General features: G+C 74.1%; 49 protein-coding genes and 1 pseudogene. 18 read left to right on the top strand and 32 right to left on the bottom strand.

All coding sequences use genetic code 11. The features are described 5' to 3' along the window. Window positions 1-156 precede the first annotated feature (156 nt). Window positions 157-330: a CsbD family protein gene (locus AC07FV_RS07795; RefSeq protein WP_361014930.1), complete on the bottom strand. Its 174-nt coding sequence runs from the start codon at window positions 328-330 to the stop codon at window positions 157-159. 154 nt (window positions 331-484) lie between these two features. On the opposite strand from AC07FV_RS07795, the gene AC07FV_RS07790 reads away from it, so the two are divergent. Next, window positions 485-631, top strand: a complete 147-nt coding sequence (locus AC07FV_RS07790) for a hypothetical protein (RefSeq protein ID WP_279561145.1) — start codon at window positions 485-487, stop codon at window positions 629-631. A gap of 28 nt (window positions 632-659) precedes the next feature. On the opposite strand, the gene AC07FV_RS07785 is transcribed toward AC07FV_RS07790, so the two are convergent. Continuing rightward, window positions 660-2,129, bottom strand: a complete 1,470-nt coding sequence (locus AC07FV_RS07785) for an MFS transporter (protein ID WP_479085439.1) — start codon at window positions 2,127-2,129, stop codon at window positions 660-662. A gap of 214 nt (window positions 2,130-2,343) precedes the next feature. On the opposite strand from AC07FV_RS07785, the gene AC07FV_RS07780 reads away from it, so the two are divergent. Then, window positions 2,344-3,708, top strand: a complete 1,365-nt coding sequence (locus AC07FV_RS07780; RefSeq protein ID WP_479085437.1) for an FAD-dependent oxidoreductase — start codon at window positions 2,344-2,346, stop codon at window positions 3,706-3,708. Window positions 3,709-3,810: 102 nt separating this feature from the next. On the opposite strand, the gene AC07FV_RS07775 is transcribed toward AC07FV_RS07780, so the two are convergent. From AC07FV_RS07775 to AC07FV_RS07760, 4 genes are all read right to left on the bottom strand, one after another. Continuing rightward, on the bottom strand, window positions 3,811-4,185 hold the full coding sequence (locus tag AC07FV_RS07775; protein ID WP_479085435.1) for a roadblock/LC7 domain-containing protein: 375 nt from the start codon (window positions 4,183-4,185) through the stop codon (window positions 3,811-3,813). Between the two features lie 97 nt (window positions 4,186-4,282). Then, entirely contained in the window at window positions 4,283-4,807 is a 525-nt protein-coding gene (locus AC07FV_RS07770; RefSeq protein ID WP_479085434.1) for a roadblock/LC7 domain-containing protein, read from the bottom strand. 38 nt (window positions 4,808-4,845) lie between these two features. Further along, window positions 4,846-5,631, bottom strand: a complete 786-nt coding sequence (locus AC07FV_RS07765; protein ID WP_356604868.1) for a hypothetical protein — start codon at window positions 5,629-5,631, stop codon at window positions 4,846-4,848. After that, complete coding sequence (locus tag AC07FV_RS07760; RefSeq protein ID WP_479085433.1) at window positions 5,628-6,056, bottom strand: hypothetical protein; 429 nt, start codon at window positions 6,054-6,056, stop codon at window positions 5,628-5,630. The genes AC07FV_RS07765 and AC07FV_RS07760 overlap by 4 nt, the downstream gene beginning before the upstream one ends. 339 nt (window positions 6,057-6,395) lie before the next feature. On the opposite strand from AC07FV_RS07760, the gene AC07FV_RS07755 reads away from it, so the two are divergent. Continuing rightward, on the top strand, window positions 6,396-7,478 hold the full coding sequence (locus tag AC07FV_RS07755) for a YihY/virulence factor BrkB family protein (protein WP_479085432.1): 1,083 nt from the start codon (window positions 6,396-6,398) through the stop codon (window positions 7,476-7,478). A gap of 83 nt (window positions 7,479-7,561) precedes the next feature. Here AC07FV_RS07755 and AC07FV_RS07750 read toward each other — a convergent pair whose 3' ends face one another. Beyond that, a complete protein-coding gene (locus AC07FV_RS07750; protein WP_383638437.1) occupies window positions 7,562-8,356 on the bottom strand; it encodes an SDR family NAD(P)-dependent oxidoreductase in 795 nt (264 codons plus the stop codon). A gap of 281 nt (window positions 8,357-8,637) precedes the next feature. Here AC07FV_RS07750 and AC07FV_RS07745 point away from each other — a divergent pair, with 281 nt between their 5' ends. Further along, complete coding sequence (locus AC07FV_RS07745; protein ID WP_479085430.1) at window positions 8,638-9,795, top strand: hypothetical protein; 1,158 nt, start codon at window positions 8,638-8,640, stop codon at window positions 9,793-9,795. A 105-nt stretch (window positions 9,796-9,900) separates the two neighbouring features. Here AC07FV_RS07745 and AC07FV_RS07740 read toward each other — a convergent pair whose 3' ends face one another. Next, window positions 9,901-10,587 (bottom strand): maleylpyruvate isomerase N-terminal domain-containing protein, encoded by a 687-nt coding sequence (locus AC07FV_RS07740; RefSeq protein WP_479085428.1) that lies wholly within the window; start codon window positions 10,585-10,587, stop codon window positions 9,901-9,903. Window positions 10,588-10,715: 128 nt separating this feature from the next. Between AC07FV_RS07740 and AC07FV_RS07735 the strand changes: the two genes are divergently transcribed. From AC07FV_RS07735 to AC07FV_RS07725, 3 genes are read left to right on the top strand one after another with little or no spacing between them, the layout of a single operon-like run. Beyond that, the gene (locus tag AC07FV_RS07735; protein ID WP_479085781.1) at window positions 10,716-11,279 is read left to right on the top strand and encodes a (2Fe-2S)-binding protein; all 564 of its coding nucleotides are present in this window, start codon (window positions 10,716-10,718) and stop codon (window positions 11,277-11,279) included. Next, the gene (locus tag AC07FV_RS07730) at window positions 11,276-12,268 is read left to right on the top strand and encodes an FAD binding domain-containing protein (RefSeq protein ID WP_479085426.1); all 993 of its coding nucleotides are present in this window, start codon (window positions 11,276-11,278) and stop codon (window positions 12,266-12,268) included. Before AC07FV_RS07735 ends, AC07FV_RS07730 begins: the two co-directional genes overlap by 4 nt. A 24-nt stretch (window positions 12,269-12,292) precedes the next feature. Beyond that, entirely contained in the window at window positions 12,293-14,422 is a 2,130-nt protein-coding gene (locus AC07FV_RS07725; RefSeq protein ID WP_479085425.1) for a xanthine dehydrogenase family protein molybdopterin-binding subunit, read from the top strand. A 94-nt stretch (window positions 14,423-14,516) separates the two neighbouring features. On the opposite strand, the gene AC07FV_RS07720 is transcribed toward AC07FV_RS07725, so the two are convergent. Then, window positions 14,517-16,094 (bottom strand): hypothetical protein, encoded by a 1,578-nt coding sequence (locus AC07FV_RS07720; protein ID WP_479085424.1) that lies wholly within the window; start codon window positions 16,092-16,094, stop codon window positions 14,517-14,519. Window positions 16,095-16,300: 206 nt separating this feature from the next. Here AC07FV_RS07720 and AC07FV_RS07715 point away from each other — a divergent pair, with 206 nt between their 5' ends. From AC07FV_RS07715 to tgmB, 3 genes are all read left to right on the top strand, one after another. Then, complete coding sequence (locus tag AC07FV_RS07715) at window positions 16,301-16,624, top strand: YkvA family protein (protein WP_356604887.1); 324 nt, start codon at window positions 16,301-16,303, stop codon at window positions 16,622-16,624. A gap of 119 nt (window positions 16,625-16,743) precedes the next feature. Then, entirely contained in the window at window positions 16,744-16,935 is a 192-nt protein-coding gene (gene tgmA, locus AC07FV_RS07710; protein WP_053141012.1) for a putative ATP-grasp-modified RiPP, read from the top strand. Between the two features lie 16 nt (window positions 16,936-16,951). Continuing rightward, a complete protein-coding gene (tgmB, locus tag AC07FV_RS07705) occupies window positions 16,952-17,947 on the top strand; it encodes an ATP-grasp ribosomal peptide maturase (RefSeq protein WP_479085423.1) in 996 nt (331 codons plus the stop codon). Window positions 17,948-17,966: 19 nt separating this feature from the next. Here tgmB and AC07FV_RS07700 read toward each other — a convergent pair whose 3' ends face one another. Together AC07FV_RS07700 and AC07FV_RS07695 are read right to left on the bottom strand one after the other, a co-directional pair. Continuing rightward, on the bottom strand, window positions 17,967-18,182 hold the full coding sequence (locus tag AC07FV_RS07700) for a hypothetical protein (protein WP_383638411.1): 216 nt from the start codon (window positions 18,180-18,182) through the stop codon (window positions 17,967-17,969). A gap of 108 nt (window positions 18,183-18,290) precedes the next feature. Beyond that, window positions 18,291-18,788 (bottom strand): hypothetical protein, encoded by a 498-nt coding sequence (locus AC07FV_RS07695; protein WP_479085422.1) that lies wholly within the window; start codon window positions 18,786-18,788, stop codon window positions 18,291-18,293. Window positions 18,789-19,052: 264 nt separating this feature from the next. Here AC07FV_RS07695 and AC07FV_RS07690 point away from each other — a divergent pair, with 264 nt between their 5' ends. After that, entirely contained in the window at window positions 19,053-20,021 is a 969-nt protein-coding gene (locus AC07FV_RS07690) for a GlxA family transcriptional regulator (protein WP_479085420.1), read from the top strand. Between the two features lie 68 nt (window positions 20,022-20,089). Here AC07FV_RS07690 and AC07FV_RS07685 read toward each other — a convergent pair whose 3' ends face one another. The 4 genes from AC07FV_RS07685 to AC07FV_RS07670 form a co-directional block, all read right to left on the bottom strand. Beyond that, window positions 20,090-20,353 carry a DUF5133 domain-containing protein gene (locus AC07FV_RS07685; RefSeq protein ID WP_479085419.1) on the bottom strand — a complete coding sequence of 88 codons (264 nt, stop codon included), beginning with the start codon at window positions 20,351-20,353 and terminating at the stop codon, window positions 20,090-20,092. A 215-nt stretch (window positions 20,354-20,568) separates the two neighbouring features. After that, window positions 20,569-22,338 carry an ABC transporter ATP-binding protein gene (locus tag AC07FV_RS07680; protein ID WP_479085418.1) on the bottom strand — a complete coding sequence of 590 codons (1,770 nt, stop codon included), beginning with the start codon at window positions 22,336-22,338 and terminating at the stop codon, window positions 20,569-20,571. A 150-nt stretch (window positions 22,339-22,488) separates the two neighbouring features. After that, window positions 22,489-23,034 carry a hypothetical protein gene (locus tag AC07FV_RS07675; RefSeq protein ID WP_479085417.1) on the bottom strand — a complete coding sequence of 182 codons (546 nt, stop codon included), beginning with the start codon at window positions 23,032-23,034 and terminating at the stop codon, window positions 22,489-22,491. Between the two features lie 28 nt (window positions 23,035-23,062). After that, entirely contained in the window at window positions 23,063-23,461 is a 399-nt protein-coding gene (locus AC07FV_RS07670) for an ATP-binding protein (RefSeq protein WP_479085416.1), read from the bottom strand. 364 nt (window positions 23,462-23,825) lie between these two features. On the opposite strand from AC07FV_RS07670, the gene AC07FV_RS07665 reads away from it, so the two are divergent. Then, window positions 23,826-24,053: a DUF397 domain-containing protein gene (locus AC07FV_RS07665; RefSeq protein WP_479085414.1), complete on the top strand. Its 228-nt coding sequence runs from the start codon at window positions 23,826-23,828 to the stop codon at window positions 24,051-24,053. A gap of 145 nt (window positions 24,054-24,198) precedes the next feature. Further along, window positions 24,199-25,119, top strand: coding sequence for a helix-turn-helix domain-containing protein (locus AC07FV_RS07660; RefSeq protein ID WP_479085413.1), 921 nt, complete (start codon window positions 24,199-24,201; stop codon window positions 25,117-25,119). A gap of 85 nt (window positions 25,120-25,204) precedes the next feature. Here the strand turns inward: AC07FV_RS07660 and AC07FV_RS07655 are convergent, their stop codons facing one another. The 9 genes from AC07FV_RS07655 to bdeA form a co-directional block, all read right to left on the bottom strand. Further along, window positions 25,205-26,023 carry an SAM-dependent methyltransferase gene (locus AC07FV_RS07655; protein ID WP_479085412.1) on the bottom strand — a complete coding sequence of 273 codons (819 nt, stop codon included), beginning with the start codon at window positions 26,021-26,023 and terminating at the stop codon, window positions 25,205-25,207. Window positions 26,024-26,171: 148 nt separating this feature from the next. Beyond that, window positions 26,172-27,455 carry an ABC transporter substrate-binding protein gene (locus AC07FV_RS07650; protein WP_479085411.1) on the bottom strand — a complete coding sequence of 428 codons (1,284 nt, stop codon included), beginning with the start codon at window positions 27,453-27,455 and terminating at the stop codon, window positions 26,172-26,174. Next, entirely contained in the window at window positions 27,452-28,600 is a 1,149-nt protein-coding gene (locus AC07FV_RS07645; RefSeq protein ID WP_479085409.1) for a branched-chain amino acid ABC transporter permease, read from the bottom strand. Before AC07FV_RS07645 ends, AC07FV_RS07650 begins: the two co-directional genes overlap by 4 nt. Next, window positions 28,593-29,492, bottom strand: coding sequence for a branched-chain amino acid ABC transporter permease (locus AC07FV_RS07640; RefSeq protein ID WP_356604913.1), 900 nt, complete (start codon window positions 29,490-29,492; stop codon window positions 28,593-28,595). Before AC07FV_RS07640 ends, AC07FV_RS07645 begins: the two co-directional genes overlap by 8 nt. Next, window positions 29,489-30,289, bottom strand: coding sequence for an ABC transporter ATP-binding protein (locus tag AC07FV_RS07635; RefSeq protein ID WP_384697124.1), 801 nt, complete (start codon window positions 30,287-30,289; stop codon window positions 29,489-29,491). Before AC07FV_RS07635 ends, AC07FV_RS07640 begins: the two co-directional genes overlap by 4 nt. Continuing rightward, entirely contained in the window at window positions 30,286-31,068 is a 783-nt protein-coding gene (locus AC07FV_RS07630; protein ID WP_383638373.1) for an ABC transporter ATP-binding protein, read from the bottom strand. The genes AC07FV_RS07635 and AC07FV_RS07630 overlap by 4 nt, the downstream gene beginning before the upstream one ends. A gap of 647 nt (window positions 31,069-31,715) precedes the next feature. Continuing rightward, window positions 31,716-33,002 (bottom strand): PucR family transcriptional regulator, encoded by a 1,287-nt coding sequence (locus AC07FV_RS07625; protein WP_479085407.1) that lies wholly within the window; start codon window positions 33,000-33,002, stop codon window positions 31,716-31,718. 117 nt (window positions 33,003-33,119) lie between these two features. Next, window positions 33,120-36,026, bottom strand: coding sequence for a helix-turn-helix transcriptional regulator (locus tag AC07FV_RS07620; protein ID WP_479085406.1), 2,907 nt, complete (start codon window positions 36,024-36,026; stop codon window positions 33,120-33,122). Window positions 36,027-36,245: 219 nt separating this feature from the next. Further along, the gene (bdeA, locus tag AC07FV_RS07615; protein ID WP_479085405.1) at window positions 36,246-37,166 is read right to left on the bottom strand and encodes a bis(hydroxyethyl) terephthalate hydrolase; all 921 of its coding nucleotides are present in this window, start codon (window positions 37,164-37,166) and stop codon (window positions 36,246-36,248) included. A 416-nt stretch (window positions 37,167-37,582) separates the two neighbouring features. On the opposite strand from bdeA, the gene AC07FV_RS07610 reads away from it, so the two are divergent. Beyond that, the gene (locus AC07FV_RS07610) at window positions 37,583-38,473 is read left to right on the top strand and encodes a Gfo/Idh/MocA family protein (RefSeq protein ID WP_479085403.1); all 891 of its coding nucleotides are present in this window, start codon (window positions 37,583-37,585) and stop codon (window positions 38,471-38,473) included. Between the two features lie 186 nt (window positions 38,474-38,659). Here the strand turns inward: AC07FV_RS07610 and AC07FV_RS07605 are convergent, their stop codons facing one another. Then, a complete protein-coding gene (locus AC07FV_RS07605) occupies window positions 38,660-39,559 on the bottom strand; it encodes a GNAT family N-acetyltransferase (protein WP_479085401.1) in 900 nt (299 codons plus the stop codon). Between the two features lie 386 nt (window positions 39,560-39,945). Between AC07FV_RS07605 and AC07FV_RS07600 the strand changes: the two genes are divergently transcribed. Together AC07FV_RS07600 and AC07FV_RS07595 are read left to right on the top strand one after the other, a co-directional pair. Next, on the top strand, window positions 39,946-41,160 hold the full coding sequence (locus AC07FV_RS07600) for a glycoside hydrolase family 64 protein (RefSeq protein ID WP_479085400.1): 1,215 nt from the start codon (window positions 39,946-39,948) through the stop codon (window positions 41,158-41,160). A 59-nt stretch (window positions 41,161-41,219) separates the two neighbouring features. Beyond that, window positions 41,220-42,329: a PP2C family protein-serine/threonine phosphatase gene (locus tag AC07FV_RS07595; protein ID WP_479085398.1), complete on the top strand. Its 1,110-nt coding sequence runs from the start codon at window positions 41,220-41,222 to the stop codon at window positions 42,327-42,329. Here the strand turns inward: AC07FV_RS07595 and AC07FV_RS07590 are convergent. Continuing rightward, window positions 42,301-44,571, bottom strand: a complete 2,271-nt coding sequence (locus tag AC07FV_RS07590; protein ID WP_479085397.1) for an MMPL family transporter — start codon at window positions 44,569-44,571, stop codon at window positions 42,301-42,303. The genes AC07FV_RS07595 and AC07FV_RS07590 overlap by 29 nt on opposite strands. Window positions 44,572-44,762: 191 nt before the next feature. On the opposite strand from AC07FV_RS07590, the gene AC07FV_RS07585 reads away from it, so the two are divergent. Continuing rightward, a complete protein-coding gene (locus AC07FV_RS07585) occupies window positions 44,763-44,984 on the top strand; it encodes a hypothetical protein (protein WP_479085396.1) in 222 nt (73 codons plus the stop codon). A gap of 93 nt (window positions 44,985-45,077) precedes the next feature. Here the strand turns inward: AC07FV_RS07585 and AC07FV_RS07580 are convergent, their stop codons facing one another. The 4 genes from AC07FV_RS07580 to AC07FV_RS07565 form a co-directional block, all read right to left on the bottom strand. Continuing rightward, window positions 45,078-45,575, bottom strand: a complete 498-nt coding sequence (locus AC07FV_RS07580) for a DUF5709 domain-containing protein (protein ID WP_479085395.1) — start codon at window positions 45,573-45,575, stop codon at window positions 45,078-45,080. Between the two features lie 96 nt (window positions 45,576-45,671). Further along, window positions 45,672-47,150: a hypothetical protein gene (locus AC07FV_RS07575; protein WP_479085394.1), complete on the bottom strand. Its 1,479-nt coding sequence runs from the start codon at window positions 47,148-47,150 to the stop codon at window positions 45,672-45,674. Between the two features lie 171 nt (window positions 47,151-47,321). Continuing rightward, window positions 47,322-49,676 carry a glycoside hydrolase family 65 protein gene (locus AC07FV_RS07570; RefSeq protein ID WP_479085393.1) on the bottom strand — a complete coding sequence of 785 codons (2,355 nt, stop codon included), beginning with the start codon at window positions 49,674-49,676 and terminating at the stop codon, window positions 47,322-47,324. Next, window positions 49,673-50,413 (bottom strand): beta-phosphoglucomutase family hydrolase, encoded by a 741-nt coding sequence (locus AC07FV_RS07565; RefSeq protein WP_479085392.1) that lies wholly within the window; start codon window positions 50,411-50,413, stop codon window positions 49,673-49,675. The genes AC07FV_RS07570 and AC07FV_RS07565 overlap by 4 nt, the downstream gene beginning before the upstream one ends. A 54-nt stretch (window positions 50,414-50,467) precedes the next feature. On the opposite strand from AC07FV_RS07565, the gene AC07FV_RS07560 reads away from it, so the two are divergent. Continuing rightward, window positions 50,468-51,175 carry a nucleoside/nucleotide kinase family protein gene (locus tag AC07FV_RS07560; protein WP_479085391.1) on the top strand — a complete coding sequence of 236 codons (708 nt, stop codon included), beginning with the start codon at window positions 50,468-50,470 and terminating at the stop codon, window positions 51,173-51,175. Between the two features lie 371 nt (window positions 51,176-51,546). Here AC07FV_RS07560 and AC07FV_RS07555 read toward each other — a convergent pair. Both AC07FV_RS07555 and AC07FV_RS07550 read right to left on the bottom strand, forming a co-directional pair. Beyond that, window positions 51,547-51,939, bottom strand: a pseudogene (locus tag AC07FV_RS07555) (DUF3662 domain-containing protein); the annotation flags it as partial. A gap of 97 nt (window positions 51,940-52,036) precedes the next feature. Then, window positions 52,037-52,198 (bottom strand): hypothetical protein, encoded by a 162-nt coding sequence (locus AC07FV_RS07550; protein WP_383638329.1) that lies wholly within the window; start codon window positions 52,196-52,198, stop codon window positions 52,037-52,039. Window positions 52,199-52,376 lie beyond the last annotated feature (178 nt).

Below are 52,376 nucleotides of genomic sequence, written 5' to 3'. Positions count from 1 at the left end.
TCATCCCCTCCCATTCCTCTGTCACCCTCCCGCCTCTTGCCTTTTTCTCCCTTCTACTACCAGCGTTTCTCTCTCGTCCGCCCTCCCCCCCCCCCCCCCCCCGGCCCGTGTGCCGCGTCGGTTCCGGCGCCAGCGCCGGGACCGTTCATTCCGGTGTCAGTGCCGGAACGCGTCCTTGCCCTTCTCCTTGGCCTGCCGGGCGTCGCCCTTGGACTGCTCGGCGCGGCCCTCGGCCGTCATCCTCTCGTTGCCGACGGCCCGGCCGACCGTTTCCTTGGCCTTGCCCTTGGTCTGCTCCATCTTGGCCTTCGACTTCTGATTGCCGGCCACAGTGCTCCACCTCTCGGCGTTGGCTTGCGATGTCGTGCACTGCGGGTCGCCCGGTTCGGCGATGTCAAACCCGCGGACCGGCGCCCGGGTGACCGGGCGCCCGCGGGGTAGGCGGTCGGACAAGGCAGACCCGTCGTCGACTCGGAGGAACGTCATGGCCGGAGTACTGGACCGGATCAAGCGGTTCGCGCGCAGCCCGCAGGGTCGCCGTGCGACGGAACAGGTGCGCCGGGCCGCCTCGGATCCGCGCCGCCGCGCGCAGGCCCAGGAGATGCTGCGGAAGTTCGGCAAGCGCCGCTGAGCCGGCCGCCGTCCCGTCGGAGGCCGGCTCAGCCCTGCCCCGCGTGGGTGTGGCTGTGGGACGCCTCCGGCGGACAGCGCTCCCCGCCGTCGGAGCGGTCCCGCCGCCAGTCGAGGACCGCGACGGTCAGCGCGCACAGCATGGCGGCGACCCCGGTCCCCACCGACAGGGCCACGGCGTCCTGGTAGTCGTCGTGGGTGGCGTTCAGGGTCAGGTAGAAGAGCCCGGGCAGCGCGGCCGTGCCGATGGCGCCGCCCAGCCGCTGGCCCGTCTGCAACGCCCCGCCGGCGGCGCCCGCCATCCGCACGGGGACGTCCCGGAGCGTCATGGTGATGTTCGGGGAGATCACACAACCGCTGCCGAGCCCTCCGACCAGCAGGGCCGGCGCCGCGAGCCAGGCGGCGCGGTCGGCGGGCGCGAGCCACAGCACCAGCGTGGTGACACCCAGGCCGGCCATCACGGCGACCAGCCCCCAGACGGTCAGCAGCCGCCCCAGGCGCTCCACCAGCCGCCCCGCCACGGCCGCGGCGACGGCGGAACCCACGGCGAACGGGGTGACCGCCAGACCGGACCTGAGGGGTGAGAAGCCCAGGCCGTTCTGGAAGAAGAGCGCGAAGACGAGCCACACGCCGCTGAACCCGACGAAGTACAGGGCGGCCAGGCCGGCGCCGGTGACGTAACCGCGGGCCTCGGTGAGCAGGCCGGGGTCCAGCAGCGGTTGGCCGTCGCGGCGGGCGACGCGGCGCTCCCAGCGGGCGAAGGCGAGCAGGATCAGCAGCCCCGACGGGAACAGCCACCACACCTTGCCCAGGCCGCCTCCCTCGGCGAGCACCAGCGGCAGCATCACGGCCAGGATGCCGACGCCGAGCAGCGCGACCCCCACCGGGTCCAGCCGCCCCCGGCCGCCGGGAGCCACCTGCGGCAGCAGCCGGAAACCGAGCAGGAGCGCCAGCACGCCGACCGGCACGTTCACGTAGAAGATCCACCGCCAGCCCTCGGGTCCCGCCAGGGCCAGGATCAGGCCGCCGACGACCGGGCCCACCGCGCTGGACACCCCCACGGTGGCGCCGAAGAAGCCGAACGCGCGCCCGCGCTCCGCGCCGCGGAACATCTGCTGGATGAGCGCCGAGTTCTGCGGGGCGAGGCTGCCCGCGGCGACTCCCTGGGCGAGCCGGGCGACCACCAGCAGTTCGATGCCCGGCGCGGCTCCCGCCGCGGCGCTGCAGGCGACGAAGGCGGCCAGCGCCACGAGGAACACCCGGCGCCTGCCGAACGCGTCGCCGATCCGGCCGGCCGTGACCAGGGTCAGGGCGAAGGCGAGGGCGTATCCGGACACCACCCACTGCACGGAGGCGGCCGAGGCGTGCAGTTCGCGCTGCATGGACGGCAGGGCGACGGCGACGATCGTCACGTCCAGCAGCGTCATGAAGCCGGCGACCAGCGTCACCCACAGGGCCCGCCACCGGCGGGGATCCGGGCGCTCGTCCGGACGGTGCACGGGGACTCCCCTCGCGAGCGGCGTGGGGCGGGATCGTCGGCCCCACGCCTGCGTCACCCGTGACGGGGGCTTCAAACCCCGTCACCAAGGAAGCCCATGAGGTCTCATAAGTCTGCCTTATGCCCTCATAGACCGGACCCGCGTACCGACTTAGGCTTGCCTTAGCTTAGGCTTCCCGGAGAGTCGATCTGTCGCCGCTCGAAGGGAACTGAACATGCCCCGCCCCCTGCGGGTAGCCATCGTCGGATCCGGCCCCGCCGGAATCTACGCCGCCGACGCCCTGCTCAAGTCCGAAGTGGCCGCCGACCCGGGCGTTTCCATCGACATCTTCGAGCGCATGCCCGCCCCGTTCGGCCTCATCCGGTACGGCGTCGCCCCCGACCACCCGCGGATCAAGGGCATCATCACCGCCCTGCACCAGGTGCTCGACAAGCCGCAGATCCGCCTCTTCGGCAACGTGGACTACCCCACCGACCTCAGCCTGGACGATCTGCGCACCTTCTACGACGGTGTGATCTTCGCCACGGGCGCCACCGCGGACCGGGCCCTGTCCGTCCCCGGCATCGACCTCGACGGGTCCTACGGTGCCGCCGACTTCGTCGCCTGGTACGACGGACACCCCGACTTCCCGCGCACCTGGCCGCTGGAGGCGGAGAAGGTCGCCGTCCTCGGCGTCGGCAACGTGGCCCTGGACATCGCGCGCGTCCTCGCCAAGACCGCGGACGAGCTGCTGCCGACCGAGATCCCGCCGAACGTCTACGAGGGCCTCAAGGCCAACAAGGCGATGGAGGTCCACGTCTTCGGCCGCCGCGGCCCGGCGCAGGCGAAGTTCTCCCCGATGGAGCTGCGGGAGCTGGACCACTCCCCGAACATCGAGGTCATCGTCGACCCCGAGGACATCGACTACGACGAGGGCTCGATCGCCACCCGGCGCGGCAACAAGCAGGCGGACATGGTCGCCAAGACGCTGGAGAACTGGGCGATCCGCGACGTCGGCGACCGGCCGCACAAGCTGTTCCTGCACTTCTTCGAGTCGCCTTCGGAGATCCTCGGCGAGGACGGCAAGGTCGTCGGCCTGCGCACCGAGCGCACCGAACTGGACGGCACCGGCAACGTCAGGGGCACCGGCGAGTTCAAGGACTGGGACGTCCAGGCGGTGTACCGGGCCGTGGGCTACCTGTCCGACCAGCTCCCCAAGCTGCCCTGGGACATCGACTCGGGCACGGTCCCGGACCGGGGCGGCCGGGTCCTCCAGGAGTCCGGCGAGCACCTCCAGTCGATGTACGTCACCGGCTGGATCCGGCGCGGCCCGGTGGGTCTGATCGGCCACACCAAGGGTGACGCCAACGAGACGGTGGCCAACCTGCTGGACGACTTCGCGAACGGCCGGCTCCAGACCCCGGACGCGCCCGCTCCGGAGGCCGTGGACGCCTTCCTCGCCGAGCGGAACGTCCGCTTCACCACCTGGGACGGCTGGTACCGGCTGGACGCCGCGGAGAAGGCGCTGGGCGAGCCGCAGGGGCGTGAGCGCGTGAAGCTCGTCGAGCGTGAGGACATGCTCCGGGCGAGCGGCGCCTGAGCCTCGTCGGTCCGCCGCCCGGCGGTGGACCGGCACACACGGATGGGCAGGAGCGGGAAGGTGCCGCTCCTGCCCATCCGTGTGAGAGCGGGTCGTCCGGACTCAGACGTCCAGTTCGTTCTCGATCCGGCGCAGCTGGTGGCGGGCCATGGCCAGGTTGGCGCGGCTCGCGTCGAGCACCAGATAGAGGAACAGCCCGTTGCCGCCACGGCCCTTGAGCAGGCGGATCATGTGGTACTGGGTGCTCAGGGTGATCAGGATGTCCTCGATCTCCTCCTTCAGACCGAGGTGCTCCATGGTGCGCAGCTTGGACCGCACGACGTCGGTGTTGCCGGCGGCGGCGACCTCCAGGTTGAAGTCCTTGCCGCCCCCGAGAGTGCCGAGGGCCATGCCGCTGGTGTAGTCGACCAGCGCGGCCGCGGTCGCTCCGTCGATGGAGCTGAGGCATTCCTTGAGCGAGGTCTCCAGGTTGGCCATGGGTGGGTTCCTTTCCGGACGCGATCAGTACGCGGTGGTGGGTCGGTACGCGGTCGTCCGACCGGTACGCGGTGGTGGTGCGGACGCGGACGTCGGATCAGGTGGGCCGGCGGTGGCCGCCGGTCTGGGGGCTCGGTTGGTGGGTGGGCCGCTGGGGGGTGCGCACCGGGAGGGTGCCGATGGGACGCGCGGCGTCCGCGGGCAGCGCCGCGACGTGCTCGGTGGCCGGGGGGCGACCGCGCTCCGTGCCGATGCGGGCCTCGACCAGCTCACCGATCCGGGAGCCGCTGCGGCGGCCCTCCAGGTGCAGCCGCCCCACGTTGACCCGGCCGTCGGCGAGCAGGGTGAGCACGGCGGCCGGTCCGGCGGCGTAGGTGGCGACGTAGCCCTCGGCCCCGCGCAGCAGCAGTTCGCGGAAGCCGCCGCGCCCGGTGGCGTCGGCCATGCGGTGGGCGACGCCGAGGGCCGCGGCGGTGAGCGCGGCGAGCCCCTCGGGTTCGGTGCCCGGCGCGTCGTGGGCCAGGACGAGCCCGTCGACGGTGGCCGCGAGCGATCCCGTCAGCTGGGGCACGCGGTTGCGCAGTCGGTGCAGTTCGTCCAGGACGTCGCTCTCGACGGCCATGAGCAGTCTCCTTTCGGCACGCTGGCGACGCGCGCGGATCACAGGGCCTCCAGGGCGTCTCGGAGCCGTCGCAGCAGGGCCGTGTCCGGGTCGTCCCACACGACGCCGCGCGGCTGAGGGGTCGGCGCGAGGGGCTCGGGGGCGGGCGGCGCGGCGGCGACGAGGCCGTCGGCGGCCAGGCGGCGCAGTTCGACGAGGGTGTGGTACGTGCGGCAGGCGAGCGCCGAGGCGATCTCCGCGGCGGTGCGCACGCCGTCCACCTGCGTCAGGGTGCGACCGCGCCGTGCCGGCAGACCGGCGGCGCCGGCGTCGGGCACCCGGGTGAGGGGCACGGTGTCGATGTCGGGGTCCGGCCATATGCGGTCCAGCAGGGCGCGCCGGCGGCCGGACTCGCGAACGAGGACGTCCACGGGCACGGAGCGGACCGCGCCGAGCCAGTGCGCGGCACCGGGCCGGAAGCGGTGGGCGCGGGTGTCCTGGGCGAGGACGAAGTAGGCGGCGTCGAAGAGCGCGCCGAGGTGGCAGAGTTCCAGCGCCCCGGCGGCGAGCCGGCCGCTGTCCACGAGGCGGCGCCCGACCCGGTGCTGCGTCCCGCCCCGGTCGACCGCGTCCCACCAGCCGTCCGGGGGGACGGCGCCGCTGCGGGTGAGCAGCGCGCCGAGGTCCGGGGCGAAGGCCGACTCCACGTGCACGACGCGGCCCGCCGACAGGTAGACGATGCCCCGCTCGCCGGAGAGGGCGCCGGTCGCCCCCTCGTCCGCGAGCGCGGTCAGTGCCGCGGACGTCGTCTCGTGCCCGGCCCAGGTGGTCGTGACCCTGGTCATCCGAGCACCAGCCGATCCGCCATCTCGGCCAGCCGGATGCGGGCCAGTGCCAGGTTCCCGTCGTCGCGGCCGAGCCACAGGTGGAGGAAGACGGTGCTGTCGAAGGGGGTGCTGACGAACCTGAGCAGGTGGTAGGCGTCGGCCGTGGTGGCGATCAGGTCCTCGACCGAGGGTTCCTTCACGTCCCCGGCCGGCGCGTCCTGCCCGGGTGCGGCGCCGCCGGCGGCGGGGCCCGCCGCCAGGGAGCCGCTCTCGGCGACGTGCCGGGCCAGTTCCGCGGTCTCCGCCGCCGTCGCCTCCCAGTCGCCGCCCGGCGCGTCCCCCACGGCGCCCAGGGCGAGCCCGCTGATCCAGTCGACCAGCGAGGCGCCCCGTGCGCCGGGCAGCCGCATGGCTTCCAGCAGACTCTCGTCGATTCCGGGCACGCCGGATCCCCTCCCCTGCACGGCAGTACCGCGAACGTGACGCCGAGACTACGGAAAGTGCACGCGTCCGGTGAGGGCTTTGGCATTTTCCAGAGGAACGTGCGCGCGCTGCGGGATACTGCGCATTTCGGCCGGGGGGAATCCGGCCAGGGCAGGGTGGTGCGGGCAGGCCCGCCCCGCTGCGGATGGTGGGCGGGGCCTGTCCGCCGGACCATGATGGGGGTCGCCCGTCCTCCGCGGCCACGGGTGAAGGGCGCCGGGTGCGGGTGCCGGCCGCGCACCGGGCACGCGCGCCGCGCACGGGGGCGTGGACGCGTCGGGACGGGCAACCCGGGGCCCATGGCCCGACTGCATCTGCCCCATCGCGGGAAGCACCCGAAGGACGACTCGACGGACGCGTCTTCGGACGCGGCACCGGAGGAAAAGGCTCCCGAGGACTACGGTCCGGACGCCTCCACCGAGCGTGCCGCCCCCGACTCCCCCACCGAGTTGCCCAAACGATCGTGGTCCGCCCTGCTGCGCCGCGTGATCTCCGAGTTCAAGGACGACGAGCTGACCGACCGGGCCGCCGCCCTGACCTACTACGGCATCCTGTCGCTGTTCCCGGCGCTGCTGGTGCTGGTGTCCCTGCTCGGGATCGCCGGGCAGTCCGCCACCCAGGAGGTCCTGGACAACATCCAGAAACTCGCGCCCGGCTCCGCGCGGGACATCATCACCGACGCGGTGGAGCAGTTGCAGGCCAAGGCCGGTCTGGGCTCCGTCCTCGCGGTGGTGGGCCTGGTCGGCGCCGTCTGGTCGGCGTCGGGTTACGTGGCCGCGTTCATCCGCTCCGCGAACGCCGTCTACGACGTCCCGGAGGGGCGCCCGATGTGGAAGGTGCTGCCGCTGCGGGTGGCCCTCACCGTGGTGCTGCTGGTGCTCGCGGTGGTCAGCGCGCTCATCGTCGTCTTCACCGGCAGCCTGGCCCAGCAGGTCGGCACCGCGCTGGGCGTCGGCGACACCGCGATGACGGTGTGGTCGATCGCCAAGTGGCCGGTGCTGGTCGTCCTCGTGACGTTCATGATCGCGATCCTGTACTGGGCCACGCCGAACGCCCGCCTCAAGGGCTTCAAGTGGATCTCACCGGGCAGTGTGCTCGCCCTGCTGATCTGGCTCGTCGCCTCCGCCGGGTTCGCCTTCTACGTGGCCAACTTCGGCTCGTACAACAAGACGTACGGCACCCTGGCCGGCGTCATCATCTTCCTGGTGTGGCTCTGGGTGACGAACCTGGCGATCCTGCTCGGCCTGGAGTTCGACGCCGAGCTGGCCCGGCAGCGGGTGATCGACGGGGGCCACCCGCCGGAGGACGAGCCCTACGTCGAGCCGCGCGACACCCGTGCCTGGGACGAGGCGGACCGGCGACGCGCCGAACCGGACGCATGACCCGCCGGAACCGCGCCGTGCGGCGGCGCGGTTCCGGCTGCATGCCGCTAGGGCTACGGCTACGGCTACGGCTACGGCTACGGCTACGGAAGGATCGAGTCGACGTATCCCCCGTCGACCCGGACCGCCGCCCCGGTCGTGGCGGACGCCTGGGGCGAACTCAGGTACACCACGAGGTTGGCGATCTCCTCGGGCTCGATCAGCCGCTGGAGCAGCGACTGCGGGCGGTGCTCCCGCATGAAGACGCGCTGGGCCTCCTCCCAGGGCAGGTCGCGGTCGACCAGCTGGTACACGAAGTCCTCGACGCCCTCGGTGTGGGTGGGGCCGGCGATGACGCAGTTCACCGTGACGCCGCTGCCCGCCGCCTCCTTGGCGAAGCCCCGGCCCACCCCGAGCAGCGCCGTCTTGGAGACCCCGTAGTGGATCATCTCGGCCGGGACGACGACGGCCGAGTCGCTCGCGATGTACAGCACCCGGCCCCAGCCCCGTTCCCTCATCCGGGGGAGATGGGCGCGCGTCAGCCTGACACCCGCGAGGACGTTGATCTCGAAGTAGCGGCGCCACTCGTCGTCGCTGATCTCCAGCGCGGGCACCGCGCCGAAGACGCCGAGGTTGTTCACGAGGATGTCGACGTCGGGCAGGGTCTCCAGGGCCCGCTCGGCGCCCTCCTCGGTGCCCAGGTCGGCCACGACCGGCACGAACGCGCCCTCCGGCACCTGTTCGCGCAGTCTCCCGACGCCCTCCTCCAGCCGCCCGGCATCGCGTCCGTTGACGCCCACCGTGGCGCCCGCCCGGGCCAGCCCGGCGGCGATGGCCGCCCCGATGCCCTGCGAGGAGCCCGTGACCAGCGCGGTGCGTCCGCCGAGATCCAGGTTCATCAGATCGCTCCTTCTCGTGCCGTACGGTCGTTCGCCGTGCTCCTTCCCACCCTGGCCCCTCACGCACCCCGTCCCCCGTCGGCCACACCGTGCGCGGCGCCGCGGCCCGCCCGGTCGGCGGCCCCCCGGGTGCTCTCGGCTGACCTGCGGCGACGATACTGGCCTCGGGCCTGTCCGGCGGATCAGGTCGCGGTCGGGCGAGGGCACCCGCACCGCACCGCGGCCGCGGCATGATCCGCCGGACAGGTCACGCGCCCGTGCCCCTGCTCCCCGATGGACTCATGCCGACCTCAGCCACCGCCCGCCCCACGACTCCGCCCACGGTGTGGCCCGCTCGCGGCCGCCACGTCGGATCCGCGGCGGAGGACACCGTCCGGCACACCCTGAAGCGGCTGAAGGACAGCCGCGTCATCGACGACTTCCTGGAACTGCCCGCGGAACGGACCGGCGACGAGGTCCCCGGTGACCGGGTCTTCGAGGCCCGCTGGAAGGCCCCCGGGCCCGTCACCGTGCGGGCCAGGCTGATTCTGGCGCCCCCCTCCGCCGGCGGGCAGGAGTGGACCCTCCTCGCGGAGGCCGAGGAGGCCTGGGACGACGCCTGGCCCTCGCCCGCCACCGTGTTCTGGCCCGACGACCCGGACGTGACCTGGGACCGCGACACCGCCACCGGCCTGCGGATGCGGGGCATCAACACCCTGCCGGACGACGACAAGGCCGTTCGCCGGCTGCTCAAGGACGCCGGGCGCGGTGCGTGGAACATCCACGTCGTCGTGCACGAGGCGATGACCCCCGACCACCGCGGCCGGATCCCGCTGGCGGACCGGCTGCCGCCCGGTCTGCGGCACCGCGTGGTCGAGCACCGCGCCGCGCCGCAGCAGCTGCGGGTGGTGAACTGGGCCCTGGAGGACTTCGGCGTCCAGGTGCCGCGGGGCGGCGCCGTGGTCCTGCCCGGCACCCCGGCGCCGCCCGCCTACGAGGCCGAGGACTTCGCCGTCCGCTCCGTCTTCCTGGACGGTTCCGAGCCGACCGAGCTGATCGCGGCGGTGACGTCCTTCGCCGCGCTGGCGAGGCCGTTGCCGGAGGGGGCCGAGAAGGCGCTCGCCGGGCTGCGGGAGGACTGGCGGCTGCTGACCGTGGCGGAGGAACTGGAGCGCGAGCGCAGGCTGGTGGCCATGTACGCCGAGGCGCTGGAGGCCATGACCCAGTCCCGGGACCTGTACCGGGAGGCGGCCGAGCGCGCGGCGGAGGCGCTGGCCGCGTACCGGGAGTCGGCCGGGCCGGCCCCCGCCCCGCCCTCGCCGGCCGAGACGTCCCGGACCTCCCCGCTGCGGGGACTGACCCAGACGCTGGAACGGCTCAAGGTCCCCGGCCGCAAGCCGCGCCCCGAGGCGACCGGCGCCCAGGACGACGCCCGGCCGACCGCCGACCGCGACGCCTGACGCATGACGCCTGGCACCTGGCACCTGGCACCTGGCACCTGGCACCTGGCACCTGGCACCTGACGATCGGTTCGGGGGCTCCCCGTCCGTCCCCGTCCGTCCCCGTCAGCTGAAGAGCGGCATGCGCTCCGCGTCGGCGCCGAGGGCGTCCCGTTCGCTGTCCGTGAGGGGGACGCGGCCGGTGGCGGCGCGGGCGTAGTGCTCGTCGCTCCAGGCCGGCGGCACGGGTCGGCCCAGGAGACCGTCGAGGGTGGCGCGGACCGCCGTCAGCCCGGCCGGTGCCGGTCCCGGCGCGGTGGGCAGCGCGACGGTCAGGTCGAGGTGGTGGACGGTCGCCTCGACGGCGAGGGTCGTCATCAGGTCGCCGGCGGTCAGGACGTGTCCCTGGGTGCGCACCAGGCGCCCGGGGTCCGTCGCCGTAGCGGCGGCCACGGTCGCCGCCGCCGTCTCCAGGTACAGCTCCCTCAGCTGCCGGAAGTCGGGGAACATGCTCGCGGCGACCCGGTCCGACCGCCGTCCGTGGGCCGCAGCGACGGGATCGGGCGTCCAGTCGCGCCAGTAGGTCACGGCGTCGCGGTCGGGTGGTCCCGCCGCGGGGGTGTGCAGGGCCACCAGGGCGCGCTGGGCGTCCCCGAGCAGGTGGAACACCAGATCGCGGACCGCCCATCCGGTGCAGTCGGTCGACAGCCAGGACTCCTCGTCCCCGAGCGGGCCGACGACGGCCGCGAGGGCGCCGTAGGCGTCGCGCACGACGTGAGCGGGACGGACGTGTTCCTCCGGTGTCGTGGTCATGGCATCACCCTAGGACGACCCGACGGCGGACCGACGCCGAATGAGGGCACCCTCACGTGTCAGCGGGCGTGACCTGGATACGCGGACGGCACAGCAGCAGCGGCCCGCCCCGGAAGGTCATCGACGCCATGGACAGCCAGTACGAGGAGAATGCCCACGCCTCCCCACCGCAGCCGTCGCGATCGCGGACCACGCTCCGCGTCAACGGCGAACCGCACACCCTCACCGTCGACCACCGCAGGGTCCTGCTGGACCTGCTGCGCGAGGATCTCGGGCTGACGGGCGCGAAGAAGGGCTGCGACCACGGACAGTGCGGCGCCTGCACGGTCCTCGTGGACGGGCGGCGCGTCAACAGCTGCCTGCTGCTCGCCGTCGCCCTGGAGGGCAGCGAGGTCACCACCGTCGAGGGCCTCGCCGGGGACGGCGGAGAACTGCATCCGGTGCAGCGCGCGTTCCTGGAGCGCGACGCCTTCCAGTGCGGGTACTGCACCCCGGGCCAGATCTGCTCGGCGGTCGGCGTGCTCGCCGAGGCCGAGGCCGGGCACCCGTCGCACGTCACCGATCCGGGGGCGCCCTCCGGCGAGCCCGTCGCGCTGGGACGGGACGAGATCCGGGAGCGGCTGAGCGGCAACCTGTGCCGGTGCGGCGCGTATCCCCGCATCGCCGACGCGGTCGAGGACGTGATCCGATGAAGCCCTTCGCCTACGTGCGGGCCGGCAGCGTCGAGGAGGCCACCGAGGCCTTCGCCGCCCACCCCGGCGCGCGATACCTCGGCGGGGGCACCAACCTCGTCGACCTGATGAAGCTGGGCGTCGAGACGCCCGCCGCCCTCGTCGACGTCTCCCGGCTGCCGCTCGACGCGGTGGAGGAACTGCCCGACGGTTCGCTGCGCGTCGGCGCGACGGTCCGCAACAGCGACCTCGCGGCCCACCCCACCGTCCGCGACCGCTGGCCCGCCCTCTCGCAGGCGTTGCTGGCGGGTGCCTCCGGACAGCTCCGCAACGCCGCCACCACGGGCGGCAACCTGCTCCAGCGCACCCGCTGCCCCTACTTCCAGGACCTGTCCAAGCCGTGCAACAAACGGGAGCCCGGTACCGGTTGCGGCGCGCTGGAGGGCGTGCACCGCGACCACGCGGTGCTCGGGCACTCCGAGCAGTGCGTGGCCACGCACCCCTCCGACATGGCGGTGGCGCTCGCCGCCCTCGACGCACGCGTGGAGCTGCGGGGGCCCGAGGGCGCCCGGAGCGTGCCCGCCGCCGACTTCCACCGCCTGCCGGGCTCGCAGCCCGAGCGGGACACCGAGATCCTCCCCGGCGAGCTGATCACCGGCGTGGTCCTGCCGGCCGCCACCGCCGGGCTGCCCTCGGCCTACCGCAAGGCCCGCGACCGGGCGTCGTACGCCTTCGCGCTGGCCTCCGTCGCCGTCGTCCTGCACACCGCGGACGGGGTGGTGGACCGGGTCGGCATCGCCTTCGGTGCGCTCGCGCACCGGCCCTGGCGCGCCCGGCGGGCCGAGGACGCGCTGCTGGGCGCGGCGCCCACGGCAGCGGCGTTCGAGCACGCCGTCGGTCTGGAGCTGGCCGCCGCCGAGCCCCTGCGGGACAACGCCTACAAGGTGCCGCTGGCCCGTCGCCTGGCCCTGGACGTACTGGGCCGGCTCGCTCCGCCGGCCACGACCTGAACCATGCGCCACGAGGAGGACTCCATGTCCGGCACCGATACCGTCCTGGGCGCTCCGGTGGAGCGGCGCGAAGGGCGGGAGAAGGTCACCGGCACCGCCCGGTACGCCGCCGAGTACGACGAACCCGGCCGCGCCCAGGCCTGGCCCGTGCCGGCGGCGGTGGCGCGGGGCCGGGTGTCCGGCGTCGACGCGGCCGCCGCGCTCGCCCTGCCCGGCGTGCTCGCGGTGCTCACGCACGAGAACGCGCCCCGGCTCGCGCAGCCGGAGGATTCCGTCCTGGCCGTGCTCCAGGACCCGCGGGTCCCGCACCGGGGCTGGTTCGTGGGTCTGGTGGTGGCCGAGACGCTGGAGGCGGCCCGGGCCGGGGCCGCCGCCGTCCGGATCACCTACGAGGCGGAGGACCACGACGTGACCCTCACCGCCTCGCACCCGGAGGCGTACGTTCCCGACTCGGCCAACGGCGGGTTCCCGGCCGTCACCGAACACGGCGACCCGGACGGCGCCTTCGCCTCGTCGGGCACCCGGGTGGACGTCGAGTACCGGGTGCCGCCCCTGCACAACCACCCGATGGAGCCGCACAGCAGCACGGCGCGGTGGGACGGCGACCGGCTGACGGTGCACTCCTCCAGCCAGGGCACCAGCGCCGTGCGCGCGGAACTGGCCAGGATGTTCGAGCTGCCCGAGGAACGCATCACGGTCCTCGCCGAGCACGTGGGCGGCGGCTTCGGGTCGAAGGGCACGCCCCGCCCCGACGTGGTGCTGGCCGCGATGGCGGCCCGCGAGACCGGCCGTCCGGTCACGGTCGCGCTGCCGCGCCGCCTCCTGGCCGCCGTGGTCGGCCACCGCGCACCGACCCTGCACCGGCTGCGCCTGGGGGCCGACTCCGACGGTCGGTTCACCTCCGTCGCCCACGAAGTGACCACCTACACCTCCCGGGTGAAGGAGTTCGTGGAGCAGGCGGCGGTCCCCGCGCGCGTGATGTACGCCTCCCCCGCGCTGCGCACCCTCCACCGCGTGGCCCGGCTGGACGTGCCCACCCCGTCCTGGATGCGCGCCCCGGGCGAGTGCCCGGGCATGTACGCGCTCGAGTCGGCGGTGGACGAACTCGCCTGTGAAGTCGGCCTCGACCCGGTGGAGCTGCGGATCCGCAACGAGCCGGAGACCGAGCCGGACAGCGGCAAGCCCTTCAGCAGCAGGAACCTGGTGGCGTGTCTGCGCGAGGGCGCCCGCCTCTTCGGCTGGGAGGGCCGCGACCCCCGTCCCGGCTCGCGCGCCGCCGGGCCCCTGCTGATCGGCACCGGGGTGGCCGCGGCCACCTACCCGGTGCTGGTGTCGCCGTGCGCCGCGCGGGCGCACGCCCTGCCCGACGGCGGCTTCCGGGTCCGCGTCAACGCGACCGACATCGGCACGGGCGCCCGTACGGTCTGCGCGCAGATCGCGGCCGACGCCCTCGGCGTCCCGCTGGACCGGGTCCGGATCGACATCGCCGACAGCGACATCGGTTTCGCGCCCATGGCCGGCGGGTCCTCCGGCACCGCCTCCTGGGGCTGGGCCGTGCACGAGGCGTGCGTCCGGCTGACCGACCGCCTGGCCGGGCACACGGGCCCGCTGCCCGACGAGGGGATCGCCGCCGACGCCGACACCTCGGGCACCGCCGACGCCGAGAGCCCCTTCGCACGTCACGCGTTCGGGGCGCACTTCGCGGAGGTCACCGTCGACACGGTCACCGGCGAGGTACGCGTGACGCGGCTGCTGGGTGTCTTCGCCGCGGGGCGCATCCTCAACGCCCGCACCGCGCGGTCCCAGTTCATCGGGGGCATGACGATGGGCCTGGGCATGGCGTTGACCGAGCACAGCACGATGGACCCGGCGTTCGGCGACTTCACCGAGTCCGACCTGGCCTCCTACCACGTGCCCGCGCACGCGGACGTCGCCGCCCTGGAGGCGCACTGGGTCGACGAGGACGACACCCGGCTCAACCCCATGGGCAGCAAGGGGATCGGGGAGATCGGCATCGTCGGCTCGGCGGCCGCGGTCGGCAACGCCGTGCACCACGCGACCGGCATCCGCTTCCGGGAACTCCCGCTCACCCCGGACCGGGTGCTCACCGGCCTGCTCGAACACGAGCACCCCGCGGGCATGCTGGGCGCCTGAGCGCGGACCGGGGGCGCGAAGCGGGCGGAGGCGGCTGCCCGAGGCCCGCGCCGGGCGTCCCGGCGCGGGCCTCGGGGTGTGCGGGTGCGGTCGGTCAGTCCGCGGCCCGGCTCGCGCCGGCCACCCGGGGGGCCGGCCGGAACCGCACGGGCGCCTGGGACGCCACCCGTGCGCAGAGCGCCGTCAGCGCGACGAGGGACGCCAGTACGGCGACGGCGACGGCGATCCAGATCGGTGCCAGCGTGAGGTCGACGACCTCCGCGACCCGGGCCGAGGGGGTCGCGCTGCCGTAGAGCTTGGCCACCGCGAGTGCCGCCGGGACCACGACCGCCGCGGCGAGCAGCGGTACGGCCGGCCGGAGGGTCAGCAGCAGCGCCAGCACCAGGCAGAGCGCCGACAGTCCGAGGGCGACGGCGTAGACCGGCGCGGAGGCGTCCTTCTGGTGCAGCGGGAAGTAGGCCACGCCGCAGCCGGCGAGGACGGCGACGGTCAGCCAGGCCGGCCAGACCGGGCCCCGGGCAGCCCTGCGCACGGCGCGGTCCCGCCCACGGTCGCGGTCACGCGGCGCGCTCTCCCGCTCGCGGTCTCCCTCGCGCGCGGGGCGGTCCCGCTCTCGGTCTCCCTCACGCGGCACACGGCGCCCTTCGCGGTCGTGTCCGCGACGGGTCAGGCGCGGTCCCTTCCGGCGTCCCCGGCCACGGCGGTCGGCGCCGGGAACGCCGGCCGGCCCCGCGGTGCGGGCGGCGGACTCCGGCCCGTCGTCCTCGCCCGCCCCCTCAAGGGCCGCCCTCAGATGCCGGGCGTCGGGGCGGTCGGGGCGGACACGTCCGTCCGCGGCCAGCTGTCCGATCAGCTGGACCAGTTCCTCCACGGGCCGGCCGGTGGCGGCGGCCCGCACGGCCTCCTGTCCGCAGTGCGGTTCCAGGGGCGTGCGGTGCAGCATCTCCATCAGCCGGGTCACGTCCTCCACCGAGCGGCACTCGGCCGCGGCCCGGATCGCCTCGTCCGCGCAGTTCGGGTCGCGCGGCGGCCGGGTCAGCAGGCCGACCAGCCGGGTCACGTCCTCGACGGAACGGTTCACGCCGACCGCCCGGAGCGCGTCGATGGTGGCCTGCGCGTACCGGGGTGACTGCTCCAGCATCGTGATCAGGTCGACGACCTCCTCCAGCGGCCGGTCGGCCACGGCCGCGCGCACCAGGTCGCCCACGGGGTCGCCGTACTCGTGCTCCGCTTCCTCGTGGTCGGCGCCGTCGAGGGGGAAGAGGTCCTCGATCGACGGGTCCCGCGGCAGGGACACGCCTTCCCGGGGAGCGGTCCCGTGGGGCGCCGGTCCCGTGGCGGCCTCCCTCGGCGGGGGCTCGCGGTGGGCGCCGTCGTGGGTGAGGGGCTCGTGCGGGACGGGCTCGTGGGAGAGGCGGTCGTGGGTGGCGGGGTCGTGCGCCACGGGGCTCCGCGCGAGGAGGTCGTGCGACACGGAGGCGTAGGAGACGGGGGCGTAGGAGACGGGTGAGCGGGCGGGCGAGGCGTGGGTGGCTGCCGGGTCCGCGCCGGCCCGCGTGTCCGCCGGGCGCAGCGGGTGTGTGCCGGTGCCGGTGGTCGTCTCCCCGGTGGGCAGGTCCCCGGCGGATATGGCGTACTCGGGCGAACGGGGTGATGAAGAGCCGGTGGTCATGATCTCTCCGTGTGGTGGGGGTGCGGCCGCCCTGCGTCCCCGACATGCGACACGCGCTGTGTGCTGACCATTTCTAGGCACGTGCCCGGCGATCCGCCACCGGAGTGGGCCACCGGGATGAGGGACGCGTTCCCGGGGACTTGTCGGCGCCCCGAGCGGGAATCCGTGAAGCGGGGTGCGTGCCGCGCACCATAAGGAGGGGCGGGGTGGATACGACCACAGTGGTGGTCACCGCGGCGGTGCTGCTGGCGGTGATCGTGCTCGCGGTGGCGGTCGGCGTGCTGGTGCGCCTGGTGCGCACCCGACGGGAACTCAGGCGGGCCGGCCTTCCCACCGGCCCGCGGTGGGTCTTCTGGGGCGCCGTCCTCTATCTGGTGCTTCCGACGGACCTGGTGCCCGATCCGGTGTACCTGGACGACATCGGCGTACTGCTGCTCGCCCTGCGCTCCGCGCGCGGTTCCCTCGGCGGACGGCGGGGGGCCGCGGACCGGCAGCGGGGGACCACCGGGCCCCATGACTACGCTGCGTAAGGAAACCATTCACCCGTTCGATTCGTATAAGTCTCTGGAAGCCGAAGGAAGTCGGCGGACCAGGCGACGGCGCGCAGAGGCCGTCGCCTGATCGGCGCAGCACCGACTAGGGAGAGACGATGCAACCGTTCGCGCTCAACTACGCACGGCCCGCAGTGGAGTTGGAAGCCACCACTCCGTACGTCTACGACTCCGGGCTTCAGTTGAACGTGCTCCTGGACGGGCGGGCGGCCGCCTGTGACCACGCGCTGCTGAGAGAGCTGGGGACCACGACCTCCACCGCGGGGTCGAAGACTCATTTCGACGACTGAACACGGGCTGTCGCGAATGACCGTGTTGATCCTGACCTGTGAAGAGGACGTCACCGCGGACATGGTGGTCGTGCACCTCAACGCGGCGGGGGTGCCGGTGGTCCGCCTGGACCCAGCCGATCTGACGGACTCCGTGGCGCTGTCCGGTGAGTTCGCGCACGGGTCCTTCCGGGGGCACCTGTCCTCGGGGGGCCGGCTGGTGAGCATCGGCGGGCTGCGGTCCGTCTGGGTGCGCCGGCCGGGCGGCGCCGCCACCCGGGCCGCGGAGCCCTCCGCGTGGCTGACGGAGGAGGCCGGGCAGGCGCTCTACGGGATGCTCCGCGACTGCGGGGCGCGCTGGATGAACCAGCCGGACGCGGCCCACCGGGCCCGGTACAAACCCTGGCAGCTGCGTCTGGCGCAGCGCTGCGGCCTGCCCGTGCCGGCGACGCTGATCACGACGTTCCCGCGGGCCGCCCGTGAGTTCGCCGAGCGCTACCCGGACCTGGTGGTCAAGCCCGTCTCCGGCACCCATCCGCAGGATCCGCCCCTCGCGGTGCCGACCAGCCGGGTCCCGCCCGAGGCCGACTTCTCCGCCGTCGCGCTCGGCCCGACGTTGCTCCAGCGCCGGGTGGCCAAGCGTGCCGACATCCGTCTCACCGCCGTCGGCGACGAGCTGCTGGCCGCTCGGAAGACGAACCTCGCGGGCCGGGACCCGGACGAGGTGGACGTCCGTTTCGCGGCGTCCCACGAGCCGTGGCGCCCGGCCGAGGTGCCGCCGCGCGTGGCCGAGGCGGTCCGCGCCTATCTGAGGGAGGCGGGACTCGCCTACGGCGCCCTCGACTTCGCCGAGGACGGCGACGGGACCTGGTGGTTCCTGGAGTGCAACCAGTCGGGGCAGTTCGGTTTCGTCGAGGTGGACACGGGTCAGCCGATCGCCCGCGCCATCGCCGACTGGCTGGCCCGTCCCGCGTCGCAGGACCCCGCCGACACGGGCGGCCCGGGAGGTCCGGGCGCGACGGTCTTCGGGTGAGGTCCCCCGCGTTCGCCCGTCAGTGCGGGCGCGGGCCGGGCAGCAGCGCGGTGCGCTGCCATCCGGCGCCCGGGGATGCCTGCCGTTCGGGGCCGGGCAGGTGGCCGTGGGAGAGCAGCGGGCGCATGACAACCTCCAGTTCCCTGCTCACGCGCTCGGCCTCCCTGCGCACCTGCGCGGGGATGTCACCGCATTCGGCGACGAGTCGGTCGTAGATGGGGGAATCCTGGAACACCCGTCAACGCGCCTTTCGTGTCGTCCGCCCCCGTACGGAGGCGCGACTGAGCAGTCTAGGCGCCCGCCATCCCGGTCGTGCGCATTCCCCCCAAGGCGTGACAGCGGCTCAGGCGCCGGTCGTGGAGCCGGGCCGGACGACCATGAGAACCGTCACCGTGGCCCACAGCAGGTTGAACAGGCCGGTGAACATGGCGAGCCGGGCCGTGCCGGACCGCTCGACGGGCCGCCGGTCGGCCAGTTGCTCCAGGAGGTCCTCCTGCCGGGGCAGGACGAAGGCGACCAGGAGGCCGGCGGCCCCGGCGGTCAGTACGAGGGACGTGATGAGCCACGCGTCCGTGAGGACGCCCATCGCCGCCGCTGTGGCGATGCCGAGGACCGGCACGGCGATGCCGAGACCGGCGTAGACGCGGCAGATGCGGTGCAGCAGCCGTACGGTGCCCGTGTCCGCGCCGCCGCTGCCCCCCGCGTCCCCGCCGCCGTTCCCGCCGGGCAGAGCCACGGCCGCCCGCCGGACCGCCGGTGGGAACATGCTGGCCGCGACGGTGACGGGGCCGACGGCGATGATCGCGGCCAGGACGTGGAGGGACAGCAGGATCTTGGTCATCGGTGGAAGCTCCGGAGGGCTGGATCGGTGGGTTCGCCGCGCGGACGGCAGGCGTCGGCCGGCGACGCGGCACCCGTTCCGCGAGGTACGCGGCACCGCCGAGAGCCACGGTAGGAAACCGGCGGGTGAGCGCACAGTGGCTGAAACGACAGCTTCCAACGGGTTCTCGCCAGCGCCCTGACCTGGGGGTGTCCGGCGGGCGGGCGGCGGACACCGGCCGACGCGGGCTTCTGCGCCCGGCGGGAACCCGCCTAGGGTGTCGTCATGCACACGGTGGCGATCCTGGTCCTCGACGACGTGGTGCCGTTCGACATGGCGGCACCCATGCAGACCTTCGACTGGACGCGGCTGCCGGACGGGCGCCGCCCCTACCGGGTCCGGCTCTGCGCGGAGTCCCCCGAGGTGCGCACGGAGGGCCTCTCCCTCCGCGTCGACCTGGGCCTGGAGGCGTTGGAGACCGCCGACACCATCATCGTGCCGGGCCGCTCGGAGGAGTCCGGCCCGCCCTCCGCACCCGTCCTCGACGCGCTGCGCCGGGCGGCGGGCGCCGGCACGCGGATCGCGTCGGTGTGCGTGGGCGCGTTCGTCCTCGCCGAGGCGGGGCTGCTGGACGGGCTGCGGGCGACCACCCACTGGATCGCCGCGGCCGAGCTGGCCCGCCGCCATCCACGCGTCGAGGTGCTGCCGGACGTGCTCTACGTCGACAACGGGCAGATCCTGACCTCGGCGGGGGCCGCCGCCGGCCTGGACATGTGCCTGCACATGATCCGCCGCGACCTGGGGTCGGCCGTCGCCGCGCACGCCGCCCGGATGTGTGTCGTGCCGCTGGAACGGGAGGGCGGACAGGCCCAGTTCATCGTGCACGAGCAACCACCCGTGCCCCGGGGCTCGGAGATGGAGCCCCTGCTGCGCTGGATCGAGGACAACCTGGCCGGGGAGGTCACCCTGAAGGCCATGGCGGCGCGCGCGGGCCTGAGCGAGCGCACCTTCAGCCGGCGATTCCGCGAGCAGACGGGCACGACCCCGCTCCAGTGGCTGCTGCGGGCCCGGGTTCGGCGGGCCCAGTACCTGCTGGAGAACGGCGACCACTCGATCGAACGGATCGCCCGCCAGGCCGGCTTCGGCTCCCCCACGGCCTTCCGGGAGCGTTTCCGCCGGGTGGTCGGGACGACTCCCTACGCCTACCGCGCGGCCTTCCACGGGAAGCCGGTCGCCGCCGCGGACAGCGCGTAGGGCCCGCCCCGCGGACCGGGCCGGCGCTCGGGGCCCGGTCCCGGGGGCGGGCCCCGGGTACGGCGGTGTCACACGGCCAGTGACAGGCCGCTCTCCTCGTCCGGGTCCGCCGCGCGGGCCGGTTCCGGTGTCCGTCCCTTGGCGAGCAGCAGTGCGTCGGCCTTGGCCACCGCCTCCTGGATGCTGGTCGTCGCCGTCATCACGCACAGGGTGTAGCTGACGTCCGCCAGTTCGCGCGCCGTCGCCGGCCTCTCCCTCTCCGCCTGAGCGATCCGCAACGACGCGTACCGCGTCAGCAACTCCCTGACGACCCTCGGGTCCGGTTCGAGCACGAAGCGCCCCTCTCTCGATTTTCGCTGCGTATGCCCGAACCCGGCCGAAACATTCACACCATGCACGCACCTGGCCTCAATTGACCAGAACCAGTCGATTCCTGTCCGGCCTTCGTCGCGGCCCGCCGAAGATCCGGCGGAAACCGGACAGAACACCGACCAAAGCACCGACCGGAGCACCGCTCGAAGTGCCGCCCGGAACACCGACGGGGCATTCAGGCCACCTGTCCGCTGTGCAGGGCCGCGTACGCCCCTCCTCTGCTGAGGAGTTCCTCGTGGGTGCCGGTCTCCCGTATCCGCCCGTCGGCCATCACCACGATCCGGTCCGCGCCCCGCACGGTGGACAACCGGTGCGCGACGACGAACGTGGTGCGCCCGCGCAGCAGCCGGGCCAGCGCCTGCTGGACCAGCGCCTCGGAGCGCGTGTCCAGCGCCGACGTCGCCTCGTCCAGGATCAGCACCCGGGGGTCGCGGATGAGGGCGCGGGCGATGGCCAGCCGCTGGCGCTGTCCGCCGGACAGCCGGGCGCCGTGCTCCCCCACCAGGGTGTCCAGCCCCTGCGGCAGCCGGTCGACGAACTCCAGCGCGTTCGCGTCCCGCAGGGCCCGGCGCACCGTCTCCTCGTCGGCCTCGTCCATGCCGTAGGCGACGTTCTCCCGGATCGTGCCGTCGAACAGGATCGACTCCTGCGGCACCACCGAGACGAACCGCCGGTAGGTGCGCAGGTCCAGGGTGTTCATGTCGGCGCCGTCGAGCAGCAGCCGGCCCGAGGTGGGCCGCAGGAAGCCGATGACCAGGTTGAGCACGGTCGACTTGCCCGCCCCGGAGGCGCCGACCAGCGCGATGGTCTCGCCGGGCTCCACGGCCAGGGTGAAGTCGCTCACCGCGGCCCGCCCGTCGGTCTCGAAGACGTGCCCGACGCCCTGGAAGGTGACGGCGCCGCGCAGCGAGGTGAGTTCCGCCTTGCCCTCGTTGTCCTCGAGTTCGGGTGCCTGGAGCACCTCACCGACCGAGCGGACGGACTCCAGGCCCTTGGTGATGACGGGGGCCAGCCCCGCCAACGTCGTCGTGGAGTTGGTGAGGGTGGTCAGGAAGGCACTGAGCATGACGACGTCGCCCGCGGTCACGCCCCAGACACCGTGGTACGAGATCAGCGCGGCGCCCGCGAGGACCAGGACGCCGACCACGTTGAGCACGACCCAGGACAGCGATCCGAAGCGGCCGTTGACCAGGTCGAGGCGCATCCCGGAGGTGAGCAGGCGGTCCAGGGTGCCGTCCATGCGGCGCAGCGCCTTGCCCTCCAGGCCGTGGGCGCGGGTGACCGGGATGAGCCGGGTCATCTCCGTGACCCGGGAGGACAGGGCCTCCACCTCGTGGCGGAAGTGCTCGTTGTGGGAGCGCAGCCGGGCGCGGAGGCGGGCCACGAGGATCGAGGCGGCCGGGACGACGACGAGGAAGACGGGCAGGAACTCCGGGGTGCGCACGGCGATGATGACCAGGCCGCCGGTGAGCACGGTCAGCGCGCCGAGACCCGTCTCCGCGGTCTGCTGCACCATCTGTTCCACCGTCTCCACGTCCCGCACCACCTTGGCCTGCAGGACGCCGGCGCTGACGCGTGAGTGGTAGCCGATGGAGAGCTGCTGCATCCGCGTGCACAGGGCGGAGCGCAGGGCGGTACCCATGCGGCGCACGCTGCCGTACAGGAGGCGGACGTAGAGCAGGTGCAGCGGGTAGTTGACGACCAGGATGAACATGATGATCCCGGTGCTGGTCCACAGGTCGCCGACCGGCCCGTGCTGGACGACGGTGTCGATGATCGTCGCGGTGATCAGGGGCAGCAGCCAGACGGGGCTGTGCTTGACGGTGAAGACCGCCACCGCCCCGGCCAGGCGGTGGCGGTCGGCTCGGAACAGGTAGACGAGCGTGCGTATCGGGTGTTCGCCGCGGTAGCGGTGGTCGAGCGGTTTTTCGGGCGGCGACGCCATCGGCGTGGTCCTCCTGGTGACCGAGTGGGGCAAGCGCTTTCTCCTCGCGCTTTCCTACCCGTTCACCACCGCGGGCGCCACACCGTCCCGGAGGTCGGGACGTGGCCGGAGGGGAGGCCCGCGCCGTCTCCCCCGTGGAGGGCGCGGGCCTCAGTCTCCGAGGGTGCGGGCCAGCTCGGTGGTGGCGCGCTTGATCTCGCTGTCCCCCTCGACGAGCAGTCGCGCCAGCTCGCCCCGGCGGGCCCGGACGGCCTGCCGTGCCGCACGCTCCCAGGCCACCGGATTCTCACGGTGGTTGAGCAGCTTGGGATAGGCGGTGGCGGTGGTCTCCCACTGCCGGGCGTCGGCGATGTTCTTGAGCAGCTGGATGATCTGCGCCCGGCAGTTCACCTGCGGCCACTGCGCCAGCTCCCAGAGGAAGGGCACGGTGGCGGCGGTCGCCTGCTCCACGACGAAGCCGTACTGGCAGATGCGTTTCCGCAGATCGTCGAGGGCGGCGCGGGCGGTGTCGGGGTCTCCCGAGGCGACCTTGCGCAGCAACCGCGGAATGGCGGCGGCCGAACCGCTGGAGTCCTGGATGTCGGTCCAGGGCACCCCGTCCAGTCCGGCGAGGGGGGCGGTGCGGGGCGGGCCGGACGGTGGCTTCGCAGGGTCGGTGCGCTGGGTGCTCGGCTCGGGTGTCGGAGCGCTGCGCATGGTGTGGGGCCCTTCCGCGGCAGTCGGGTCAGGTGGGGGTGCGGGTCGACAACTTGGCCCAGACGGTCTTGCCCGCCGGGGGACGCGGGGTCCAGCCCCACTCCTCGGCGAGGGCGTCGACGATGCACAGGCCGCGTCCGTGCTCCTCGAGTGCCGAGTCGCCGGACGGGGCGAGGACGGGCGCGTTGTCCCCGGGGTCGGAGACGGTGAGCATCAGGTGGTGGGGGCCCACGGCGAGTCCCAGCCGGATCTCCGGGGCTCCGGCCGCCGCGGACGGCACCGCGTGCGACACGGCGTTGGCGGCGAGTTCGGTGATCACCAGGACGGCGTCGTCGGCGTACCGGCCGAGGGACCAGCCCTGCAACGTGTCCCGGGTGAAGACCCGGGCCCGCGCGAAGCCCTCCGCGCTGCACGCGATGCGCAGCACCGCGGAGACGGGCCCGCAGCCCTGCGCGTGCCGCGGCGGGTGAGAGGCCGGGCACGGCCAGTCCTGGCGGCCGGCGGCCGGTCGCGGCACGTGGGGGAGCCCGCCGAACCCACTCGTCGCGCCCGCCTCCGGCACGGACTCACCGGGTGACCGGAGCGTTGGATGCGCAGGTGACGACACGGCATCTCCCTGATGCGACGTCAGAACGGGGCGCCCACCAAGGGGTTGACGCCACGGCTATTATCCACGCTGACAGTGATCGCGTGCAATTGCACGAGAAATTGCGCGAAAAAAATCGGTTGGGAGCGTTCGGGGACCGACGGGACTCGGTTCGCCCGCTCCCCCGAACGGCAAGGAGATCGCGGTGCCATCAGTGCGCAACGGAGTGCAGGCCAGCTCGTTGGACGCCTGCTGGATGAAGAGTCGGCACAGCAACGCCGAGGGCAACTGCGTCGAGGTCGCCCTCGTGGACGGGGGCATCGCGATGCGCAACTCCCGTGACCCGGACGGACCCGCCCTCGTCTACACCTCCGGAGAGGTGGCCGCCTTTCTGGCCGGGGCGAAGGACGGCGAGTTCGACCACCTGGTGTGAGACGGGTGGTCGCACGACCGCCGGGGCCGGCGGGCCCGGCCGCCGAGCGGAGCCCAACTACCCATTTCCCAGAGGCCGATGCGGTGGGCATAACCCGGATGAGATAGTGTGGATCCTCAAGTCTGCCTGTCTGCTGGGAGCCAGGATGTCCGCCGCGTCGCATCGCATCTCCCGTCTCGAACCGTACCTGGACCGGGTCGAGCCCGCTCCGACCCTGCTGAAGATGCTGGTCGGTGTCCAGCTGGCGGGTTTCCGTGAGGACGCCGGCCTCTCCCAGGACCAAGCGGCGCGCGAACTCGGGTTCAGCGCGGCCAAGCTCTCGCGCATCGAGTCGGGCAAGAGCCGCAGGCCCCCGACGGAGACCGACGTCCGTGCGCTGCTGGAGCGGTACGGCACCGACGACTACGAGGCCTCGGTCCTGCTCAAGCTGGTGCAGCGGGCCGGCGAGCCGGGCTGGTGGCAGCGGTACGACAAGCGCCTGATGCCCGAGTGGTTCGACCGCCTGGTCGGTCTCCAGGAGGCCGCGGCGACCATCCGGACCTTCGAGATCCAGTACGTCCCCGGCCTGCTCCAGACGGCCGGGTACACCCGGGCCGTGGTCGAGCGGGGGCTGCCGAACGCGCCGGCGGGCGAGGTCCGGCGGCGCGTCGAACTGCGCATGCGCCGCGCGGAGCTGCTGCGGCGCGGCGACGCACCGCAGCTGTGGGCGATCATCGACGAGTCCGTGCTGCTGCGCGTGCTGGGCAGCCGCGACGTCATGCGCGAGCAGCTCGCGCACCTGGTCGAGATGGCCGGACAGCCTCATGTGACGCTGCAGATCGTGCCGCTGGACGTGACGAACGCGTCGGCGCCCGCGATCCCCGTCACCTACCTGCGCTTCGGCGGCACGGACCTGCCCGACGTGGTGTACCTGGAGCACATCAGGAGCGCCAACTTCCTCGAGGATCTCGACGAGACCGAGGAGTACCGGGTGGCGCTGGACCGTCTGGCCGACGAGGCGCTGACGCCGCGCGAGTCGCTGGAGATGCTCCGCCGGACGATGGCGGAGCGCTACGCCGAGGAGTGACGGCGAGGCAGGACCGAAGGGCAGGGACCAGGGGCCGCACGCATCGCGCGCGGCCCTCGGCGTCTCCCCGGGACCGTCCTCCGCGCTAGCGTATGCGTCCCAGGCCGCCGAACTCGATCCACTCGTCGGTGAGCTGGCGCGGCGCCACCTCGCTGTCCGGGCGCCAGGTGGAGACCTCCACCAGGCCCGGCTCCAGGACGTCCATGCCCTCGAAGTACGCCTCGACGTCCCTGGGTTCGCGAACCCGTCCCCAGTGCCCCTGCGTGGCCTGGTTCATGAAGTCCGTGACGAACTCCCGCACCTCGGCCTTCTCGCTGACCAACTGGCACATCACCGCGTAACTGCCGGGTATCAGCCGATCGGTGACCCGCTTGATGACCGCCTGGGGGCCGTCGGTGTCGCTGTCGGGTATGCAGTGGAAGACCGAGTTGAAGAGCACGGCGACCGGCTCCGAGAAGTCGATCAGGCGCTGGGTGTCGGGGTGGGAGAAGATCTCGTCCGTCGACCGCATGTCGGCGTGTATGACGGCGGTCCGGTCGTTCTGGTCGAGCAGCGCCCGGCCGTGGACCAGCACCATCGGGTCGTTGTCGACGTAGACGACGCGCGCGTCGGGGTCGACGCGCTGGGCGACCTGGTGCACGTTGTCCTGCGTGGGAAGGCCGGACCCGTGGTCCAGGAACTGGCGGATGCCGTAGTCCTGCACGAGGGTCCTGACCACACGCTGGAGGAAGCGCCGGTTGTTGAGCGCCAGCCGGCGGGTGCTGGGGACGACCTTGTCGAGCTCCCCGACCGCCGCCCGGTCGGCCGCGTAGTTGTCCTTGCCGCCCAGGTAGTAGTCGTACATACGTGCGGCTGTGGGCACGTTGGCGTCGATCTCCGTGGACAGCTGCTTGTCGGCCTGCATCGTTCCCCCAGCTCCGTACGGGCGCCAACTGGACTGGCATGACAGAGAGTACATCCTAGAGACCCCATGGACAGGGAAACCAGCAGGTGGCCCGAGTGGCCGCCAAAACGACCGTCACGCAGTCGAGTTGACGGCCACTCAGGTACTTTCAGCCGCGGTCGGCCAGGTACGCGTCGACGCCCGGCGCCTTGTGTGCCTCCTCCACGCCCACGACGCCGCCGACGGCCTTGGCGGAGGGCTTCATCACGTAGGTGGACCGGCTGGCCGGCGCCTTCACGCTGGTGAAGTCCTGCGGGGTGCCGAGGCCGGTGTCGGCGTTCTTCTGCGAGCGGTGCGCCTTCACCACGTCCTCACGGGTGAGGCTGCCGCCCTCACAGGCCTTCTTCAGGTCCGCGCCCATGAGCTGGGCGGCGTTGTACCCGGAGAGCACGCCGGAGTCGACCGGCTCGCCGGGGAACTTCTTGCCGTAGGCGGCGACCATCTTCTTGACGCCCGGCAGGTCCGAGCTGACCGGCGGTGCGGCGCTGACCACGTGGACCATGGCCTCCAGGGCCTTGGCGGCCGGCGTCTTCATCAGCTGCGGGGAGTAGCCGGGCGCGCTGCTGACGATCGGCACGGTCAGCCCGCGGGCGGCGGCCACACCCGCGAGGGAGGCGGTCTGCGCGGGGCCCGCGCTGATCAGGATCGCCTTGACGCCGGCCTTGCTCAGGGCCGCCACCTGGGCCGTCAGGTCCGTGTCGGTGGCCTTGATCTTCTGCCCGGCCACCTTGATCCCCGCCTGCTCGGCGGCCCACTCGGAGCCCTCCAGCGCGTTGGTGCCGTAGTCCCCCTCGAAGTACACGTGGCCGATCGTGTCACCCTTGGCGATCTTCTTGGAACGGGTGAGGAAGTCGACGGCGGCGATCATGTCGAGGTCGTAGGTGGTGCCGAGGACCTGCACGGAGTCCATGCCGAGCAGCGAGGCGGCCCAGGCCTGCGGGAAGGTGAGCATGTTGTCGCGCTGGATGTCGTCGAGCAGCGCGGCGACCACCGGCGAACCGATCACCTGGGGCAGGGCGACGACGTCCGAGGAGATGTCGGCGTAGGCGGTGACGGCCTTCTGCACGTCGTAACCGTGGTCCTTGACGACGATCTCGACCTTGCGATCGCAGATGCCGCCCGCGGCGTTGGTCTCGTCGGCCCACATCTGCTGGGCCTGGACGATGCTCTTGCCGAGGGTGGCGTAGGGGCCGGTGAGGTCGGTCAGCGCGCCCAGCTTGATGGCCTTCTCGGTGACTCCGGGGCCGGCCTTGACGCCGTCGGCGGCGTTGTCGGTCTTCCCGCCGTCGTCCGCCTTGGAGCTGCATGCGGTGCCCGCGAGCAGCACGGCGGCCAGTGCCGCGGCCAGGGCGGCGGTCCGGGTGGTGCGGGCTCTGGGGTGCGTGACGTTCACGGGGTGTGCTCCTTGGCTCGTGCGGTGGTGGCGGTGGAGGGTCGGGGCGAGGGCCCGGTGCCGGGCGGCTCGTGGACGGGCGGTGTGCGGCGCAGGCGGGCGCGGGTGCGCCGGGCCAGTCCGTGCAGGCCGTCCGGGGCGTACAGCAGGATCACGACGATCGCCGCGCCGTAGAGGTAGCGGGAGGCCTCGGTCGGCCCGATCGAGCCGCCTCCGGAGCCCGGCGTCGCCACCAGCGGCAACTGGTCGGCGTAGCGCGTCATCAGCAGCGGCAGCGCGGTCACGAAGACGGCTCCCGCGGTGGCTCCGGCCACCGAGCCGAGGCCGCCGATGACGATCATGGCGAGGTAGTCGACGGAGAGGAGGAGGGAGAAGTAGTCGGGCACGACCCGGCGGAAGGAGAGCGCGAGCAGGACGCCCGCGAGGCCCGCGTACATCGAGGAGACGACGAAGGCGGAGGAGCGGTACCGGGCCACGTGCACGCCCATCACGGACGCCGCGGTCTCGCTGTCGCGCACCGCCACGAGGGCGCGCCCGGGGCGCCCGCGCAGCAGTCCGCGCGCGGTGAACCAGGTGAGGGCGAACAGGGCCAGACCCAGGTACCAGAGCCGTTCCTCCGCACCGAACGGCACGCCCAGCACGGTCAGTTCCGGGTCGGACTCGGCGAAGGTGAACCCGCCGATCTCCAGCGGCGGCACCGAGCGGCCGTTGAAGCCGCCGGTGACGGAGTCCGCGGTGAGCAGGACGTGGTGGCCGAGGAAGACCAGGGCGAGCGTGGCGACGCCCAGGTACACGCCCTTGACCCGGCCGGCGACGGGGCTGAACAGACCGCCCGCCGCGCCGGCGAGCAGCACGGCGAGGACGGCGGCGACGGCCGGCGGCAGCCCCGGGCCCGGTTCGCCCGCCAGCCACACGTAGCCGTAGGCGCCGACGGCGAGGAAGAAGGCGTGCCCGAGGGAGAGCTGTCCCGCGGTGCCGCTGAGCAGGCTGAGACCGACGGCGCCGATCGCCGCGGCCATGGAGAACAGGCCGATGCGCAGCCAGAAGGCGTCGAGGTAGAAGGGCAGGCCGCACAGGAGGAGGGCGGGCAGCAGCAGGAGTCCGCCGCGCTTGAGGAGGGCGCTCCCCTTGAGAAGCTCAGACACGAGCCGCTCCCTTCGCCGCGAAGAGTCCCGCGGGGCGCACCAGGAGGACCAGCACCATCACGGCGTACGGGGCGACGTCCCCGAAGCCCTCGCCGAGGACGTGCAGCTCGGACTGGTAGCCGGCGACGAAGGCCTCGGTGAGGCCGATCAGCATGCTGCCGACCAGCGCGCCGACCGGTGAGGCCATGCCGCCGAGGATGGCGGCCGGGAAGGCCTTGAGGGCGATCTGCCCGGTGGTGCGCTCCAGTCCGGGTGCCGGGAAGGCGACCAGGAAGACCGCGGCGAGCGCGGCCAGTCCGCCGGCCAGGCACCAGGCGACGGTGCGTACGCGGGTCAGCCGTACGCCCATGAGGGCCGCGGCCTCGCCGTCCTCGGCCGCCGCGCGCAGCGACAGGCCCCAGGGGGTGAACCGGAAGAGGGCGAAGGCTCCGGCGATGGCCAGGCCGGACACCAGGATCGCGGCGATGCGGCTGTCGGCGACGGTCACCGGGCCCAGGTCGGTCACCGAGTCGCCCCAGGGGTCGCCGAGCGGCAGCAGGTCGCCGCCGATGCGCCGGGCGAGGTCGGTGACCAGGACGATGTCGATGCCGATGGTGACGATGGTCTGCACGTGGGAGGCGTGCGGGTCGTTCCCGCCGACCCGCTGGAGGATCAGCCGGTCCAGGGCGCCTGCGACGGCGGCCGTCACCAGGACCGCGACGGCGAGCGCCCCGGCGAAGCCGATGTCGTCGTGGAGGACGGCGACGAGGTAGCCGCCCAGCAGCAGCAGCGAGCCGTGGAGGAAGCTGAGCACGCCGGAGGCCTTGAAGATGGTGACGAAGCCGAGGGCGATCAGGGCGTAGACGGAGCCCAGGGCGAGGCCGTTGAGGAGGTTGTCGAGGAAGCCGCTCATGCCGCGTCCTCCCCGGTGGTGCCGGTGCCGAGGTAGGCGCGCAGCACCTCGGGGTCGCGACGGACCTCGTCGGGGGTGCCGTGCGCGATGGCCTTGCCGAAGTCGAGGACGGTGACCTCGTCGGCGAGGCGCATGACCAGGCCCATGTCGTGCTCGACCAGCACGACGGACAGGCCGAGTTCGGTACGGATCTCGCGGACGACCTCGGTCATCCGGACGCGTTCGGCGGCGTTCATGCCGGCCACGGGTTCGTCGAGCAGCAGTACACGGGGCTCCAGACAGAGGGCGCGGGCCAGTTCGACCCGTTTGCGGTCGCCGTAGGACAGCAGGGCGACGGGTGTGTCGAAATGGGCGCCGAGGCCGGTGAGTTCGGCGATCTCACGTGCTTTGGCGAGGTGTTCGCGCTGTTCGCGCACGGCGTGCGGCAGACGCAGGGCGCTGGCGGCGAAGCCGGCCCGGGTCAGGGCGTGGCGTCCCAGCATCAGGTTGTCGGCGACGGTGCCCTGGGTGGTGACGATGTTCTGGAAGGTGCGGGCCACGCCGAGGGCCGCGATCCGGTGCGGCGCGAGACGGGTCAGTTCGGCGTCGCCGAGCCGGACGGTCCCGGTGGTGGGCCGGTACAGGCCGGACAGGACGTTGAAGCAGGTGGACTTGCCGGCGCCGTTGGGTCCGATGACGGCGTGCAGGGTGCCCGGGGCGACGGTGAACGAGACGTCGTCGAGGGCGACGAGTCCGGCGAAGCGCACGGTCACGTCCCGGACCTCGAGCGTGGGCGGCGCGGTGGTACCGGTGGTCACGCGGCCCCCTGGTCGTCGGCGGCCTCGCCCAGGTAGAGGCGGCGTACGGCGTCCGTCCGCGCGAGTTCGCCGGCGGGTCCGGACAGGCCGATCTCACCGACCTCCAGGACGTAGGCGTGCTCGGCGAGGGACAGCGCCATGCCGGCGTTCTGTTCCACGAGGAGTACGGCGGTGCCCTGGGTGTTGATCTCGCGGACGACCTCGGCGATGCGCTCCACCATGAGCGGGGCGAGCCCGAGGGAGGGTTCGTCGAGGAGGAGCAGACGGGGTGCGGCCATGAGGGCGCGGCCGATGGCCAGCATCTGCTGCTCGCCGCCGGACAGCAGGCCGGCCGCCTGGCGGGTGCGTTCGGCCAGCCGTGGGAAGAGGGTGAAGACGCGGTCCCGCGCCTCGCTGACCTGCGCCGGGGCGCGGCGGTTGAGGCCCAGCCCGCCGGCGCGCAGGTTCTCGTCGACGGTGAGTCCGGCGAACACCCGCCTGCCCTCGGGTACCTGGACGACGCCGGCCCGTACGGCGGCGACCGGGTCCCTGCCGTCGAGGGCCGTGTCGCCGTAGCGGACGCGGCCGGCCGTGATCGCGCCGCGGTGCAGGCGCAGGGTGCCCGACACGGCCCGCAGCAGCGTCGTCTTGCCGGCGCCGTTGGCGCCGAGCAGCGCCACGACGCCGCCGTGCGGGACGGTCAGGGACACGGAACGGAGGGCGGACAGTGCGCGCCCGTACGTCACGTCGAGGCTCTCGACGTGCAGCGCGGGCTCGCCGTCCGGTGGTGCTGCGGGCATCGCGGCTCCTTGGGACCGTGCCGAGAACGGCACGGTGACGGGTGAGGGAGAGCTCACGACAGCACGCGGACCGGTGCGGGTACAGGTCTGCGGCCCGGGTCGCTGCGGCGTCCCAGTCGCGGACGGGAGAGTCTGTGCGGATGCCCAGCGCCGGGCGCTGGGGCGGTGCCCGGGGGGTGCCTGGGCGGGGGGTGGGGAAGGTGTGGGTGCGGGGGCGGGGAAGGTGTGGGTGCGGGGGGCGGGGAAGGTGTGGGGTGGAGAGCCGCGGGCCGGTCCCGGGGTGGTGCGGGGCGTCGGGAGGAGGCGGTGCGAGGGCGGGGGTGGAGGGTCGGTGCCGGGACAGTGCCCGGGCATGCCGAGGGCCCTCGTGGGGAGGCCCGTGCGGGCCGTGTCCCCCGCGGGACGGGGCCCGGGCGAGGCGGGCCGGGACCCCTCGTGGGGAGGCCCGTGCGGGACGTGTCCCCCGCGGGCCGGGGCCCGGGCATGCCGGGTCCCCTCAGGCGGGTGTCCGGGCAGGACGGACGCCCGGCGGGCGCCGGGCACTCCTGCGGGGGCTGCCGTGCCCGCCCGAGCGCCGGCGGGGCGCCCGGGCGGGCCGGGGCTCAGGAGTGGGTGACGCCTGTGCGGGCGGAAGGCGGCGCTGGTGCTCAGTCGCGCAGGACCCGGCGGGCGGTCAGGGCCAGGCTGATCTCGACCAGGTCGGCGGGGCGGGCCAGAGAGCGGCCGGTCAGTTGCTCGCAACGGCGCAGGCGGTTGAGGACCGTGTTGCGGTGGCAGTACAGGCGTTCGCCCGCCCGTTGCGCCGAGCCGTCGCAGTCGAGCCAGGTCGTGAGGGTGTCCAGCAGCACCTCACGGTCCGCGGGCTCCAGCCGCAGCAGGGGGCCGAGCACCTTCCCGGCGAGGGCACGGCCGAGGTCAGGGCTGGAGACGACCAGGGCGGCGGGGAGGTGGTCGGCGAGCCGGACCGTGCCGCCGGTCTCCGGGCAGATGTCCAGGGCGGTGTCGGCGGACCTGCGGGCGTCGCCGACGGCGGCGAGACCGTCGACGGGGCTGCCGATGCCGATCCGCAGACCGGCGGGCCCGGTGTCCCGGTCCGTCCCGGGCTCCGGCGCCTCGGGCAGTCCCTCGTCGTCGACGCCGACCAGGACGATGCCGTAGTCGTTCTCGGCGCCGGCGTGCCAGTGGACCCGGGCGCCGGACGGTACGGCCGCGGCGCGGGCGGCGTCGGGACGGGCGCAGTGCCCGCCGGTGACGGCCACGACGACGTACCGGCCCTGTTCCGGCAGGCCCAGCGCCTGTGCGGCCTCGGGCAGGTCCGCGATGCGGCTGGTGCCGTCCAGCAGGCCGGCGGCGAGCAGCCGGGCCCGGTTCTCGCGGCGCCGGCTCAGCTGCCACTCGGTCTGCCGGTAGGCGTCGGCCACCAGGGTGCAGTGCTCGTCCACGAAGTTCCACACGTCGGCGGCGACGTGCACGAGGAGGCGCACGTCCTCGGGGGCGGTCCGGGAGGTCTCCTCGACCAGCCGCTGCCAGACCAGGGAGCCGCCCAGGCGGAAGGCGTGCAGCAGGGCGTCCAGCGGGAGTCCCTGCTCGGCGCGGGCGGCGCCGATCCGCCAGGAGCAGCGGCGGGCCGCGTCCCGGGCCGCGCGGGGGTCGAGCAGTGAGGCCACGCTGTGCCGCAGCGAGCGGTGCGCCTCCTGCCAGGTGGCCGTGGGGTCCTTCGTGACGGCGGCGCGGTAGGCGGGCTCCTGCTCCTGGAGCAGCGCCACCAGCCGGTCGGTCAGACCGGGCAGGTCGTCCAGCAGGGCGCGGGCGGCCCGGTGCAGGACGCGTAGGGCGTCGGCGTCCATCAGCGACGTGACGCTCGGCGTCCGCGGGCGTGGAACGGGCGTCAGCCCGACGCGGTTCGCTGCTCGTGACCGTACGGCGTGCTGCATCGCGGTCCTCCCCAGGCCAGGGCTTGCGGAGGCGCCCCGCGACGGGCTGACCGCCCGTGCCGGGCACGCCCCCTGACTCGTCCTGCCCCGAAGGATGGCATACCGTCCGGTCGGTCCCTAGGGTTGTGCACCGGTCTTTTCGGCCTGACCGGCCTCTCCGGCCTGTTCGGCGTGCTCGACCATGCGGGCCAGCTCCAGCCGGGACCGTACCCCGAGCGCCGCGAAGACCTTCCGGAGGTGGTAGTCGACGGTACGGGTGCTGACCGCGAGGTTCAGCGCGACCTCGCGGTTGGTGGCGCCCTCGGCGACGTGCCGGGCGATGCGCAGTTGCTGCGGTGTCAGGCCGGTCAGCGCTCCGGTGTCCCCGGGCCGGGGTGCCGCCCCGAGCGCCCGCAGCTCGCCGCGTGCCTGTGCCGCCCAGACGCCGGCGCCGCAGCGGTCGAAGCCGGCCAGGGCGGCGCCGAGGCGGCCGCGGGCCTCGCGCGGTCTGCGCCGCCGGCGGAGCCACTTGCCGTAGAGCAGCGCGGTGCGGGCACGTTCGAAGTCGCCGCCCGCCTCGTCGTGGCGGGCCAGCGCATGCCGGTAGAGGTCGTCGGCGCGCTCCGGCGGGGCGAGCAGGGCGTGGCAGCGGGCCAGCTGGGCGGCTGCCTGCGGATCGGCGCCGAAGGCCGCCCAGTCGGCGAAGTCGGGGAGGACGGCTCGGGTGTCCTCCTGGCGTCCGGCGAGGACCGCGGCCTCCACGAAGCAGGGCACGGCGAGCCGCCACACCGCGAAGTGCCCGCGCCCGGGCCCCGGCAGCACGAGCAGGCCGAGCCGGTCGGCGGCGTCCAGCGGGCGCCCCCGGCCGAGATCGGCCCGGGCCGCGGCCCACTCCGCCAGCGTGGCGGCCTGGGCCAGTCCGTGCCGCCGGGCCGTGACGAGCGCCGCGGACACGTGCTCGGCGACGGCCTCCGGTTCCTCCTCGATCGACGCCGCGAGGGCCAGTACGGCCCGGTGGTGGGCGGCCGTGTTGCGCTGTCCCGTGCGCAGCGCGGTGCGCAGCCCCTCCTCCGCGTGGGTGCGGGCCTGCGGGTGGCGCCCGGCGCGCAGTTCGGCGTAGGCGAGGTACTCCAGTGCCTGCGGTACGAGCGCGTCCGAACGCAGTTGCCGGGCGGCGGCCAGTGCACGCGCTCCGGCCTGGCGCGCGGCGTCCGCGTCGCCGAGCAGCAGTGCGGCCGCGGCCGACCGCAGCAGGTCGTCGGGCCGGTCGTCGGTCCGGGCGCGTTCGACCACGTGCCCGAGCGGAGCGGCGGCGCGGTCGAGCCGCCCTTCGAGCAGCGCCCGCATGCCGACGCGGTGGTCGCGGACCGGATCGGGGGGCGGCACGGTCCGCCCTTCGTGCCGGTCGCCGGCGGCCGGTGCCGACGGCTCGGCCCGCGCGGCGGCGCCCTCCGGTGGTCCCGGTGGCCCTCCCGCACGAGGCGGCACGGGTGCGTCCCCGTCCCCGACTCCGCCCCCGTCCCCGGCTCCGGCTCCGGCGGGAGGCGGGGCCGCGGCGCGCCCGGGAGCGGGGGCCTCCTCGGGGTGGGCCGGCGGCCCGGGGGTGAGCGTGGCCAGACACGCCGTCAGGTCGCCGGCCGCCCAGGCGGCGTTGGCGGCGGCCAGGGCGGCGGTCGCCGCGTCGGCGGGGGCGTCCTCGGCGAGCAGGGACGCGGCCAGCAGGAGGGACTGGTGAGCGTCGCCGACGGGCCCGTCCCTGAGTTCCGTCAGCCCGCGCACGAGTTCGGCCCGCCCCCGCACCTCGGCCGGCGCGGCGCTGCCCCGGGCGGCGGCGAGCAGGTGGCGTGCCCGGTCGGGGCGGCCGGCGAGCAGGGCCTGCTCGGCCGCGGCCGTGTACCGCCGGGCTCGCGTCGGGCCGTCGGCCGTCAGCTCGGCGGCACGGGTGTACGCCGTGGCGCGCAGCCGGTGGGAGGCGGGTGCCGCGTCGTCGGCGGCGGCCCCCGCCAACCCGTCCGCGAGCGACGGTTCGGGCGCCGGACCGGTCAGGGACCAGGAGCGGTGCAGCAGCGCCGGGAGCCGGTGGCCGCCGGTCTCCAGCACCTCGGCCAGCGCGCGGTGCGCGGCACGGCGCCGGTCCGGTGCGGCGGTGGCGTGGACGGTGCGGCCGACCAGCGGCCCGTGGAACCGGAGCCGCTCGTCGGCCAGGGCGAGGGGTTCGGGGAGGGCGTCCAGGGACGGGGCCGTCGCGGACTCGGGCCGCAGGTGTCGTACGGCGTCGAGGGCCACGCCGGCGTCGACGTCCGGCGCGTCCGACGCCCGGGCGGCCGCCGCCACCGTCAGCAGCAGGTCCCGGTCGGCGGCGGACATGTGGGCCGGCGCCGGGCCCGCGACCTCCGTGAGGCTCCCGGCGTCGACCAGCGGGGTGGGCAGGGGCCGGTGCCCGCGCAGTTCGGCGGGCGACAGCCGGCGGACGAGGGCGAGGAGCAGGGCCGGGTTCCCCTCCGCCCCGGCCAGCAGCTCCTCGCGGACCGCCGGATCGGCGGCGCCGTCGGTCACGTCGTCGAGCAGGGCGTCGGCCTCCGGCCGGGCGAGGGGGTCGAGGCGGACGACGGGGAGGTGGGCGAACTCCGGGTCGACGGCGCGGTGTCCGGCGACGGAGAGGAGCAGCCCGACGCGGCCGGCGGTGTGCAGACGTGCCGCCGCGCCGCCGAGGGCGGTCCGGGCCGGGGTGTCCCACAGGTGGGCGTCGTCGACGCATACGAGCGCGGGCCCCTGGCCCGCCGTCGTCCGCAGGGTGGCGAGCAGTTCCTCGGCGGTGCCGGGCGGTCTGCTCCGCGGGCCGGTCCCGAGGTGGAGCACGGGACCGGCGCGGAAGGAGCGGGCGGCCCACTGGAGGAGGGTGGTCCGGCCCAGGCCGGGCTCGCCGGCCACGAGGAGGTGGCCGCTGTGCGTGCGCAGCCCGTCCAACAGGGAGCGCACCGCTTGCCGTTGGGTGCCGCGGCCGTGGATCCGCACGGCCGTACGTACGGTCGTCTCTCCGGTCATTCCCGGGAGGTTACGCGCGCGTAACCTGACGCGGAAGCCATCGGTCCGCCCCGTCCGCCCGGCCGCGGGGCGTGTCACCAGCGGATGTGCGCCCCGCGGCCGCCGTCACGCACTGTGCCGGCGCCCAGCGGTCCCGTCCGGGGGCCGTGCGCCGGCACAACGCGCCGGCGGCGGTCGCGAGGTACCCGCGACCGCCGCCGGATGGTGCCGTGTGGAGCGTCAGGAGGTGTGCGGGCAGTTGCCCCGGTACTCCTCGATGGTGAGGCTCGCCCTCGGCAGCGGGCACAGGAACTGCTCGTAGCGGGTGTCGTTGTCGATGAACCGCTTGAGCCAGGAAATGCTGTACTTCGCGATCGTCGTGTCCGACGTGTTGGGCGAGAAGTGGGTCGCGCTGTTCAGCTCCAGGTACGCCCGGTCCGTGCGGGACGGCAGGCTGGAGTAGAACGGCTCGGAGTGGGAGGCGACCGGGGCGATCGTGTCGCCGTCGGCCCCCACGATGAGCGTCGGGGTGGTGACCTCCGGCCAGCTCTTGTCGGTGTTCCAAGGGGTGAGGGGGATCGCCGCCTGGAGGGAGGGGCGGGACTTCGCGGCCTCCATGGTGCCGCCCCCGCCCATCGAGTGGCCCATGACGCCGAGGCGGCTGCTGTCGATCCGAGTCCGGACGGAGCTGCGCTCGGTGAGGTAGTCCAGGGCCGCCAGGAGCTGCCGGCCGCGGGAGTCGGGCTGGTCCAGCGTGGTGTTGGTGTCGATGGTGAAGACGACGAAGCCCTGCGAGGCCAGGCGCGGACCGAGCCAGGCCATGGAGGACTGGTACGCGGTGAAGCCGGGCGCGACGGCGATGGCGCCGAACGTGCCGTCGCTGGTGTCGGTCGGGTAGTAGATGGTGCCGCCGCCGAAGCCGGTGACCGCGAGCGAGGAGACGCTGGTGTCCGCCACGGAGTACGGGCCGCGCAGGGCCTCGATGCTGGACTGGGACGGCGCCGGGCCCCGCTCGTAGGGGTTGTCGGCGGCCTGGGCGCCCGGGCTGGTGAGGGTGCTGAGCCCGACGACGGCCGCGACCGCCGCCGTGAGGCCGGCCATCCGCCGCCGCGCTCCGCGGAACGCGGGACGGGCGGCGTGGGTGTGGGGATTCTGCTGCACGAGGAGGGGTCCTCTCGGTCGTGGCGAGGGAACCGCGCCCGGTGGTCGCACACGCCCGGACACGTGGGGTCGCGTCCCGGCACATCCACCGGAGGTCCTCGCCGATGAGCTGGCGGTGCCACTGTCGGCGGGCGGGGCGGGTGGGGGGATCGGCAGAATCACCAGCGGTCCGGCGGAGGGCGACAGGCACCGCTTCGACCTGCGGAAACACTCGAACGACCGGTGCGTGGGCCGCCCCTCGGCCCCGCGGGCCGGCCGCGGCACGCGCGCTCGGTCCCTATCCGTCCGTCTCGGGAGCGGCGCGTGGCCGGCCGGTGTGACACGCTCGGCGTCGGCCGGTGCGGCGTACGCCGGCCGTCCTGGAGGAACGTCCGGGTCCGGCGGTGTCGGGCCCGGCACCGTGGAGAGGCGGCGCAATGCGTATCGGACTGCTCGGCACCGGCCCCTGGGCGGACATGGCACACGCCCCCGCCCTGCGCCGGCACGACGGCCTGGACTTCGTGGGGGTGTGGGGCCGCCGCCCGGCGGCCGCCGAGGAGCTGGCGGACCGGCACGGCACCCGTGCCTACGCCGACGTCGACGCGCTGCTCGCCGACGTGGAGGCCGTCGCGATCGCGCTGCCTCCGGCGGTGCAGGCCGAGTCGGCGGTGCGCGCGGCGCGGGCCGGGTGCCATCTGCTGCTCGACAAGCCGCTCGCCGCGACGGTGGCGCAGGGGCGGTCGGTGGTCGAGGCGGTACGGGTGAGCGGCGTGGCCTCGGTCGTCTTCTTCACCGCCCGCTTCCAGCCCGGGACCGGGGCGTGGATCGCGCAACAGGCGGCGACGGGCGGGTGGTTCACGGCGCGGGCGCAGTGGCTCGGCGCGGTGTTCACCGGCGACAGCCCGTTCGCCGCTTCGCCGTGGCGGCGGGAGAAGGGCGCCCTGTGGGACGTGGGGCCGCACGCGCTGTCCGTGCTGCTGCCGGTCCTCGGCGACGCCACGCGCGTCGCGGCGGCCGCACCCGGGCCCGGGGACACCGTCCACCTGGTCCTCGACCACGCCGGCGGCGCGTCCAGTTCGCTCACGCTCAGTCTGACGGCGCCGCCCGCCGCGGCGGGGGCGGCGGTGGAGCTGCGCGGCCGGGCCGGCGTGACGCTGATGCCGGAGAACCCGGAGAACGGTGAGGGGCCGGTGCCGGCGCTGATGCGGGCCGCGGACGCGCTCCTGTCCTCCGCCGCGGGCGGTGGACCGCACCCGTGCGACGTCTCGTTCGGGCTGCGGGTCACCGAGATCCTCGCCGAGGCCGAGGCCCTGCTGGACGGGCGGTAGGGGCCGGCCGGGAAGGCCGGCCCGGCCGACGGGGGTCTCCCCCGGCTCCGGGCCGGCTACCCGCGGATCGGCCTTCCGCGGCCGGCTTCCCGGGGGCCGGCCTCCTGCGCGTCAGCTCCCCGCGGACCGGTTCTCCGCGTCGGCTTCCCGCGGGCCGGTTCTGCGCGTCGGCTTCCCGCGGGCCGGCTAGCGACCGGCCGCCGGCGGCCGGAAGTTGATCCTCTCCCGCACCACCGGGTAGCCGGCCTTGGCGAAGTTGGCGGCCATGGGGGTGTTCCCCCGGTCGGTCGCGGCCGAGACGAACTCGGCTCCCCGCTCGACCAGGAAGTGGGTGCACTCGGCCAGCAGGTCGAAGGCGTACCCGCGGCCGCGGTGTTCGGGCAGGACGCCGATGAAGCCCACGCACGGGCCGGACGGGTTGTGCGCGGGTATGTGGATGCCCGCGAGCCGGCCCTGCGGGGTGTACGCCACCTGCCACCACTCCCGCGGCGACGGGCACCAGCGGAAGAAGTCGAGTTCCGCCTGCGCGGCCCGGTCGAGGCCGCCCTCCTCGATGTCCATCAGCGCGTGGGCGTCCAGGGTCACGGAGTGGATGCGGCGCAGCGCGTCGAAGAACACGGCGTCGTCCGGTTCGGGGCGGAAGTCCAGACGGCCGGGCCGGACGGGCAGCCCGCACTCCGGCGTCCACCGGTACAGGAAGCGTTCGACCAGAAGGTCGTACCCCGCCGCCCGTGCGGCCGCGAACCGGGCCTCGGTGGCGGCGCGCACGGCGGGTTCCTCGCGCCAGGTGCCCGGCGGGTTGAGTTCCAGTTCGACCTGCCAGGGGGCCGTGCGCAGGAGTTCGGCTCCGGCCTCCTCCTCCCCCTCGGCCACGTCGAACCAGTTGAGGTTGACGGGTGCGGTGTCGTCGGGCCCGCCCCACCAGGCGCCGCGGGCGACGACGGCGCCGTCGCGCAGGGCGACGCGCTTCCAGTCCGGGCGGTGGCGGGTGAGCCGGTGGCCCTCACGGGCGTTCAGCGGGTCGGGCAGGGTGTCGAAAAGACGGGCGTCGCTCTCGTCGAGCGCGCGGATGACCAGATCGGTCACGGATTCCTCCGGGATGCGTGATGCGGGGCGCGCTCCCGGTCAGACGAGGTACGCCGGGACTGCGGGGAGGGAGCGCGGGAGCGGGATGGACTGCACGGCTCTGCCCTCCTTCCGTCGGCCTCGGGGCGTGGCCCTCACAGTACGGGTGCCGGGCGTGTGCGGCCACCCGTTTTCCGGCTCGGATTAAGCGGGCCTTAAGCACCGGTTAAGCGATTCCGGGCGAGATCGGACAACCCCAAGTACCTGGCGCGACAGGGGCTTTGGGACTACCCGCGGACGGTTGGCCGGCCCTGGTGTCCTGCGTACCATCGGGCCCGGCGTGAGAGCGCTCTCAACGGATCCCGCCCTCACTCTGTCATGCCCCGATCACACTGGAGACCCCCCACATGACTCCTCGTCACCAGCGCCCCCTCGGCCGCCGCAAGCTGCTCGCCGCCCTCGGCGGAGCGGTCGTGGCGGCCCCCGCCGTCGCCGCCCTCGCCCCGCACGCCCTCGCGGGCGTCACCGCGGACGGATCCGCTGCCGCTCCCCGGGCCGGGGCGGTGGCCGCCCTGCCGCTGACGATCGTCAACGGCACCGGTTCCTATCGCAACGCCGACGTGCACGTCTACATCGTCGGCAACCAGGACGGCCGCCAGGTGCGCGTCACCCCCGACGGCGCCGTCGCGCCCGTGGCGCTGTCGGACAACGGCCCGGACGGCTACACCGACTACGCGATCAGCCTCGCCGGCAGCGGGGAGACAACGCTGTCACTGCCGTACCTCTCCGGCCGGATCTACGTGTCGCTCGGCGAGAAGCTGAAGTTCAAGGTGGTCACCGACGGGGCGGGCAACCCCGCGCTCCAGTACCCGGCGGGCTGGGTCGGGTCCGACCCCAACCACGGGGTGCTGCACGACTGCGCGGAGTTCACCTACAACTCCGCCGGGATGTTCTGCAACACCACCATGGTCGACATGTTCAGCGTGCCGCTCGCCATCCGGCTGACCGGAGCCAGGGACCAGACGACCGGCACCGTGCGTCCGGGCGGGCGGGCGGCCGTCTTCGAGGCGGTGCGGCAGGTCGAGGAGTTCGCGCCGCTGGTCGTGGGCGACACCCGGGTGATCGCGCCCGGCCACGGTCTGGACGCCGGGCTGTTCCCGAAGGACTACCTGGCTCCGTACATCGACGAGGTGTGGAGCACCTACACCGGCAGGGATTTGCGGATCACCACCAACGCCGGCACCTTCACCGGGCGGGTGCGCGGTGACCGGCTGACCTTCGACGGGCCCGCCCCGGTGTCCTTCGCCCGGCCGTCCACCCGGGACGTGCTCTTCTGCGACGGTGCGCTCGCCGCGCCGAACGACGGGACGACCGGGCCGGTCGCGGCGGTCCTGGGGGCCGGGTTCAACCGCTCCACGCTGGTCTCCTCGGCCGACCAGCCGACGACCGATCCCGCGACGTTCTACCGGACGGCGCTGACCAACCACTACGCGAAGGCGGTCCACGCGGCGACCGAGGACGGCAGGGCGTACGGGTTCGCCTTCGACGACGTGGCCGACTTCGCCTCGTACATCCAGGACACCGCGCCCACCGGCATCCGGCTGACGCTCACCGCCTTCTAGCCCCGTAAGCCGCCCCGGCTCGGCGTGCGGGAGCCGGGGCGGCGTAGGAGCGTGGTGATGTGCGAAAGGTGTCGGCCCGGTCACCGCGCCGGGGCGAGGAACGGCGGAGCTGGCTGAGCGGCGCCCCGCCGCCCCGCTGGGTACGGGTGCTTCCCCCGGCTCTCGTCGTGGCCGTCTGCGTCGCGACCCTGGTCAGCGACGACCGTCTCGACGTCGGCTTCCTGCTCGGCGCCATCCCGCCGCTGGCCGTCCTGTCGTACGGCCCGATGGCGACCGCCCTGCTGTGCGGTGCCGTGGTGGCGCTGCTGACCGTCCCCGTCTTCCAGCTCGACCGGCCGGGCGACGCCGATCTGCTCACCGTGGTCTTCGTCGCGGGTCTGAGCGTGTTCGTGTCCTTCGTCCGCAGTCGCCGTGACGCCCAGCTGGACCAGGAGCGCACGGTCGCCGAGGCCGCCCAGCACGCCGTGGTGCCCCCGCTGCCCGAACGGGTGGGGGCGCTGCGCTGTGCGGGGCTGTACCGGGCCGCACAGCGCGGGACCCTCGTCGGGGGCGACTTCTTCGACGTGCGGGACGGCCCGTTCGGCGTGCGGGTCGTGATGGGGGACGTGCAGGGGCACGGGCTGTCGGCGGTCTCGACGGTGGCCTCGCTGCTGGGGGCGTTCCGGGAGGCGGTGCTCGACCAGCCCGACCTCGCGTCGGTCGCCGGCCGTCTCGACCGCAGACTGCTGGTGGACTCGGCGCACGCGCGGCACGCGGAGCTGTTCGCCACGGCGGCGCTGCTGGAGTTCTCCGCCGACGCGCTGCGGGTCGACGTGGTGGTGTGCGGCAACCCTCCCCCGCTGCTGCTGCGCGACGGCGGCGCCACGGAGGTGCGGGTCTCGCCGTGGACGCCGCTGGGCATGGGGCTGCCGGACTCGGGGGCCATCGAGGCGTGCACGGTGTCGCTGCGCCGGGGCGACCTGCTCTTCCTCGCCTCCGACGGGGTGGTGGAGGCCCGGGACGCCCACGGGGCGTACTACCCGCTGGCCGAGCGGCTGGCCGCCCTCGCCGGCGAGGACCCCGCCGTGCTGCCCGAGCGCGTCTGGGCCGACCTCGTGCGCTTCTGCCCGGACGTGGAGGACGACGTCACGATGCTCGTCCTCACTCCTTCGCCCCCGCCGGCCCGCTGACGCCGCCCGCGTGGTCGCCCTCGGCGTCGATGTGCGGCAGGATCCGTCCGAGCCACCGGGGCGTCCACCAGGCGTGCCGTCCGAGCAGGGTCATCACGGCGGGGACCAGCAGGAGGCGTACGACGGTGGCGTCGATGAGCACGCTGACGGCGAGGCCCAGTCCGAGCATCTTGACCACGATGTTGTCGCTGATCACGAAGGCGGCGAAGACGCTGACCATGATCAGGGCCGCGCAGGTGATCACCCGCGCGGTGATCTCCAGGGCGTGGGCCACCGACCCCCTCGCGTCCCCGGTGCGCAGCCAGGCCTCGTGCACCCGGGAGAGCAGGAAGATCTCGTAGTCCATGCTGAGGCCGAAGATGATCGCGAACATCATCATCGGGACGTAGCTCTCGATGGGCACGGTGCCCGAGACGCCGAGCGCGGGTCCGCCCCACCCCCACTGGAAGACGGCCACGACGACGCCGTAGGAGGCGGCGATCGACAGGACGTTGAGGACGGCCGCCTTGAGCGCGACCAGGAGGCCGCGGAAGACGACCAGGATGATCAGGAAGGCCAGGGCGACGACGACGCCGATGATGAGCGGCAGCCGCTGGGCGACGAGGTCGCGGAAGTCGACCTGGGACGCGGTGGTGCCCGTGACGTAGCCCTTCGCACCGGTGCCGGCGACCGCGTCGGGCAGGGTGCTGTCCACGAGGCGGTTGGCCAGGTCGGTGGTGGCGGCGTCCTGGGGGGCGTGGGCCGGGTAGACCGTGGCGAGCAGGACGTCGCCGTCCTGGGTCGGGGCCACGGGGGTCACCGCCGCCGTCCCGGACAGGCCGTCGAGGCTCTTGGTGACCTGGTCGGCGAGGTCCGAGCGCTGCGACTGGGGTACGTCGTCCTGGTCGACGACCACGGTCAGGGGGCCGTTGGAACCGGGTCCGAAGGCGTCGGTCATGAGATCGAACGCCCGCCGGTCGGTGTAGGAGGTGGGGTCGGCGCCGTCGTCGATGTGGCCGAGCCGGAGGGAGAACAGGGGGACGGCGAGGACGCCGAGCACCACCACGCCCGCGGCCAGGAAGTGCCAGGGCCGCCGCTCGACGCGCCGGGCGTAGCGGTGCCAGGTGCCGTGCGGCTCGGCGCCCGGTTCGGCGTCCGTCTCGGCGACGGGGCGCCGCACCCGCAGCCGGTCGATGTGCCGGCCGAGCAGACCCAGCAGGGCGGGTACCAGAGTCAGGGCGCCGAGGACGGCCGAGACGACCGTCACCGCGGCCGCCACGCCCAGTTTGCCGATGAAGGACACGCCGGACGCGTACAGGCCCGCGAGCGCGACGATCACGGTGCTCCCGGAGACCAGCACGGCACGGCCGCTGGTGGCGGCGGCGTGTCCGGCCGCGCGCACCGGGTCGGCCCCGTCCATGAGGTTCTGCCGGTGCCGGGTGATCAGGAACAGGGCGTAGTCGATGCCGACGCCCAGTCCGATCATCGTGGCCAGGGTCGGGGAGACGGTGGCGAAGGTGAACGCGGCGGCGAGCAGGCCGAGGCAGGACAGGCCGCCGACCACGGCGATCAGCGCGGTCACCAGGGGCGCGACGGCGGCGAGCAGGCTTCCGAAGCCGATCAGCAGGACGACGACCGCGACGCCGAAGCCGACGAGTTCGCTCACCCGGTCGTCGGCGTCGGGGCGGGCCAGTTCGCCGAGGGCTCCGCCGTACTCGACCTCGGCACCGGCGGCGCGCAGCGGCTGGACGGCGTCGTCCACGCCGTCCAGGTAGCCGTCGCCCAGCTGGGCGGGCTGGGTGTCGAAGCGGACGGCGATGTAGCCGGTGCGGCCGTCCGTCGCCAGCGGGCCCTCGTTCGGCCCGGACGTGGAGCCGGTGGCCGGGCCCGCGGTGAGGGGGTTCTGGACGGACAGCACGTGGGGCAGCTTCTGGAGGTCGCCCACCGCGGTGCTCATCTGCGAGTCGAGCGAGGTCAGCGCCTTGTCGGCGTCGTGGACGACGATCTGGCTGCTGTAGCCGCCGGCCGCCGGGTCGTGCCGTTGCAGGACGTCCAGGCCCTGCTGGGACTGCGCGGAGGGCAGGTCGAAGTCGTCCGCGTAGTCACCGCCGAAGGAGCGGTCGGTCAGGCTCAGCACCACCAGCGCGGCCAGCCAGGCCACGACGACCACCACCCCGTGGCGGGCGCACCACTCGCCCCATCGCCTCAGGCCCCCCGCCCTCGCGTTCCCCCGTCCCCCGGCACCGGTGCGTGCTCGCGGCATGTCCTGGTCCTTCTGCCGGGCGAAGTGATCGACAGGTCTCATTACACGGGGCGTGGAGCCGTCCGGCACGCCGGGCCGGTCCGTTCTCCGGATGCGAGGGCCGCGTCCGCATTGAATGGTGATATCGGGATATTCGGGACCGACAACAGCACGGCACCGAATCAGCGACCCGGATCCGAGGAGCACCGATCATGTCGACGTCACAGCCCGACGCCTCGCGGCGGTCCGCAGCCCGCGCGGACGACGACCGCGCCACCCCCGACGCCCTGCTCCACACCCGCACCGGCACCGACGTCTCCCCGGAGGACCTCGTCCTCGCGGCCGGCCGGGACGTCACCCCGAAGAACCTCGACTGGGCCCGGCGCAAGCTGGACGAGGAGGGTCCCGCGGCCCTCGACAAGCTGCTGCCCTGACCCGGCGGCCGCCCGGCACGGCGAGGCCCGGACCGGTGCGCAGGGCACCGGTCCGGGCCGGGTGGCGGGCCGCTCCCGCCCGGGGGCGTGGGGTCAGGCGGTCCGGCCGTCGTCCTCCCGGTCCGGCAGTGCCGTCTCGTCCTCCACGACGTGCATGGCGGCCTCCTCGGCCCCGGCGGCACCGCCGTCGATGCCGACGTCCTCGGCCACGGTCTCCTTGACCGTGTCGGCGCGTACCCCCTCGTCGGGGGCGACGAGCCGGCCGGAGCGCTCGTCCCCCGCCTCGGGGTCGACCGGTTCGCCCTCGCCGTCGGGCTGGTCGCCCACTCCGTCCCCGTCGGGCGCCGTCACGTCCGGCACCTCCTGGGACAGCCGCTGGTCGAGCGTCTCGCCGTCGTGCTGCTCGGCGGCGGTGGTGCCGTGCTTGGTCACGCCCAGGGGCTTCTCCGGCGGGGAGTAGCCCTCGTCGAGCGTGTCGTCGTAGGTGCGCTCGTCGACGGCGTCCTGGAGGTCGAGGGGCGCGGCGTCCTCCTGCTCCTCGTTGGTTCCGGTGGGCTGGTAGACGTCGTCGGCCATCGGGTCCGTGCCCATCGCTGCCTCCCTCTCGCGCTGCGTCGGCTCGTGATCTCTGTGTCCGGTTCGCGTTTCCCGATACGCGATCTCCAACCCTGTCCGAGCCGGTGATCTTCAGCGCCGGGGGGCCACCCGGACGGTCAGGTCGGTGACGCGGTGCGGGGTCCAGTCACGGGCGTAGCCGGGCGTGGCGCCGTTCGGCCCCGTGACGGCGGCGACCGGGATCCGGCGGGCGGTGTCCAGGATCTCGCCGTCGGTGGTGTTCTCGTTGTTGCCGCCGGTCGCGCCGGAGGAGCACCCGGCGTAGTAGCCGATGGGGATGGACTCGTGACCGGTGACCAGGCAGGGCGGGCGGACGCCGAGCCGGTGCAGCTCGTCGGCGACCCGGGACCAGTCCCGGCGGCTTTCGACGTTGCGGTCCACGGTGCCCTCCAGGACGGCGAACTGCACCGCCAGGTGTCCGGCGAGCGCGAGCCCGACCACGGTCGCCGCCACCGGCCGCCACCGGCCGCGTTCCGTGCGGACCAGGTGCCACAGCGCGTCGGCGACCGGGACGGCCAGCAGGGCGTAGGCGGGCTGGAGGAAGCGGGGCGCCGCGTAACCGATCAGGAACAGGTAGGGCAGCGCGGCCGTCCCGGCGCACACGAAGGGGAGCAGCGTGCGCATGGCACGCCCGGCCCGCACCGCGACGACCACGCCGAGGGCGGCGACGAAGGGGAGCAGGACCCACCACGCCGTCACCACCGGGTGCGGCAGCGATCCGGTGCACGGGCGGCACAGGCCGCGTCCGCCCAGGCTGCGCATCTGGTCGTCGACGGCGAGGTTCCAGCCGAGGCCGCCCTGGATCTCCGAGGCCCGGGTGAGCCGCTCCCCGAGGCCGCCGTACCAGCCGTAGGCCTCGATCACCCACTCCACTCCCCCGGCCGCGAGGCCTCCCGCCAGGGCGAGCAGCAGCAGCCCGCGGCCGCGTACCAGGGCGAGCGCCAGCAGCGGGAGCGTCACCCAGACGGCGTCGGTGGGCCGCATCCACGCCATCAGCGCGGCCCCGGCGACCACACCCCACGGCACGGCCCGGCCGGGCAGCCCCTGCCAGGCCCGCAGGAAGCAGCCGACGCACACCAGGGCGCCGACGGCGACCCAGTAGTTGGGCATGGCCTGCGGACCGTAGAAGACGGTCACCCACAGGGTGGCGAAGAAGGCCCCGGCCGTGGCCAGGACGCGGGCCGGGAAGAGGCCCCGCCAGGACCGCAGGGCGAGGTACAGGCCGAGACCGGAGAGCACGGCGAGGTAGAGCCGCAGCAGCTCGGTGGACGAGGACCACGAGGCGACGGGCGCCACCAGCAGGGAGACGCCCCGGGAGCGGGGCGCGCTGAAGAACGCTGCGGGGTGGTGGGCGGTGACCTGGCTGACGTACACCGTCTCGTCCCAGCCGAGTCCCATGCCCGGACGGACGAAGACCAGTTGGACCACCGTGAAGACGGCGGCCACCGCCGCGGGCAGGGCCTCACCGCCGGGTCGCCGCGGGGCCCCCGTCGTCGCGTCCGCATGGCCCCGCCGTCCGCCGGCCAGCGTGGCGTTGGCGCCGTCGGCCATCGTGCACCCCTCATCCCCGCTCGTCGCGGAGCCGCTCGGTCCTCACCTCCTGCCGCCGGTGGCGGGAGCCCGGAAACCCGGAAAACAAGGTCAAACTAACCCGTGTGCCACCGAAGCGCAGGGCGGAACTCGGCCAGTCGCGCCGTACCGCCCGTGCCCGCACCGGGCCGGTCACCGGTCGTTGGGGCGGCGGTGCGGGGGCTGCTCGGGCGTGGGGCGCCGCTTGGGCTCGGGGATGGGGCGGGTGACGGGGCCTTCCCCGTTGACGGGCAGCGCCGTCCCGTGGTGATGGATCGTCAGGGGCTCGCCCGCCAGCAGCGTGTACGTCGCCTCGTCGGCGTCGATCTCCACCCGCAGGCACCGGCCGCGGAACTGGAGCCGGAAGGCGAGGCGGCTGAACTTCTCCGGCAGGCGCGGCGTGAAGCTCAGGCTCTCGCCGTCCCGGCGGGTGCCGCCGAACCCGGCGACCAGCGCCATCCACGTACCGGCCAGGGAGGCGATGTGCAGTCCGTCGCGGGTGTTGTGCTCCAGGTCCGCCAGGTCCATCAGGGCGGCCTCGGCGGCGTAGTCGTAGGCCAGGCGCAGGTGTCCCGTCTGGGCGGCGACGACGGCCTGGCAGCACGCGGACAGCGAGGAGTCCCGCACGGTCAGCGGCTCGTAGTAGGCGAAGTTGCGGGCGATCTGGTCCTCGTCGCAGTGGGCGTCGAACCAGCTCCCGCAGGTGTACATCGCCAGCACCAGGTCGGACTGCTTGATCACCTGCTTGCGGTAGAGGTCGAAGTAGGGGAAGTGCAGCATCAGCGGGTACTGGTCGGCCGTGGTGCGGGCGAAGTCCCAGCGCTGGTGGCGGGTGAAGCCCGAGTGCTGCTCGTGGACGCCGAGTTCCTCGTTGTAGGGGATGTGCACCGATTCGGCCGCGTCCCGCCAGGCGGCGCTCTCCTCGTCGTCGACGCCGAGCCGGACCGCCTCGTCGGGGTGGCGTTCGCACACGTCGGCCGCGGCGAGGAGGTTCGAGCGTGCCATGAGGTTGGTGTACGTGTTGTCGTCGGTGATGGCGCTGTACTCGTCCGGGCCGGTGACACCGTCGATGTGGAAGACGCCGTGGTGGTCGTGGTGCCCCAGCGAGCGCCACAGCCGGGCCGTCTCCACCAGGAGTTCCAGCGCGGTGTCCCGCTCGAAGGCGGTGTCGCCGGTCGCCGCCGTGTACCGGACCGCGGCGTGCGCGATGTCGGCGGCGACGTGGAAGGCGGCCGTGCCGGCCGGCCAGTACGCGGAGCCCTCGGAGCCGTCGATGGTCCGCCACGGGAACGCGGCACCGCGCAGCCCGAGCTGGGTGGCGCGGTCCCGGGCCGCGGGCAGGGTGTCCTGCCGCCATCGCAGCGCCTCGGCGACGGCCCTGGGCTCGGTGTAGGTCAGGACGGGCAGCACGAACATCTCGGTGTCCCAGAAGGCGTGACCGTCGTAGCCGGAACCCGTCAGGCCCTTGGCCGCGATCGCCCGCTGCTCGGCGCGGGCCCCTGCCTGGAGCACGTGGAACAGGGCGAAGCGCACCGCCTGCTGGATCTCCTCGTCGCCGTGCACCTCGACGTCCGCCCTGGCCCAGAAGTCGTCCAGGTAGGCGCGCTGCTCGGCCACCAGCCCCTCCCAGCCGCCGTGCGCGGCCGCCGCCAGCGCCGCCTCGACCTGGTCCCCCATCGCGGGCCGGGAGCGGGCCCCCGACCAGCCGTGGGCGACCGTCTTCTGCACCTTCAGCCGCTCGCCCGGGGCGAGGACCGAGGTGATGGTCAGCCGGGCCACGTCGCTGCTGCTCTCACTGCGGTACGCGGTCCCCTCCGGTCCGTCGACGACATGGTCCGCGGCGACGGCGACCCGCAGGTCGCTGCGCCGGGTGCGGTGCACCATGCGCAGCCGGGTTCCGATGGCGATGTGCTCCTCGGGCTCCAGGGGCGACTCCAGCGCCCTGGCCGTCCGCGGGTCGCCGTCCGGGTCGGGCAGGGTCTCGTTGGCGACCAGCTCCGACTGGATGACGACCCGGGTCCGGCTGTCGACGGGCTCGATCTCGTACTGCACGGCTGCGATGGCCCGCTGGGTGAGGGAGACCAGCCGGGTGGAGCGCACCCGGATGGTCGTACCGGCCGGGGAGGTCCACTCGCAGCTCCGCTCCAGCACGCCGCGCCTGAGGTCCAGGGTGCGTTCGTGCTTGCCGAGCCGTCCGTAGCGCAGGTCGAAGGGCTCGTCGTCGACGAGGAGCCGCAGCAGCTTGCCGTTGGTGACGTTGATGACGGTCTGGCCCGCCTCCGGGTAGCCGTAGCCGGCCTCGGCGTACGGCAGCGGGTGCAGTTCGTAGACGCCGTTGAGGTAGCTGCCGGGCAGGCCGTGCGGTTCGCCCTCGTCGAGGTTGCCGCGCCAGCCGATGTGCCCGTTGGACAGGGCGAAGACGGACTCGCTCTGGGCGAGGAGGTCCAGGTTGAGGTCCGTCTCGCGCACGGACCAGGGCTCGACGGCGTACGTCCGGTTGGTGATCACGCGCGGTCTCCCAGCTCGTCGAGGTCCTTGACGACGCGGTCGGCGCCGTGGGCGTAGAGGGCGTCGGTCTGGCCCACGCGGTCGACGCCGACGACATAGCCGAAGTGACCGGAGCGTCCGGCGTCCATGCCGGCCAGTGCGTCCTCGAAGACGGCGGCGCGGGCGGGCTCGACACCGAGGTCGCGGGCGGCCGCCAGGAAGGTGTCGGGGTGCGGCTTGCCCGGCAGGCTCCGTTCGCGGGCCACCACGCCGTCGATCCGGACGTCGAACAGGCGCTCGGCGTCGATGGAGCGCAGCACGTCCCGGGTGTTGGCGCTGGAGGAGACGATCGCGGTGGCGAGGCCCGCGGCGCGGACCGCGTCGATGTAGCGCAGCGTGCCCTCGTAGGGCTCGACCCCGTCGGTGCGGATCTTCTCCAGGACCAGCTCGTTCTTGCGGTTGCCGATCCCGTTGACCGTCCGGGCGTCGGGTGGGTCGTCAAGGCCGCCCTCCGGCAGTTCGACACCGCGGGAGGCGAGGAAGGTGCGCACGCCGTCCGCGCGGGGGCGGCCGTCGACGTACTCGCCGTAGTCGGAGTCGGTGAAGGGGCGGAAGTCCGCGCCGTCCCGCTCGCGCAGGAAGGCGTCGAACGTCTCCTTCCAGGCGGCGGCGTGCACCACCGCCGTCCTGGTGACGACCCCGTCGAGGTCGAAGAGACAGGCCTGGATGTCCTCGGGAAGCCCGAGCTGCGTCGTCATACCCGACACAGTTCCCCGCCGGGGCGGCTCCGATCGGGTGACACACTGTTCGGCGTGTCCCTCGCCTTCGACGACCTCCTCGTACGCGCCCGCGCCCTCGCGGAGGGCCGGCCCCGCGCGATCCTCGGCATCACCGGCGCTCCCGGCGCCGGGAAGTCGACGCTGGCCCGCTCCCTGGTGCGGGAGTTGAACGGGGACGGTGCCCCGTGGGTCGCGTACGTGCCCATGGACGGCTTCCACCTGGCCGACGCCGAACTGGACCGGCTCGGCCGCAGGGACCGCAAGGGCGCGCCGGACACCTTCGACGCCGCCGGCTACGCCGCGCTGCTGCGCCGCCTGCGCGAGGAGCACGACGGGCGCGACGGACACACAGAGGGCCACGACGACGTCGTGTACGCGCCCGGCTTCGAGCGGGTGCTGGAGCAGCCGATCGCCGGGGCGGTACCGGTGCCGGCGTCGGCTCGGCTGGTGGTGACGGAGGGCAACTACCTGCTGCTCGGGACCGGCGCCTGGGCCCGGGTGCGCGCCCGGCTCGACGAGGTGTGGTTCTGCGAGGTGCCGGAGTCCGTGCGGGTGAGCCGGCTGGTGGCCCGGCACGAGCGGTTCGGCAAGTCCCGTGCGGACGCCGTCGCCTGGACGCTCGGTACCGACCAGCGCAACGCCGACCTGGTCGCCGCGGTCCGGGACCGCGCCGACCTGGTGGTGCCGGCGGGGGCGATGCCGGGCGTGGGGCACGGCGAGGACCGGGCGCCCGGCGCCTGAGGCCCGCCGGACGGGCGCCCGGTGCGGCAGGCGGGCAGGCGGGCGGGCGTCGCCGGACGGGGGACCCCCTAAGCGTCACCGAACGCCGGCCGCACGGTGGCGGGAGCGGGGGTCGGCCAGGCGCTGGCCGGTGCCGGGGCGGCGGCCGGTGCCGGGGCGGCGACTATCGGAACCGAGGCGGGCGCTGGAGCGGGAGCGGGCGCCGGAGCGGGAGCGGGCGCCGGAACCTGAGTGGGCGCCGGAGCCTGAGCCTGCGACGGAGCGGGAGCCGGGCCCGGGGTGACGGCCGGGGCGGGCGCCGTGGCCGGGTCCGGTGCGGGGGACGGCTCGTCCGGCCGGGCCGCCTCGCCCGCGGGGCGTGGCCTCGACTCCGCGTGCGGGAAACCGCCGGCGCTGACGTGCGGCATCACGCTGCTCGCCACGTGGTAGCGGCCGTTGGGCACGTCGTCCGACCTGGTGATGTGCACGGCCAGCGGGCCCGCCCACTCGTACCCGTGCCGCTCGGCGTGACGGACCAGGCTGTCGGTGAGCACCTGCCCCACCCGGCCGTCACGACACGCCAGTTCGTCGTGGACGGCGCCCGCGAGCGCGACGTCGTAGGCGTTGGGCACCATGACCCGGCCCGCGGGCGAGACCACCGCGTTGTCGTCGCACTCGGTGTGCAGGGCGTCGAGGAGTTCGACGGGGTCCTTCTCGAAGAGGCGCGCCCGGAGCGCCTCCAGACGGTTCTCCAGGGATTTCTCCAGCGCGCTGAGGGCGCCCATACGATGTCACCTGCCGGGGGTCTCGGGGGCGGCCGTCAGGGTGCGGCCCGGTCGCGGTGCGGCTGTCGGACGCGCCGGCGCAAGCGCTGCCGGACGCTCAGTGCTCGTCGAAGTCGTCGGGGCGGACATGCGCCTCCTCCAGGGCTTCCCGCAGGGTCCGGCCGGTGCCTCCCGGGGGGCGGGGAGCGTCGTCCTCGTGCCGGCCGAGCACGTCGTCGGTGGTGTCGGTCTTCGGCCGGTTCTCTTCCGGGACGGTCATGACTGCCTCTCCTCGTGCCTGCTGCGACTGCTTACGGGCAGCGGGTTCCCGCGGAGCGCGGTGCTATCCCCCGCCGTGGGGGGGGGGGGGGGGGGGGGGGGGGGGGGCGGGGGGAGGGGGGGGGGGGGAGGGGGGGGGCGGCAAACTTCCAGACAAAGGAAGTGGAAGGCGGGGAGGC

The sequence above is a fragment of the Streptomyces sp. NPDC045956 genome, from assembly GCF_056430705.1.
The sequence above is the reverse complement of the archived record's forward strand: the minus strand, read 5'-3'. Positions and strand labels throughout refer to the sequence as shown.

Coding starts and splice junctions, on each gene's coding strand:
- AC07FV_RS07790 (WP_279561145.1), top strand. CDS start 485: ATGGCCGGAGTACTGGACCGGATCAAGCGGTTCGCGCGCAGCCCGCAG.
- AC07FV_RS07780 (WP_479085437.1), top strand. CDS start 2,344: ATGCCCCGCCCCCTGCGGGTAGCCATCGTCGGATCCGGCCCCGCCGGA.
- AC07FV_RS07775 (WP_479085435.1), bottom strand. CDS start 4,185: ATGGCCAACCTGGAGACCTCGCTCAAGGAATGCCTCAGCTCCATCGAC.
- AC07FV_RS07770 (WP_479085434.1), bottom strand. CDS start 4,807: ATGGCCGTCGAGAGCGACGTCCTGGACGAACTGCACCGACTGCGCAAC.
- AC07FV_RS07765 (WP_356604868.1), bottom strand. CDS start 5,631: ATGACCAGGGTCACGACCACCTGGGCCGGGCACGAGACGACGTCCGCG.
- AC07FV_RS07755 (WP_479085432.1), top strand. CDS start 6,396: ATGGCCCGACTGCATCTGCCCCATCGCGGGAAGCACCCGAAGGACGAC.
- AC07FV_RS07750 (WP_383638437.1), bottom strand. CDS start 8,356: ATGAACCTGGATCTCGGCGGACGCACCGCGCTGGTCACGGGCTCCTCG.
- AC07FV_RS07745 (WP_479085430.1), top strand. CDS start 8,638: ATGCCGACCTCAGCCACCGCCCGCCCCACGACTCCGCCCACGGTGTGG.
- AC07FV_RS07740 (WP_479085428.1), bottom strand. CDS start 10,587: ATGACCACGACACCGGAGGAACACGTCCGTCCCGCTCACGTCGTGCGC.
- AC07FV_RS07735 (WP_479085781.1), top strand. CDS start 10,716: ATGGACAGCCAGTACGAGGAGAATGCCCACGCCTCCCCACCGCAGCCG.
- AC07FV_RS07730 (WP_479085426.1), top strand. CDS start 11,276: ATGAAGCCCTTCGCCTACGTGCGGGCCGGCAGCGTCGAGGAGGCCACC.
- AC07FV_RS07725 (WP_479085425.1), top strand. CDS start 12,293: ATGTCCGGCACCGATACCGTCCTGGGCGCTCCGGTGGAGCGGCGCGAA.
- AC07FV_RS07720 (WP_479085424.1), bottom strand. CDS start 16,094: ATGACCACCGGCTCTTCATCACCCCGTTCGCCCGAGTACGCCATATCC.
- tgmA (WP_053141012.1), top strand. CDS start 16,744: ATGCAACCGTTCGCGCTCAACTACGCACGGCCCGCAGTGGAGTTGGAA.
- tgmB (WP_479085423.1), top strand. CDS start 16,952: ATGACCGTGTTGATCCTGACCTGTGAAGAGGACGTCACCGCGGACATG.
- AC07FV_RS07695 (WP_479085422.1), bottom strand. CDS start 18,788: ATGACCAAGATCCTGCTGTCCCTCCACGTCCTGGCCGCGATCATCGCC.
- AC07FV_RS07690 (WP_479085420.1), top strand. CDS start 19,053: ATGCACACGGTGGCGATCCTGGTCCTCGACGACGTGGTGCCGTTCGAC.
- AC07FV_RS07680 (WP_479085418.1), bottom strand. CDS start 22,338: ATGGCGTCGCCGCCCGAAAAACCGCTCGACCACCGCTACCGCGGCGAA.
- AC07FV_RS07675 (WP_479085417.1), bottom strand. CDS start 23,034: ATGCGCAGCGCTCCGACACCCGAGCCGAGCACCCAGCGCACCGACCCT.
- AC07FV_RS07660 (WP_479085413.1), top strand. CDS start 24,199: ATGTCCGCCGCGTCGCATCGCATCTCCCGTCTCGAACCGTACCTGGAC.
- AC07FV_RS07655 (WP_479085412.1), bottom strand. CDS start 26,023: ATGCAGGCCGACAAGCAGCTGTCCACGGAGATCGACGCCAACGTGCCC.
- AC07FV_RS07640 (WP_356604913.1), bottom strand. CDS start 29,492: ATGAGCGGCTTCCTCGACAACCTCCTCAACGGCCTCGCCCTGGGCTCC.
- AC07FV_RS07630 (WP_383638373.1), bottom strand. CDS start 31,068: ATGCCCGCAGCACCACCGGACGGCGAGCCCGCGCTGCACGTCGAGAGC.
- AC07FV_RS07625 (WP_479085407.1), bottom strand. CDS start 33,002: ATGCAGCACGCCGTACGGTCACGAGCAGCGAACCGCGTCGGGCTGACG.
- AC07FV_RS07620 (WP_479085406.1), bottom strand. CDS start 36,026: ATGACCGGAGAGACGACCGTACGTACGGCCGTGCGGATCCACGGCCGC.
- AC07FV_RS07610 (WP_479085403.1), top strand. CDS start 37,583: ATGCGTATCGGACTGCTCGGCACCGGCCCCTGGGCGGACATGGCACAC.
- AC07FV_RS07600 (WP_479085400.1), top strand. CDS start 39,946: ATGACTCCTCGTCACCAGCGCCCCCTCGGCCGCCGCAAGCTGCTCGCC.
- AC07FV_RS07590 (WP_479085397.1), bottom strand. CDS start 44,571: ATGCCGCGAGCACGCACCGGTGCCGGGGGACGGGGGAACGCGAGGGCG.
- AC07FV_RS07585 (WP_479085396.1), top strand. CDS start 44,763: ATGTCGACGTCACAGCCCGACGCCTCGCGGCGGTCCGCAGCCCGCGCG.
- AC07FV_RS07580 (WP_479085395.1), bottom strand. CDS start 45,575: ATGGGCACGGACCCGATGGCCGACGACGTCTACCAGCCCACCGGAACC.
- AC07FV_RS07575 (WP_479085394.1), bottom strand. CDS start 47,150: ATGGCCGACGGCGCCAACGCCACGCTGGCCGGCGGACGGCGGGGCCAT.
- AC07FV_RS07565 (WP_479085392.1), bottom strand. CDS start 50,413: ATGACGACGCAGCTCGGGCTTCCCGAGGACATCCAGGCCTGTCTCTTC.
- AC07FV_RS07550 (WP_383638329.1), bottom strand. CDS start 52,198: ATGACCGTCCCGGAAGAGAACCGGCCGAAGACCGACACCACCGACGAC.